The following is a 43,515-nucleotide window of genomic DNA, read 5'->3' as shown; positions in this document are numbered from 1 at the left end:
GGCTTAAAGCTGAAAGCTTTCCGGAACCCCCAGCCTAGCTGGGGGTTTTCCATAGACAACAAAAACGAGCCCGTCAGGGCTCGTTTTATTCAAATTTGTGACTTACTGCACTGCCACAATACGATCATCATTGGCTTCAAGGCGAATCACTTTGCCAGGAACCAGTTCACCAGACAGGATTTGCTGCGCCAGTGGGTTTTCGATCTGCTGTTGAATAGCACGTTTTAACGGACGCGCCCCGTAGACCGGATCGTAACCGTTGGCGCTCAACAGTTTCAGCGCCTCGTCGGAGATATGGATTTCATAACCACGTTCTTCCAGACGTTTGTACAGACGCTGCAGCTGGATCTGAGCAATAGAAGCGATGTGTTGCTCACCTAACGGATGGAATACCACAACTTCATCAATACGGTTGATAAATTCCGGACGGAAGTTTTGGCTAACCACACCCAGCACCATCTCTTTCATTCGACCATAATCCAGTTCGCCAAAGCGCTCCTGAATGAGATCGGAACCGAGGTTAGAAGTCATAATGACCACCGTATTACGGAAGTCGACCGTTCTCCCTTGCCCGTCAGTCAGTCGACCGTCGTCCAGCACCTGCAACAGAATGTTGAATACATCCGGATGCGCTTTTTCCACTTCATCCAACAAGATGACGGAATAAGGGCGACGGCGCACCGCTTCCGTCAAATAACCGCCTTCTTCATAGCCGACATATCCTGGAGGCGCCCCGACCAAACGAGACACGGAGTGTTTCTCCATAAACTCAGACATGTCGATACGCACCATCGCGTCGTCGCTGTCGAACATAAAGTTAGCCAGCGCTTTACACAGTTCGGTTTTACCGACCCCCGTCGGCCCCAGGAACAGGAAGGAACCAATCGGACGGTTCGGATCGGACAACCCCGCGCGGCTACGACGTATGGCGTTCGATACTGCTTCAACGGCTTCATTCTGCCCGATCACACGGCTGTGTAACTCTTGTTCCATACGCAACAGTTTTTCACGTTCGCCTTCCAGCATTCTGGCAACCGGAATACCGGTCCAGCGTGCCAGCACTTCGGCAATTTCCGCATCCGTTACTTTGTTACGTAACAGACGCATGGTTTTACCTTCCGACTGGGTCGCGGCTTCCAACTGTTTTTCCAGCTCCGGAATTTTGCCGTACTGCAGTTCAGACATTCGCGCCAGATCGCCCACACGACGCGCCTGCTCAATGGCGATCTTCGCCTGCTCCAGCTCCGCTTTAATAGTTTGCGTACCAGAGAGCGACGCTTTTTCCGCTTTCCACTCTTCTTCTAACTCAGAATACTGGCGCTCTTTGTCGTCCAGTTCTTCGTTGAGCATATCGAGACGTTTTTTACTCGCCTCGTCAGACTCTTTCATCAACGCCTGCTGTTCCAGTTTGAGCTGAATAATGCGGCGGTCGAGCCTGTCCAGCTCCTCCGGCTTAGAGTCAATCTGCATACGAATGCTGGATGCCGCTTCATCGATCAGGTCGATAGCTTTATCCGGCAACTGACGGTCGGCGATATAGCGGTGAGACAATGTTGCCGCCGCCACAATCGCCGGGTCAGTGATCTGCACATGGTGGTGCAGCTCGTAACGTTCTTTCAGGCCACGCAGAATAGCAATGGTGTCTTCCACTGAAGGTTCTGCGACAAACACTTTTTGAAAACGACGTTCCAGCGCCGCGTCTTTTTCAATGTACTGACGGTATTCATCCAGCGTGGTGGCGCCCACACAGTGCAGTTCACCACGCGCCAGCGCCGGTTTCAGCATATTCCCGGCATCCATGGCGCCATCGGCCTTACCTGCGCCAACCATCGTGTGCAGCTCGTCAATAAACAGAATGACGTTGCCTTCCTGTTTTGCGAGGTCGTTCAGCACGCCTTTCAGACGCTCTTCAAATTCGCCGCGATATTTCGCCCCGGCCACCAGCGCGCCCATATCCAGCGCCAGTACGCGGCGACCTTTTAAGCCTTCAGGGACTTCACCGTTAATAATGCGCTGCGCCAGTCCTTCAACAATTGCCGTTTTACCGACCCCTGGCTCACCGATTAACACCGGGTTGTTTTTAGTACGACGTTGCAGTACCTGAATGGTACGGCGAATTTCTTCATCACGACCAATTACCGGGTCAAGCTTACCTTGTTCAGCCCGCTCGGTCAGATCGACGGTATATTTTTTCAAGGCCTGACGTTGGTCTTCAGCCCCTTGATCGTTCACGCTTTCACCTCCGCGCATCTGTTCAATTGCCTGAGTGATATTGGCCGTGGTCGCATCGGCTGATTTCAGCAGATCGGTTAACGTGCCGCGAGACTCAAGCGCCGCCAGAACAAACAGCTCTGACGAAATAAAATTGTCCCCCCGTTTTTGCGCCAGCTTGTCGCAAAGGTTCAGTACGCGTACCAGTTCCGAAGAAGGCTGTACGTCGCCGCCGGTGCCTTCCACCTGCGGTAAACGGCTCAGCGCCTGATCGATAGCGGTGCGCAACTGGCCAGCATTAATGCCGGCGGAGGTTAATAAAGGACGTATCGATCCCCCTTCCTGGTTCAGCAAGGCGCTCATTAAATGAAGTGGTTCGATGAATTGATTGTCGTGCCCCAGCGCAAGCGACTGGGCATCGGCAAGAGCAAGCTGGAATTTATTAGTAAGACGATCCAGACGCATAACTCCTCCCATAACAGGTCAAAATTGCTACTGGAGATTAAATGAGGTCATCCCTCAATTATTCAAGGTGAATGACCTGAATTATGTGAAAAGAAAGTTACCCGTACCGGATCGTCTTGATTCTTTAGGTTATATCAGCCAAATAAAACTTGCCATACGACCTGTCGTCTTGTCGCGACGATAAGAGAAGAAAGTCTCACTTTCGCTAAAGGTGCAGCGATCCCCGCCATAGACATGTTCAACGCCGGTATTCGCCAGACGTTGGCGTGCAAGCTGATAAATATCCGCCAGAAATTTTTCCCCGTGCGGCAAAAATGCGCTATCGGCTTGCGCATCTTTTGCTAAAAATGCGTCACGCACTTCCGGCCCCACTTCAAACGCGGTCGGGCCGATCGCCGGACCTAACCAGGCGATGATATTTTCTGGTTTGTCAGCAAAGCAGGTGACAGTTTCCTCCAGTACGCCTTCACATAATCCGCGCCAGCCCGCATGAGCTGCCGCCACTTCTGTTCCCTCACGGTTACAGAATAGCACAGGCAGGCAGTCTGCCGTCATTACCGCGCAGACGGTTCCTGGCGTATTGCTGTAAGACGCATCCGCACGTTTGGAGGCATAAGGTTCTCCGGTAAGCCTCAACACATTTTTACCGTGAACCTGTTCAAGCCAGACTGGTTTCGAAGGCAGATTGCCCGCCGCAAACAGACGCTTGCGGTTCTCTTCAACATGCTCCGGGTTATCGCCGCAATGCGCGCCCAGATTCAGCGAGTCGTAAGGCGGTAAACTCACCCCGCCAATACGGGTAGAACTACAGGCTGCGACGCCTTTCGGCAGCGGCCACTGCGGGACAATCAGTGCATTCATAACCAGTCCACATCATCTTTATGATCTTCGAAATCGGCGCGCATCGCATCGATAAGGTCCACCATATCTTGTGGAATCGGCGCGTGCCACTCCATTTCGATACCCGATACAGGATGGTAGAGACGCAGCATCGTTGCATGAAGCGCCTGGCGGTCAAACTTACGCAGCGTGGAAATAAACTCTTCCGATGCGCCTTTCGGTGGACGTGGACGACCACCGTAGACCTGATCGCCCACTAACGGGTGCGTAATATGCGCCATATGCACGCGGATCTGGTGCGTACGCCCGGTCTCCAGACGCAACCTAAGACGCGTGTGCACACGGAAATGTTCCATAATGCGGTAGTGGGTCACCGCCGGTTTGCCCATGGGATGCACCGACATATGGGTACGTTTGGTCGGGTGACGACTAATGGGTTCATTCACCGTTCCTCCCGCCGTCATATGTCCGATCGCGACCGCTTCATATTCGCGGGTGATCTCGCGCAGCTGCAAAGACTCCACCAGGCGCGTTTGCGCCGGAACGGTTTTGGCCACCACCATCAGCCCCGTCGTGTCCTTATCCAGACGATGCACAATGCCCGCGCGCGGAACATCCGCAATCGGCGGATAATAATGTAGCAACGCGTTCAGTACCGTACCGTCCGGGTTACCCGCGCCAGGATGTACCACCAGATCGCGTGGTTTGTTGATAACCAGAATATCGTCATCTTCATAAACAATATCTAACGGGATATCCTGCGCTTCAAAACGAATCTCTTCGTCAATCTCCGCATCAATAGCCACCCGCTCGCCGCCTAACACTTTTTCTTTTGGCTTATCGCAAAGTTGACCATTGACCAACACGCGTTGATTCAAAATCCATTCTTTTATACGCGAACGTGAATAATCCGGGAACATTTCGGCCAAAGCCTGATCTAAGCGTTGACCGAGTTGGTTTTCGGAGACCGTTGCGGTGAGTTGTACTCGTTGTGCCATATACAGCTTCTTCGTTTAACGTTGGGTTTTACGGCTTTGCCGTTTAATATAGTGTGCTATTGTAGCTGGTCTTAACCGGGAGCAGGAACAGAGAATCTCCCGTAAAACATTTTGAGGAAAGTCAAAACGTCATGACGCGCATGAAATATCTGGTGGCAGCAGCCACGTTGAGCCTGTTTCTGGCGGGTTGCTCGGGTTCAAAGGAAGAGGTGCCCGATAATCCGCCGAATGAAATCTACGCGACTGCTCAGCAAAAGCTGCAGGACGGTAACTGGAAACAGGCAATAACGCAATTGGAAGCGTTAGATAATCGTTATCCATTCGGACCGTATTCTCAGCAGGTGCAGTTGGATCTTATCTACGCCTATTACAAAAACGCCGATTTGCCGCTAGCGCAGGCCGCCATCGATCGTTTTATGCGTCTTAATCCAACGCACCCTAATATTGACTATGTCATGTACATGCGCGGCCTGACGAACATGGCGCTGGATGATAGCGCGCTGCAAGGTTTCTTTGGCGTCGATCGCAGCGATCGCGATCCGCAACATGCGCGGGCGGCGTTCAATGACTTTTCGAAACTGGTACGCAGCTATCCTAATAGCCAGTACACCACCGATGCCACTAAGCGTCTGGTATTCCTGAAAGACCGTCTGGCGAAATATGAATATTCCGTCGCAGAGTACTATACCGCGCGCGGCGCATGGGTTGCGGTCGTAAACCGGGTAGAAGGTATGCTACGCAATTATCCTGATACGCAGGCCACGCGCGATGCGTTGCCGCTGATGGAAAACGCCTATCGTCAGATGCAGCTGAATGCGCAGGCTGACAAAGTCGCGAAAATTATTGCCGCTAACAGCAAAAACACCTGAAGCAATACCAACAAGCAAAACGGCAGCCTTCCGGCTGCCGTTTTTTTATTCGGTATCTGATGCAACAGAAATGATTTCACTGCAACGCATCCAGTCAAATATGGCCTGCTTTCAGCCATTCCTCAAGTAAAAGATCGCTTCTTCCTGCGATGCCTCACAAAAAGTTCGCCTTGACAAAAAGTGACAAAATAATGTGATTTACATCACACATTTTGACATTAAGAACGGTATGCTGGAATCACCAAGACGGGAAAGACAAGAGGTAAAATTTATGACAATGAACATTACCAGTAAACAAATGGAAATTACTCCGGCAATCCGCCAACATGTCGCAGACCGTCTCGCCAAACTGGAAAAATGGCAAACTCACCTGATTAATCCTCATATCATTCTGTCTAAAGAGCCACAGGGCTTTATTGCTGACGCCACCATTAATACACCGAACGGACATCTGGTCGCCAGCGCAAAACACGAAGATATGTATACCGCTATTAATGAATTGATCAACAAGCTGGAACGGCAGCTCAATAAAGTGCAGCACAAAGGCGAAGCCCGTCGTGCCACCGCATCGGTGAAAGATGCCAGCTTCGTCGAAGCAGAAGAAGAGTAGTCCCTTACATTGAGTGTATCGCCAACGCGCCTTCGGGCGCGTTTTTTGTTGACAGGATTAAAACAGTACGAGTACTGTACTTACGTACACAAAGGAAACAGTTATGAAGCTAACCCGGTTTTTCTTCGCATTCTTTTTTATCTTCCCCTGACCGGGAGGCGTTTCGTCATGTGATAAAGAATGCGAAGACGAACAAGAAGGCCTCCCCCACCGGGAGGCCTTTTTTATTGATAACAAAAAAGGCAACACTATGACATCGGAAAACCCATTACTGGCGCTGCGAGATAAAATCAGCGCCTTAGACGAAGAGTTACTGGTCTTACTGGCAAAACGACGCGCGCTGGCGATTGAAGTGGGACAAGCAAAACTACTGTCGCATCGTCCGGTTCGGGATATCGATCGTGAACGCGCGCTGCTGGACAGGCTCATCCATCTCGGTAAAGCCCACCATCTCGACGCACACTACATTACCCGTCTGTTCCAGCTTATCATTGAAGACTCCGTGCTTACTCAGCAGGCGCTGCTGCAACAACATCTGAATAATACTCACCCTCATTCGGCACGTATTGCGTTTCTTGGGCCGAAAGGCTCCTATTCTCATCTCGCGGCGCGCCAGTATGCTGCACGCCATTTTGAGCAATTTATCGAGAGCGGTTGCGCAAAATTCACCGATATTTTTCATCAGGTCGAAACCGGCCAGGCCGATTACGCCGTGGTTCCGATAGAGAACACCAGCTCCGGCGCTATCAACGATGTGTACGACTTATTGCAACACACCAGTCTGTCGATTGTCGGTGAGATGACCGTCACTATCGATCACTGCGTGCTGGTTTCCGGCGCTACGGATCTGAATACCATCGAAACGGTGTACAGCCATCCGCAGCCGTTCCAGCAGTGCAGTAAGTTTTTGAGCCGCTATCCGCACTGGAAAATCGACTATACCGAGAGTACGTCGGCAGCGATGGAAAAAGTCGCGCAGGCGAACTCTCCGCGCGTCGCGGCGCTCGGCAGCGAGGCAGGCGGCATGTTGCACGGTTTACAGGTGCTGGAACGCATCGCCGCAAACCAGACGCAGAATATCACCCGCTTTCTGGTACTGGCGCGCAAAGCCATCAACGTTTCCGATCAGGTTCCGGCAAAAACCACTCTGTTAATCGCCACCGGGCAACAGGCAGGCGCGCTGGTCGAAGCGCTGCTAGTGCTGCGTAACCATAATCTCATCATGACGAAACTGGAGTCGCGCCCCATTCACGGCAATCCGTGGGAAGAGATGTTTTATCTCGATGTTCAGGCGAACCTGGAGTCGCAGGTAATGCAAAGCGCGCTAAAAGAGCTGGGCGAGATCACGCGCTCAATGAAAGTGCTTGGCTGCTATCCCAGCGAAAACGTCGTGCCGGTAGAACCTGCCTGACGTTCAATAAAACGGCTTTTCTTCATCCCTGCGACGGCTACCTGCAGGGTGAAGATGGCGCCGGAGAGCGGATAATCCGCCACTTCCTGAGCAGACATATTTTCTCTGGTAGTTGTAATAAACAGCGTTTTCATGTCTGCGCCGCCAAAACAAACCATCGTCGGACAACGTACCGGCAACCGGTACTCTTCCAGCTGCTCTCCTTGCGGTGAGAAACGCGCCACGCGCCAGCCGTCAAACATCGCGCTCCAGTAGCACCCTTCGCTATCCATCGCCGCGCCGTCGGGAAGTCCTTCTCCTTCGCCAAAATGGCGAAAAAGTTCACGCTTGCCCGGTTCGCCATGTTTATCAAGTAACGTGCGGTATATCACGCCATTCGGCGTATCGGAGGTATACATCCACTGGTTATCCGGGCTGAACGCCAGGCCGTTGTGTCCCTGGATATCGCACTGGATCACTTTTGCCGTCAGGTCATGATTGATCCGCATCAGCAACGCGCCATTATAGTCACCTGGCGCCCAGAACGTTCCGGCATAAAAACGTCCATCGCCATCAGTGCCGCCATCGTTGAAACGCGCCAATTTCGTATTAGAGGGATTGTCGCAAACCTTACGCTGCAATAATCCATTTTTATCGGCCAGCCAGATAGCATGACGCATGGCCACAATAAATCCGCCCTGCTCACGCAAGGCAAAACAGCCCACCTCTTCCGGAAACGCCAGCACGCTATGCGTCCCGCTCGCCGGATGGTAACGATGGATCTCCTGTTCCAGGATATCGGTCCAATACAGCGAGCTTTCATCCTTGCTCCATGTGGGGCATTCTGGTAGATGTCCGACATAATCAAATAAAACGTGCGGCGTAGTCATAACGGTTCCTTAAACGAAAAAAGCCAGCAAAGCTGGCTTTTAGTATAGATGTCATCATTATGGTCGGCTGTCATTCGCCTGACGCAATAACACACGGCTTTCATTCTGGAAACGTCTGGCATAATCGCCAAACCAGTGTTCAACTTTGCGAAAACTGTCGATAAAAGCCTGCTTATCACCCTGTTCCAGTAACCCGATCGCATCGCCAAAACGTTTATAGTAACGCTTGATAAGCGCCAGATTGCGCTCCGACGACATAATAATGTCCGCATACAGTTGCGGGTCCTGGGCGAACAGACGCCCGACCATCGCCAGCTCCAGTCGATAAATCGGCGATGATAGCGCCAGAAGCTGCTCAAGCTGGACGTTCTCTTCCGCCAGATGCAGCCCATAAGCGAAGGTAGCAAAGTGGCGCAACGCCTGGATAAAAGCCATGTTCTGATCGTGCTCGACAGCGCTAATTCGATGCAACCGCGCGCCCCACACCTGGATTTGCTCAAGGAACCACTGATACGCTTCCGGTTGACGCCCATCACACCAGACCACCACCTGCTTCGCCAGGCTCCCGCTGTCCGGACCAAACATCGGATGCAAGCCCAACACGGGGCCATCATGGGCCGCCAACATTGTCTGCAACGGACCGCTTTTCACCGATGCCAGATCGACCAGAATACAGTCGGACGGCAGGGGCGGCAGTTGCGCTATGACCTGTTCAGTAACATGAATCGGCACGCTGACGATCACCATTCCGGCATCGGCAACAATGTCCCTGGCGCGCGGCCAGTCCTGCTGTTCCAGAATACGGACCTGATAGCCCGACAGCGTGAGCATTTTTTCAAACAGACGCCCCATCTGTCCGCCGCCGCCCACAATGACGACCGGACGCAGAGAAGGACAAAGCGTTTTGAACCCCTTATCATTTTCGCTGGAGTAAGATTCACGCATTACCCGGCGCAGGACATCTTCAATGAGATCGGGCGGGACACCGATCGCTTCTGCTTCCGCCCGTCGTGAAGCCAGCATAGAGGCCTCACGCTCTGGCACGTAAATAGGCAGGCCAAAACGGCTTTTCACCTCGCCGACTTTGGCAACCAGTTCCAGGCGCTTAGCCAGTAAATTCAACAACGCTTTATCGACATCATCTATTTGATCGCGTAATGCGGTCAATTCAGCAACCATAACAACCTCTTATGCGACGCGCACCGCCAGCTGGCCGCTCAAATCTTTATGAATTTCACGCAACAGGGCATCGGTCATCTCCCAGCTAATACAAGCATCGGTGACGGAAACGCCATACTTCATTTCGCTGCGCGGCTGTTCGGAAGACTGATTACCCTCATGAATATTACTTTCAATCATTAAGCCAATGATTGAACGATTGCCATCTTTAATCTGCGCAACCACAGATTCGGCAACGGCTGGCTGGCGGCGATAATCTTTATTGGAGTTACCATGACTGCAATCTACCATCAGCGAAGGACGTAGTCCCGCCTGTTCCATCTCTTTTTCACACTGAGCGACATCTGCCGGGCTATAGTTTGGCGCTTTGCCGCCACGCAGAATTACATGGCCATGCGGATTTCCCTGGGTTTGCAATAACGCAACCTGACCGGCCTGGTTAATGCCAACAAAACGATGAGGTTGCGCAGCGGCGCGCATGGCGTTAATCGCTGTCGCCAGGCTGCCATCCGTGCCGTTTTTAAAGCCGACCGGCATAGAAAGACCAGACGCCATTTCGCGGTGGGTTTGCGATTCGGTTGTGCGCGCGCCTATCGCCGACCAGCTAAACAGATCGCCCAGGTATTGCGGGCTGTTCGGATCCAACGCTTCGGTCGCCAATGGCAACCCCATATTCACCAGTTCCACCAGTAGCTGACGCGCTATTTTCAACCCGGCTTCCACATCAAATGAGCCATCCATGTGAGGATCGTTAATCAGCCCTTTCCAGCCGACGGTAGTCCGCGGCTTTTCAAAATAGACGCGCATTACCAGATAGAGGCTATCGCTGACCTCTGCGGCAAGGGCTTTAAATCGACGGGCATATTCCAGAGCGGTTTCAGGATCGTGAATAGAACAAGGACCGCATACCACCAACAGACGCGGATCGCGCCCGGCAATAATGTCAGAAATGATTCCCCGGGACTGCGCTATCTGCGCTTCCTGCGCCAGGCTCAACGGAAAGGCCGCTTTAAGCTGCTCCGGCGTCATTAATACCTGTTCATCGGTGATACGTACGTTATTCAGCGCGTCTTTTTGCATGATGGCGATCCTGTCTTTTCTTGTTTGCGATAGTTGATCCTCCACGAGGATGTTTAAACCATACCACAAAAAGTAAAGATTTCAATCCATATTACGTAAAATAAACTTTACACCATGCGAAATAGTCGATTAAACCCCTTTATTTTGTATCAAAAACTTTACACAACAAGTGAATTATTTTATTCCCAGCCTCAGAAAAGCGGTAAAATGAGCGATGCTCGCTATTTTTTGATTATTTTTTCTCCGCACACATATTTTTACTTTCTGATATAGGGTGATTAATACCATAATCACAAGAATTTAATATCAGGGACGCCAATTAAATTATTCATATTATCAATAAGACATAATGACGATATGGCAAAATAATGTTATTTTGCTACAAACAATCACGGATGTATTTTAATGCTTTACGACTGAAGATGGTGGGGACTTGTTAATGCGTTTTTCTCACCGATTTATCCTTCTGTTATCGCTATTATTAGCCAGCTTGCCTCTGTATGCTCAACGCGTCACGGAAGAAGAGAAATCCGTACGCGCCATCGTCTCCGGTATCGTCAGTTATACACACTGGCCGGCGTTATCCGGGCCGCCAAGGCTATGTATATTTTCATCTGCGCGTTTTGTCAGGGTACTTAGCGAAGAGGCTGACTGGGCTTTCCCTTATCAACCGCTTGTCATCCGTACCACACAAGAAGCCCTGAGCGCCCGCTGTGATGGTTTTTACTTTGGCAATGAATCGCCAGCTTATCAGGTGGAGTTAACGCGTCATTATCCAGTTAATGCTTTGTTATTAATTGCCGAGCAAAATACCGAATGTATTATTGGCAGCGCATTTTGTCTGATCATTAACAATGATGAAGTCAAATTTTCCGTCAACCTGGACTCCCTCTCGCATAGCGGCGTGAGAGTAAATCCAGAAGTATTAATGCTTGCACGGAATCAAAAGCATGAATAAGGAATTTTCTCTGTCCAGGCCAACATTTAAACGCACACTACGGCGGATTAGTATAATCAGCGTGCTGCTTACGATGACATTGATCTGGCTATTAATTTGCGTTGCGTCTGTCCTTACGCTCAAACAGTATGCGCAAAAGAATCTCGATTTGACCGCCGCCACAATGGCCCATAGCCTTGAAGCGGCACTGGTATTTTCCGATAACGCGGCCGCAGCGGAAACGCTCGCCACACTGGGACGCCAGGGACAATTTTCAGCGGCGGAGGTCCGCGATAAAAATGGCCGTACTATCGCCTCATGGCGCTATGATGCGCGAGCCGCAGACGATAAGCTCATCGGCTTAATTAGCCACTGGCTTTTTCCATTGCCGGTATCACAACCCGTCTGGCACAACGGCAGGGCCATCGGTGAAGTACGGCTTGTCGCTCGCGACAGCCTTATTGGTCATTTTATCTGGCTATCGCTGGCAGTGCTGACAGGATGTATTCTGCTGGCATCCGGCATTGCCCTGCTGCTCACGCGTTATTTACACAATGGCGTTGTGGATGCGCTGCAAAATATTACTGAAGTTGTACACGACGTTCGCACTAACCGAAATTTTTCACGCCGGGTACCTGATGAGCGTATTGCGGAATTTCACCTGTTTGCGCAGGATTTCAATAGCCTTCTGGATGAGATGGAAGAATGGCAGCTACGGCTTCAGGCTAAAAATGCCCAGTTACTACGTACCGCGCTGCACGATCCGCTGACGGGGCTTGCCAATCGCGCGGCATTTCGCAGCTGTATTAACGCGCTGATGAAGGACAATTCCGCTCGTAGCAGTTCGGCATTGTTATTTCTGGATGGCGATAACTTTAAATATATTAATGATACCTGGGGACATGCGGCAGGCGACCGCGTACTTATAGAGGTTGCCAAAAGATTAGCGGAATTCGGTGGTAGCCGTTATCAAACTTACCGACTCGGCGGCGATGAATTTGCGATGGTGCTTTACGATGTACATTCGGAATATGAAGTACAACGTATTTGCGCAGCGCTATCCCAGGCGTTTAATCGACCTTTTGAACTGCATAACGGCCAGCGGATAACGATGACCCTGAGTATTGGCTTTGCGCTGACATGGGAACATGCCACTGCCGAAAAACTACAAGAACTGGCCGATCGAAATATGTATCAGGCTAAACACCGGCGTGCGGAACGCTCGCTAAACTAAGGAACGGGCCTGGCCGTTTCTGACTCAGCCTTGAGACCACAGACCCGGCCTAATCATGCAACCGTCTATGGCGTGGAGCAACCCATAAAAAAAGGGGCCAGCGTAATGCCAGCCCCTTCTTTTCTACAAGCTTTCGGATGTTGCGAAAGCGCGTTCTTAGTTAAGACGCTCTTTGATACGAGCCGCTTTACCAGTACGCTCACGCAGGTAGTACAGTTTAGCTTTACGAACAGCACCACGACGTTTAACAGCAATGCTGTCAACTACCGGAGAGTGAGTCTGGAAGACACGCTCAACGCCTTCGCCGTTGGAAATTTTACGAACAGTGAATGCAGAGTGCAGACCGCGGTTACGAATAGCGATAACCACGCCCTCGAATGCCTGCAGACGTTTCTTGGTACCTTCAACAACCCATACTTTCACTTCCACGGTATCGCCCGGACGGAAGGAAGGTACGTTCTGCTTCATCTGCTCTTGTTCAAGTTGCTTAATAATGTTGCTCATAATTTAATCTCTTATCCTGGGTAAACTGATATTCGGGGGCCTATGCCATCCCATCATGTTTATGCTGCTGTTGTGCGTGTTCTGTTTTGAACTCCGCCAGCAACCTTGCTTGCTCTTCAGTCAGAGCCAGGTTTTCCAGAAGTTCAGGTCTTCTAAGCCAGGTTCGGCCCAGCGACTGTTTCAAACGCCAGCGACGTATCTCAGCATGGTTTCCCGACAGCAATACTGGCGGTACTTCTATCCCCTCTAACACTTCAGGGCGCGTATAGTGCGGACAATCCAGCAACCCATCAGCAAACGAATCTTCGATTGCTGATGCTTCATGCCCCAGAACTCCCGGTATAAACCGGGCGACGGAGTCAATCAGCGTCATTGCCGGTAGTTCGCCACCGCTGAGAACGTAATCGCCAATTGACCATTCTTCGTCAATTTCGGTCTGAATTACGCGCTCATCTACGCCTTCGTAGCGACCACACACCAGAATAAGTTTCTGATTCGTGGCCAGCTCGCTAACGCCCGCTTGATCAAGCTTGCGTCCCTGAGGCGACAGATAAATCACTTTAGCGCCTTCACCTGCCGCGGCTTTTGCTGCGTGAATGGCGTCCCGCAAGGGTTGCACCATCATTAACATCCCCGGTCCGCCGCCGTAAGGACGATCGTCCACGGTACGGTGCCGGTCATGCGTGAAGTCGCGAGGACTCCAGCTTTGGATGTTCAGCAGGCCTTTTTTTACTGCCCGGCCAGTTACCCCGTAATCGGTAATTGCGCGGAACATTTCAGGAAACAGGCTAACTATGCCAATAAACACAAGCCAATCCCCATAACGCCATTTATTACCGTTTATTCGGTGGTTTAAAAACCAGGATCCCAGTCTACTTCGATAGTACGAGTAGCGAGATCGACTTTCTTGATAACCTGCCCATCGAGGAACGGTACTAGTCGTTCCTTGATACCAAATGCATCTTTCAGGTTCGCCTTAATGACGAGAACGTCATTCGACCCGGTTTCCATCATGTCGATAACTTTACCGAGATCGTAGCCTTCAGCGGTGACTACCTGGCAGCCCATCAGGTCTTTCCAGTAGTAGTCTCCCTCCTCAAGCGCAGGAAGTTGCGAGGAATCCACGACAATTTCGCAATTCGTCAGAAGATTCGCGGCATCTCGATCGTCAACGCCTTTCAGCTTGATGATCAGATCCTGATTGTGGTGCTTCCAGCTTTCCAGCTGTACCTGCTGCCACTGACCCGCCTTCTGGATAAACCAAGGCTGATAGTCAAAAATGCTTTCGGCGTCTTCAGTGGAGGAAAACACTCTGAGCCAACCACGGATACCGTATGAAGAACCCATTTTCCCCAGTACAACCGGTTCAGCGGGTACTTGTGCGGCGAGTTGCTTGCTCATCATGACCACCGTGACAGATTAAGCTGCTTTTTTTACTTCTTTGATCAGCGCCGCAACGCGATCGGAAATGGTTGCGCCCTGGCCAACCCAGTGAGCGATGCGATCCAGATCCAGGCGGGTGCCTTCTTCTTTTTCGCTAGCGATTGGGTTGAAGAAACCAACGCGCTCAATGAAGCGACCGTTGCGTGCATTACGGCTGTCGGTGACAACAACCTGGTAGAACGGACGCTTTTTAGCGCCGTGACGAGCTAAACGAATAGTTACCATAACATCCTCTTGTGTGAATAAAACAACCGGGCCCCATCGAGGAACGGAGCCCGGCGTCATATTAAAAGCCCGAAAATTTTACTGATTTCTGGGAAAATTGCAATCAACAGTTAATAACTCTGCTGTAGAAGGCCGTCGGCGGCGCAGCGAGTTCGGTGCCGGCGTGCGCGCAGCCACCGCAGCGTACACGCAGTACGTGAGGATGGCGAGCACACCCCGGTGCCGAAATAGCAAGTGAGCCAGGCCGGGAAATTAGCGGCCAGGGAAGCCTGGCGGCATCATCCCCTTCATACTCCGCATCATCTTCGCCATCCCGCCCTTCTTCATTTTCTTCATCATGCGCTGCATGTCGTCGAACTGTTTCAGAAGGCGGTTAACGTCCTGCACCTGCATCCCACAGCCTTGTGCGATACGGCGTTTACGGGAACCTTTGATGATTTCCGGCTTCGCTCGCTCTTTCAGCGTCATCGAATTGATGATCGCCTCCATACGCACCAGCACTTTGTCATCCATCTGCGATTTAACGTTGTCCGGAATCTGCCCCATGCCCGGTAATTTGCCCATCAGACTGGCCATACCGCCCATGTTTTTCATCTGTTTGAGCTGTTCCAGGAAGTCGTTCAGGTCGAAACCGTCGCCTTTCTTCAGTTTGGTCGCCAGCTTTTCAGCCTGTGCGCGGTCAACTTTGCTTTCGATGTCTTCGATAAGAGACAGTACGTCGCCCATGCCGAGAATACGTGAGGCGATACGATCCGGGTGGAACGGCTCCAGCGCGTCGGTTTTCTCGCCGACACCGAGGAATTTAATCGGCTTGCCGGTGATATGACGAATAGAGAGCGCCGCACCGCCACGCGCATCACCATCGACCTTGGTCAGCACCACGCCGGTTAACGGCAGCGCTTCGTTAAAGGCTTTTGCGGTATTCGCGGCATCCTGACCGGTCATCGCATCGACGACAAACAGCGTTTCTACTGGCTTGATAGAAGCGTGGACCTGTTTGATTTCGTCCATCATCGCTTCGTCAACGTGCAGACGACCGGCGGTATCCACCAGCAGCACGTCGTAGAATTTGAGCTTCGCTTCTTTCAGCGCGGCGTTGACGATATCAACCGGTTTCTGGCCGACATCAGACGGGAAGAAATCCACGCCAACCTGCTCAGCCAGCGTTTCGAGCTGTTTGATCGCCGCCGGGCGATAGACGTCGGCAGAGACGACCAGCACTTTCTTCTTGTGCTTCTCGCGCAAGAATTTACCCAGCTTACCGACGCTGGTGGTTTTACCCGCCCCCTGCAGACCCGCCATCAATACTACGGCTGGCGGCTGCGCAGCTAAATTCAGCGTCTGGTTCTCTTCGCCCATCGCCGCAACCAGTTCGCTACGGACAATCTTGACGAACTCCTGCCCTGGGGTCAGGCTCTTGTTAACTTCATGACCAACCGCTTTCTCTTTTACGCGATTGATGAACTCACGCACTACCGGCAGCGCAACGTCAGCCTCCAGCAGCGCCATGCGCACTTCGCGCAGCGTCTCTTTAACGTTGTCTTCAGTAAGGCGCCCACGGCCACTGATATTGCGCAGCGTGCGCGACAAACGATCGGTTAAATTATCAAACATTGTCTCTCGCCTGGGGTGGAAACGGTTGGTCGCCGCAGCGACACAGTTACAGAATTTCGCCACAGTATACCATGAAGCCGTCTTTGTTGTTATGCAACGGTTGGAGCTGCGGTCACGTAACGCTATACTGCTTCTCTTTCTCACTGGTCAACTGTCGACACAACTATGCCCGTTTTTGCTTTACTTGCCCTTGTCGCCTACTCCTTCAGCCTCGCGCTGATCGTTCCCGGACTGTTGCAAAAAAACAGCGGCTGGCGGCGTATGGCTATTCTTTCTGCGGTCATCGCTCTGGTGTGCCATGCTGTCGCGCTGGAATCGCGTATTCTGCCCGGCGGCGACAGTGGACAAAACCTGAGCCTGCTGAATGTCGGTTCGCTGGTCAGCCTGATGATCTGCACGGTAATGACCATTGTCGCGTCGCGTAATCGCGGCTGGCTACTTCTGCCCATTGTCTATGCTTTTGCGCTGATTAACCTGGCCTTCGCCACGTTCATGCCTAATGAATATATTACGCATCTGGAAGCGACCCCAGGCATGATGGTGCACATCGGTCTGTCGCTTTTCTCTTACGCGACGCTGATAATCGCCGCTCTGTATGCGCTACAGCTGGCGTGGATCGACTATCAGTTGAAGAACAAAAAGCTGGCGTTTAGTAATGAAATGCCGCCATTGATGAGCATTGAGCGCAAAATGTTTCATATCACGCAGATTGGCGTCGTACTGCTGACCCTTACTCTGTGTACCGGCCTGTTTTACATGCATAACCTGTTCAGCACTGAAAATATTGATAAAGCCGTGCTCTCTATCGTGGCATGGTTTGTCTATATCGTTCTGCTGTGGGGGCATTACCATGAAGGCTGGCGGGGTCGGCGGGTCGTGTGGTTTAACGTCGCAGGCGCGGGTATTCTGACGCTGGCCTATTTTGGTAGCCGCATATTACAGCAATTTGTAAGCTAAGCTTTTAAAGGAGTTTCCCCTGGAACACATCTCCACCACCACGCTGATTATCATATTAATCATCATGGTGGTCATCTCGGCCTATTTTTCCGGTTCCGAAACTGGAATGATGACGCTAAACCGTTACCGTTTACGCCATATGGCGAAGCAAGGTAATCGCTCGGCAAAACGGGTAGAAAAATTACTGCGTAAACCCGACCGACTGATAAGCCTGGTGCTGATCGGCAATAACCTGGTCAACATTCTTGCCTCGGCGCTCGGCACGATTGTGGGTATGCGGCTTTACGGCGACGCCGGCGTGGCTATCGCCACTGGGGTACTGACGTTTGTCGTGTTAGTTTTTGCCGAAGTCCTGCCCAAAACTATCGCCGCGCTCTATCCGGAAAAAGTGGCCTATCCCAGCAGCTTCCTGCTGGCGCCGTTACAGATACTGATGATGCCGCTGGTGTGGTTACTTAACACCATCACCCGCCTGCTGATGCGTCTGATGGGGATTAAAACGGACATCGTGGTCAGCGGGTCGTTAAGCAAAGAGGAATTACGCACTATCGTGCATGAATCCCGTTCGCAAATCTCTCGCCGCAATCAGGATATGCTGCTATCGGTCCTCGACCTGGAAAAGGTCAGCGTGGATGACATCATGGTACCGCGTAATGAAATTATCGGGATCGATATCAATGACGACTGGAAGTCTATCGAGCGGCAGCTCACCCACTCCCCGCACGGACGCATTGTGCTCTATCGCGATTCGCTGGATGACGCCATCAGTATGCTGCGCGTGCGTGAAGCCTGGCGGTTAATGGCTGAGAAAAAAGAGTTCACCAAAGAGATGATGCTGCGCGCCGCCGATGAAATCTATTACGTCCCGGAAGGTACGCCGCTCAGTACGCAACTGATCAAATTTCAGCGCAATAAAAAGAAAGTCGGACTGGTCGTCAACGAATATGGCGATATCCAGGGGCTGGTCACCGTGGAAGATATTCTCGAGGAGATCGTTGGCGACTTCACCACATCGATGTCGCCGACACTGGCGGAAGAGGTCACGCCGCAAAACGACGGTTCGGTCATTATTGACGGTACCGCCAACGTCCGGGAAATCAATAAAGCGTTTAACTGGCACCTGCCGGAAGATGACGCGCGCACCGTCAACGGGGTGATTCTGGAGGCGCTGGAGGAAATTCCGGTTGCTGGCACGCGCGTGCGCATTGAGCAGTACGATATCGATATTCTCGATGTACAGGAAAATATGATTAAGCAGGTAAAGGTTGTACCGGTAAAACCGCTGCGCGAGAGTATTCTTGAATAACCCTCCTCCTTTCTTAAAACGGCAGCCAATGGTTTGCCGTTTTCCTTGTTAATTAAGATTTTATTCATTCATCTCCTCTCCGGAATAGTGACACAATAAAAACTTATTAATGGAAAGGAAAACCATACTATGTACGATGATTACGTTGTTGAATGGGATCTGGCGTTTGCTGAATATTTAAAAAAGCTGGCCAGCATTTTCTTAAAGGAAACGCCAGATTTATGGCCCAATATCGTCTCCCGCCTCGCCAGCGATCCTGCCAGTTTTGAAGACGACGAGGACGATGACTACGGGATGGTGGAAGTGCTTGATTGCAGTGGCGGTGATTTAGACAATCGTGCATTGTTACAGGCATTCATGCTGGTTCTACGTACTGAAGGCGTTATTGAAGAAATCGATTACAAGGGGGAGGGTGAAGAAGGTCTGCTCGCCACTTTTGCGGCCAATCGTTATTATGACCTGACAAAAGATTTTGCCAGTACAGATGAACTAAAAACGCGACTACTGGCACTCACCAGATATGATGAAATAGGCAAGGTCTGCAAAGAAGGCGACCGTTACGTCGATGAGATATTTGAGCGCATTCAAAGCCAGCTCAACGAACGTGGCTTTCAGATAGCCAGTCTCAATGAAAGCACTGATGCCTATAATATATTTGTTTTACCTATGGATGAGTACGAACAAATAGCTGACTTCAACACGCCGTGGCTGGAAGTGCAGGATTTTTTAAGCTAAAAAAATGGCCGACTTTACATCGGCCATCAGACTTTTACTTCGCCTTCGCTACAGTCACCATCGCCGCGCGAATGGTACGACCGTTCAGCGTATAGCCTTTCTGCATAATACCCAGCACATTGCCTGCCGGAACCTCTTCCGACTCCACCATCGCAATCGCCTGATGCACGTTCGGGTCCAGCGGCACGTTGGTCTCAGCAATCACTTCCACGCCGAACTTACGCACCACATCCAGCATAGACTTCAGCGTCAGCTCAATCCCTTCGACCATTGCCGCCATATCCGGATTGGCTTTGTCTGCGACTTCCAGCGCGCGATCCAGGCTATCGATTACCGGCAGCAATTCGTTGACGAACTTCTCGAGAGCGAATTTATGCGCTTTTTCGATATCCTGTTCAGTACGACGGCGCAGGTTTTCCATTTCCGCTTTGATACGCAACACGGTGTCGCGTTCGCGAGTCTGGGCTTCTGCAAGCTGAACTTCCAGATTCGCAATTTTTTCATCGCGCGGATCCACCTGCTCAGCAGAATCGTTTGGTTCAACTGCCTCAACCTCTTCGTGCTGATCCATGATAATTTCTTCCGGGGCTTGCCCCTCAGGCGTTTTCTGTTCTTTACTACTCATGAATTTCTCCGCGTTTTTTTCGCATTCATCTCGCTAACTTCGCTTATTATGGGGATCAGATTCAGGGTTTCAAGGGAAGTACTCACATTGTCATCAATCTTCGCTACAAGGACCTCAGAAAAATGAATAATCATTTCAAGTGTATCGGCATTGTGGGGCATCCGCGTCATCCCACCGCACTCACGACACATGAAATGCTCTACCGTTGGCTATGCGATCAGGGTTATGAGGTCATTGTGGAGCAACAAATCGCCCACGAATTACAGCTAAAAAATGTACCAACCGGTACGCTGGCGGAAATTGGTCAACAGGCGGATCTGGCGGTAGTCGTGGGCGGCGACGGTAATATGCTTGGCGCAGCGCGTACGCTGGCGCGTTATGACATCAATGTGATTGGCATTAACCGCGGTAATCTTGGCTTCCTGACCGATCTCGATCCGGACAACGCCCTGCAACAATTATCTGATGTGCTGGAAGGGCGCTATATCTCCGAAAAACGTTTTCTGCTGGAAGCGCAGGTCTGCCAACAGGATCGCCAGAAGCGTATCAGCACAGCCATTAATGAAGTGGTGCTGCATCCGGGAAAAGTGGCGCATATGATCGAATTCGAGGTTTATATTGATGAAACCTTCGCTTTTTCACAGCGGTCTGATGGTCTGATCATTTCTACGCCGACCGGCTCCACCGCCTATTCGCTCTCCGCAGGCGGCCCTATTCTGACCCCTTCACTGGATGCCATCACCCTGGTGCCGATGTTCCCGCATACCTTGTCGGCGCGCCCGTTAGTCATTAACAGCAGTAGCACGATTCGTCTGCGTTTTTCGCATCGCCGTAGCGATCTGGAAATTAGCTGCGACAGCCAGATAGCGCTGCCTATTCAGGAAGGAGAAGATGTGCTGATTCGCCGCTGCGACTACCACCTCAACCTGATACATCCCAAAGACTATAGCTATTTCAATACATTAAGCACAAAACTCGGTTGGTCAAAAAAATTATTCTAATTTTACGTTAGCCTCTTTACTGTATAAAAAACCAGTTTATACTGTATTTAATTACAGTCATGGTTTTTCATACAGGAAAACAGCTATGTTGGCGCAACTGACCATCAGCAATTTTGCTATCGTTCGTGAGCTTGAGATCGATTTTCAGAGCGGAATGACCGTCATTACTGGTGAAACCGGCGCGGGTAAATCTATTGCGATTGATGCCCTGGGTCTGTGTCTGGGCGGTCGCGCTGAGGCCGATATGGTCCGTACCGGAGCAACCCGCGCCGATTTGTGTGCCCGCTTTGCACTGAAAGACACGCCTGCGGCATTGCGCTGGCTGGAAGAAAACCAGCTTGAAGAAGGGCGCGAATGCTTACTTCGCCGCGTTATCAGCAGCGATGGTCGCTCACGGGGCTTTATTAACGGCACCGCTGTGCCCCTGTCTCAATTGCGCGAGCTCGGTCAGTTGCTGATTCAAATTCACGGTCAACATGCGCACCAGCAGCTTACCAAACCCGAACAGCAAAAATCGCTGCTGGATAGCTATGCCAACGAAGCCGCTTTAGCGCAGCAGATGGCTGCCCGCTACCAATTATGGCATCAAAGCTGCCGCGATCTCGCCCATCACCAACAACAAAGCCAGGAACGCGCCGCGCGCGCGGAACTGCTGCAATATCAGTTAAAAGAGTTGAACGACTTTAATCCGCAGGCCGGCGAATTCGAGCAAATTGACGAAGAGTACAAACGGCTGGCCAACAGCGGGCAGTTGCTTACGACCAGCCAGAACGCTCTGGCGCTACTCGCGGACGGCGAAGACGTTAACCTGCAAAGCCAGTTATATAGCGCAAAACAACTGGTTAGCGAGCTGGTGGGTATGGACAGCAAGCTTTCCGGCATCCTGGATATGCTGGAAGAAGCCACTATCCAACTCACCGAAGCCAGCGATGAATTACGCCACTATTGCGAGCGTCTGGATTTAGACCCCAATCGCCTGTTTGAACTTGAACAGCGCATCGCTAAACAAATTTCGCTGGCGCGAAAACATCACGTCAGCCCGGAAGCGCTGCCGCAGCTTTATCAGTCACTGCTCGAAGAACAGCAGCAGCTCGACGATCAGGCCGATTCGCTGGAAACGCTGACGCTGGCGGTTAATAAGCATCACCAACAAGCGCTGGAAACGGCGCAAGCGCTGCATCAACAGCGTCAGTTTTACGCTCAGGAGCTGGGGCAGTTGATCACTGAAAGTATGCATTTACTTTCGATGCCGCACGGTCTGTTTACTATCGACGTGAAATTTGATGAGCATCATCTGAGCAACGACGGCGCCGATCGCGTGGAGTTTAAAGTGACGACAAACCCAGGTCAGCCGCTGCAGCCTATCGCTAAAGTCGCGTCTGGCGGTGAACTGTCGCGCATTGCGCTGGCTATTCAGGTGATTACCGCGCGCAAAATGGAAACGCCGGCGCTAATTTTTGACGAGGTCGATGTTGGCATCAGCGGCCCAACCGCCGCCGTGGTCGGTAAACTCCTGCGTCAGCTTGGCGAATCCACTCAGGTGATGTGCGTCACTCACCTGCCACAGGTAGCCGGGTGCGGTCACCAGCACTTCTTTGTCAGTAAAGAAACAGACGGGGCAATGACCGAAACCCATATGCAACCGTTGGATAAACGTGCGCGTTTACAGGAACTGGCCCGCCTGTTGGGAGGAAGTGAAGTTACGCGTAATACGCTGGCAAACGCAAAAGAACTGCTGGCGGCGTAAACTTTTTTACCTCCCGAAGGTCTGAGTTCACAACAAAAACGCCGTAAGACCCGACAGCAAAAGGTTTTAAAGTGATGAAAGGTCTATTATCATCGGCATATTAATATGAGCCACGTACTGCTCAGGCCCGAAAAGGAACCCAATCACTATGCGCTGTAAAACGCTGACTGCTGCCGCAGCAGTACTCCTGATGTTGACCGCAGGCTGTTCCACTCTGGAGCGAGTGGTTTACCGACCTGACATCAATCAGGGGAACTATCTTACACCTACGGATGTCGCCAAAGTGCGTGTTGGTATGACGCAACAACAGGTTGCGTATACTTTAGGCACGCCGATGATGTCCGATCCTTTTGGTACGAACACCTGGTTTTATGTCTTCCGCCAGCAGCCAGGACATGAGAACGTGACGCAGCAGACTCTGACGCTCACCTTTAACAGCAGCGGCGTGTTAACCAATATTGATAACAAACCGGCGTTGACGAAGTAATTTTGTGATACCGCCTGATGATGTTACGTTCATCAGGCCTGCAAACCTCTCCCCCCGCCATTTGGTACGAGTTTGCCTGATGGCGCTACGCTTATCTGGCTTACAGGCACACCTGTGCTTCATGTGTGGTACGGCTTTCACACCGTTATCCGGCAAAAGAGTCTAATTATCTGCCAGCCGATTTTTCGGCGCGCTGGCGGCGTAATGCCTTTGGATCGGCGATTAAAGGACGGTAAATTTCAACCCGATCGCCATCCTGCACCGTATCGGTGAGTTTTACCGGACGACTGTAGATACCCACTTTATTTTTCGCCAGATCGATATCCGTGCGCAATTCCAGCAAGCCGGAAGCGCGAATCGCCTCCTCGACCGTCGCGCCCTCCTCCAGCGTTACGCGCTGCAAATACTGCTTTTCCGGCAGCGCATAAGCCACTTCAACCACAAGTTTATCCGGCACGGTAAACCTCTTTGGCGCGAACCGTAAACGCCTGCACCATGTTTGACGCTAACTCTTTGAATACACGACCAAACGCCAGCTCAATGAGTTTATTGGTAAACTCAAAATCAAGCTGAAACTCAATACGGCACGCCTCGGGGCTGAGCGGGGTAAATTTCCAGCCGCCGATCAGCTTTTTAAAGGGGCCATCCACCAGATGCATCAGAATGCTCTGGTTACGCGTTAGCTGATTACGCGTCGTAAACGTCTTGCTGATACCCGCCTTCGACACGTCAACAGCCGCCGTCATCTGTGCTGGCGATGACTCCAGGACGCGACTACCAACACACCCAGGCAAAAACTGGGGATACGATTGCACGTCATTCACTAACTGATACATCTGTTCCGCACTGTAGGGGACTAAAGCAGTCCGACTAATCTGAGGCATAGCAATTCCCATCAACATAAATCGTGTAAATAATACCACTTATCAGCGAGTAAAAAAAATGCTGTCCCCAACCGTCATGCCTTAATTGTGCGTGCATAGCCCAACTCATGCTAAGATAGATTTTTGCACCTCATCAGGACGTAATGGGGTGTTTTCGATATCAGATTACCTATGAATTCACGACACTTATGACGAAGAAAAAAGCACATAAACCGGGCTCAGCCACCATCGCGCTGAATAAGCGCGCCCGGCACGAATACTTTATCGAAGAAGAGTTCGAGGCTGGTCTCGCCCTGCAAGGCTGGGAAGTAAAATCTCTGCGCGCAGGAAAAGCCAATATCGGCGACAGTTACGTTATCCTCAAAGATGGCGAGGCCTGGCTGTTTGGCGCAAACTTTACGCCGATGGCGGTCGCCTCGACACATGTTGTATGCGACCCAACCCGAACCCGCAAACTGTTGTTAAATCAGCGTGAGCTTGATTCGCTGTATGGCCGTATTAATCGTGAAGGTTATACTGTCGTCGCGCTTTCTCTGTACTGGAAAAATGCCTGGTGCAAAGTGAAGATCGGCGTGGCGAAAGGTAAAAAACAACATGATAAACGTTCCGATCTTAAAGAACGTGAGTGGCAACTGGATAAAGCACGCATTATGAAAAATGCAGGCCGATAATAGACATTTTTTGTGACCAGCTTCTCAGTATGAAGCTGGTCAATATTCATATCTCATTCATGCCTCGAAAATATATTCTCTGTGTCTGACGCTTATCAATAGCAATAAACACCACAACAAGAATATATTCTTTGTTTAAAAAATTTTTATAGCCTAATAACACAATACTTCAAATGATTTTTATAAAATTTAATATTGCTGAATACCTTCACAAAAAGTATTGTTTTCATGTTAAAAAAGAAAAAGAAGCAGAAATTAAAATTCATTATAAAACATAAAGATAAATAAAAAATCATCATGCGTTGTTAGCCCACCCCACCTCTCCTTAACACAAACTCCGTTATATTTCAGATGCACTAACACCTTTATCAATAGATCTTAATTTGCAGAAAGATTTTTTTCTGACTATATCATCTAATACGAAAGCACTAGTCAGGCACAAAAAACAAAGGGTTATTCGGCGAGAAAACCAGACCTTCACCTACGCTCATAAAAAAGAATATGGCTACGGAAATTCATCTCTCACGATGAACGGGAAGGCTCGTCTACGCATTTTGCCCTGAACGTCGTGCCCGTTAATTAATACACAGAGCAAATCCATCAGGAGCTAATTTATGCGTCTACTCGCCGTGGTTTCGAAATTGACTGGCGTCTCCACCACTGTGGAATCCTCAGCGGTCACTCTTAACGCCCCGTCAATTGTTAAATTATCAGTGGCCCGGGAAGAAATTAGTCAACTTACGCGCATTAATCAGGATCTGGTGGTGACGCTCCATTCCGGCGAAACGATCACGATTAAAAACTTTTACGTTACCAACGATCTGGGCGCAAGCCAGCTGGTACTGGCGGAAAACGATGGCACGTTATGGTGGGTAGAAAATCCGCAAGCCGGGCTACATTTTGAACAAATCGCTGATATTAATGAGCTGCTGGTCACTTCCGGCGCTTCCCATGAAGCAGGCGGCGCCGTTTGGCCGTGGGTACTGGCTGGCGCGGTGGCGGCTGGCGGCATTGCCGCTATCGCGTCTTCCGGCGGCGGCGATTCCCACCATCATTCGGATGGCGATAATCCGCCCCCCGATAACACCAATTCTGACGGTAATCCCCCTGATAACAGCAATCCCGGCGGCAGTAACCCTAACGGCAATACTCCAGGTAGCAGTAATCCTGTAGATACTACCCCGCCTCTCGCTCCCGGCAAGTTGTTGATTTCAGCGGACGGAAAAACGGTGAGCGGCGAGGCCGAAGCGGGCAGTACCATTACCATCAAAGATCCTTCAGGTAACGTCGTTGGCGAGGGCAAAGCGGATAGCGACGGTAAATTTAGTATTGATCTGACAGCGCCACAGCTTAGCGGCGAACAACTTACCGTGACCGCGACTGACGATGCCGGCAATACCGGCCCATCCGCAACCATTGATGCGCCCAACATTCCTCTCCCCGATACACCAGCTATCACCGCCGCTATCGATGATGCCGCTCCCCTCACCGGCACGCTGAGCAATAATCAGTTTACGAACGACAATACCCCCACGCTGGAGGGAACCGGCAGCGCAGGCACAGTCATCCATATTTACGCCAATGGTCAGGAAATAGGCTCCACAACGGTTGATGCCAGCGGAAACTGGCATTTTGCCATTACCAGCGCGCTAGCGGATGGGGAAAATCATTTCACCGCCATTGCGACTAACGTTAAAGGCGAAAGTAGCGAATCAGCCCGCTTTACGCTGACTATCGACACACTCAGCCCCGATGCCCCACGCGTTGAACTGATTGCCGATAACACCGGTTTGCTCACCGGGCCGCTACAGAATAATGACCGGACTGACGAGGCAAAACCGCTATTTTCCGGGCAGGGAGAGGCAGGTAATACCATCACGATTAAAGAGGGTTCAACCGTTATCGGCAGCGCTACCGTAGACGAAAATGGACGCTGGACCTTTACGCCGACTACGCCGTTAAGCGATGGCGAACATACCTTTACCGTCGAACAAAGCGACAAAGCCGGAAACACGAGCCGCGTGACGACAACGCCTACTATCATTGTGGACACCACGCCGCCTGACGCCGCTATCATTGATAATGTCGCGAAAGACGGCACAACCGTTAGCGGTACCGCTGAAGCTGGCAGTACCGTGTCGATCTATGACCCGGCGGGAAATTACCTGGGCTCCACGATTACCGGAGAAAATAACCAATTCAGCATCACGCTGAATCCGGCTCAGACCCACGGCGAGCGTCTGGAAGCGCGTATTCAGGACGCCGTTGGTAACATCGGCCCCGCCACGGAGTTTACCGCTTCTGACTCACAGTATCCTGCCCAGCCGACTATCCTTACCGTGACGGATGACGCTGGCGCCGTTACCGGGCTGCTGAAAAATGGCGATGCCACAGATGATAACCGCCCAACCCTCAGCGGTATTGCCGAACCAGGCAGTACGATATCGATTAACGATAATGGCTTTCCTGTACTGACCTTTCCGCCCATTGTCGCTGACGCTGACGGCAAATGGAGCTTTACCCCCTCGCTGGCGCTTGCCGATGGCGACCATGTCTTTACCGCTACCGCGACCAACGATCGCGGCACCAGCGGGCAGTCCGTCTCCTTTACCATTGATATCGACACGCAGCCGCCGGTGCTGGAAGGCCTGGCGGTTAGCGACGTCGGCGACAGACTTACCGGCACTACGGAAGCTGGCAGTACTGTGGTTATCAAAGACAGCCAGGGAAATACGCTCGGTAGTGGAACGGCAGGCGACGACGGTACCTTCTCAATAGGTATTAGCCCGGCGAAAATTAACGGCGAAACATTAAGCATTAGCGTTACCGATAAAGCCGCGAATAGCGGTCCGGTAGAAACGTTGAACGCGCCGGATAAAACTGCACCAGCGGCACCGGACGGCCTTATCGTGGCGACCGACGGTCTGTCCGTAAGCGGTCAGGCGGAAGCCGGGGCAACGGTCACTATCCGCGACAGTAGCAACACCGTACTTGGCAGCGCCGTCGCTAACGGCAACGGACAATTTATCGTTCCGCTGAATACGGCGCAGACTAACGGCCAGGCGCTTATCGCTACCGCCACCGATGTCGCGAAAAACGAAAGCGCCGCCGCGACGGTTATCGCGCCGGACAGTACCGCGCCGGAAATGCCGAAAAACGTGGTAATTAGTGAGGATGGTGCCAGTATCAGCGGCACCGCCGAACCGGGTAGCGCCATCACGATCGCCACGCCGGACGGCACGCCGCTCGGCAGCGGCAAAGCAGATGGCGAAGGTCATTTTACCCTTCCCCTCGTCCCCGCACAGACCAACGGCGAACAGGTTACCGTCACCGCCACCGACAGCGCCAACAACGTCAGCCCGCCAACCACAGCGCAAGCGCCCGATATCACCGCCCCGGATAAGCCCATTATCACTCAGGTGCTGGACGATGTTGAAAGCTTCACCGGGCCGCTGGTTAACGGACAAACCACCAATGATAACCGCCCCACCCTTAGCGGTACGGCGGAGGCTGGCGCGCGTGTCGAAGTCTTTGATAACGGCGTTTCGCTGGGACTCGCCACGCTACAGCCCAACGGCGGCTGGACGTTTACGCCGTCGCAAAATTTAGGTGAAGGCGCGCATCGACTGACCGTAATCGCAACCGACGCTAAAGGCAATGCCAGTCCGGCCGCGTCATTCGACCTGGTGGTCGATACGCAATCGCCGCAGCAACCGGTAATCACCTTCATTACAGATGATGCGCCGGGTATTCTCGGTAGCGTCGCGCATCTGGGGCTCACTAACGACAGCACGCCAACGATTAACGGTACAGGTGAACCGGGTTCCACTGTACACCTGTATCAGAATGGCGCCCGGATAGCGGATATTATCGTCGGTAATTCCGGCGTCTGGAGCTACGCCTACACCACGGCCTCGCCACTGGCGGACGACACCTACACCTTTACCGTGACGGCCAGCGACAGTAACGGCAACACCACGCCTTTTTCGACCGATTTTACGATTACCATTGATACCCAGGCCCCTGCCGCTCCCGGCGTTATCGGCGTAGCTGACGGCGACGGAAATACGATTGATACCAATCAGATTACCCAGGAATCCCAGCCCCGGTTAAGCGGTAGCGGCACCGCAGGCGATACAATCATCCTTTACGATAACGGCAATGCCATAGGTCAGGTGCTGGTCGGCACGGACGGGCGCTGGCAGTTTACGCCGCCTGCCGCGCTGGGCGACGGCGACCACCTTCTGACCGCTCGCGCCAACGATCCGGCGGGGAACGAAAGTCCCGAATCCATCAGCTTTACCCTGCGCGTCGATACCCAGGCGCCGGATGCGCCGCAGATCGTGTCAGCCGCCATCACCGGCGGAGAAGGCGAGGTGCTACTGGCAAACGGCAGTATTACCAATCAGCGTATGCCGACCCTCAGCGGCACCGGCGAACCCGGTACCATCATCACCCTGTACAATAACGGCGTAGAACTGGCTACCGTCCAGGTCAATCCACAGGGTAGCTGGACCTATCCGCTAACCCGTAATCTGAGCGAAGGGTTAAACATCCTGACGGCCACCGCCACGGATGCCGCAGGCAATAGTAGCCCCACCTCCAGCGTTTTCTCCGTTACCCTTGATACCCAGCCTCCAGCGCAGCCTGACGCGCCGCTAATCAACGATAACGTCGCGCCGGTTATCGGCAACATCGGCAATAATGGCGCAACGAACGATACCACGCCGACCTTCAGCGGCACGGGAGAGATCGGCAGCACGATAATTCTCTACAATAATGGCAGTGAAATTGGTCGCACAACGGTAGGCGATAACGGTAGCTGGAACTTTACGCCTGCGGCACTGACGCCAGAAACCTATACCATTACCGTCACGGAAACCGATATAGCGGGCAATATCAGTCCACCTTCCGCCTCAGTCACTTTTACGCTAGACACCACTGCGCCCGCCAATCCAGTTATCACTTTTGCCGAAGATAACGTCGGCGAAGTCCAGGATACTATTGTCAGCGGCGCAACCACTGACGACAATACACCGGTCATTCACGGCACTGGCGACATCGGCAGCATTATTACGCTCTATAACGGCAGCAGCGTTTTAGGCGTAGTCACCGTCGATGAGACCGGCACCTGGACGCTAGCGGTGACCAGCGCGTTGCCGGATGGCGTCTACACCCTGACCGCCATTGCCGCCGATGCCGCCGGAAACAGCAGCGGCGTATCGAACAGCTTTACCTTCACCGTCGACACCGTTCCGTTGCAGCCGCCCGTCGTCAATGAAATCCTCGACGATGTTGCGCCAGTGACCGGGCCATTAACCGATGGCGCCTTTACTAACGATCGGACGCTGACTATCAACGGCAGCGGCGAAAACGGCAGCACCGTCACGATTTACGACAATGGCGTGGCAATCGGGACGGCGCTCGTCACCGACGGGGTCTGGACATTCAATACGCCCGAATTATCAGAAGTCAGCCATGCGCTAACCTTCAGCGCGACTGACGATGCTGGAAATACCACGGCGCAAACCCAACCGATCACCATTACCGTGGATATCACCGCCCCGCCCGCGCCAACGATCCAGACGGTGGACGACGATGGCACGCGCGTCGCCGGACTTGCCGATCCTTACGCTACCGTTGAAATTCATCATGCCAATGGCACCCTGGTCGGCAGCGCTGTCGCTAATGGCACCGGTGAATTCGTCGTTACGCTCAGTCCGGCGCAAACCGATGGCGGTACGCTGACGGCAATTGCTATCGATCGCGCGGGGAATAACGGCCCGGCTACGAATTTTCCCGCTTCCGACAGCGGTCTGCCCGCCGTCCCGGCCATCACGGCGATTGAAGATAATGTCGGGAGCGTACAGGGGAATATTGCGGCGGGCGGCGCCACGGACGACACCACGCCAACGCTGCACGGCACCACGGATATCGGCTCTACCGTTGAAGTTTTCATTGATGGCGATTCGGCAGGCTTTGCCACCGTTGACGCCAGCGGGAACTGGATCTTTGAGATCGCGACGCCATTAAGCGAAAGTACACATTACTTCACCGTCCAGGCAACCAATGCGAATGGCCAGGGCGGCCTGTCCGCACCGGTCGGGATCACTGTCGATCTTAGCGCGCCGGCGCAACCGGTTATTACCAGCGCAACGGATGATGTCCCCGGCATGACCGGTACGCTGGATAACGGCGCGCTCACCAATGATTCACGCCCGACGCTCAACGGAACGGGAGAAGCAGGCGCCACGATCCGCATTCTGGATAACGGCGTAGAAATCGGTTCCGCTACGGTAGATCAAAGCGGCAACTGGCGCTTCACCCCGAACGCGCCGCTGGAGAGCATCGCACATATCTTTACCGCCGTGGCGACCGATCCCGCCGGCAATAGCGGCCAGCCTTCGGACGGCTTTACGCTGAACATTGACGCGCAGGCGCCAGATGTGCCGGTTATCACGTCCGTGATTGACGATAACAATCAACCGACCGTTCCGGTGCTACCGGGGCAATCCACCGACGATCGGCAGCCAATACTGAACGGAACTGGCGAACCTGGCGCGACAATCACCATTTTTGATAACGGTACGCCGCTTGGCACGGCTCAGGTAGGCGAAAACGGTAGCTGGACCTTCCCGGTGCCCCGCAATTTGTCAGAGGGAAGCCATAATCTGACGGTTAGCGCTACCGATCCGGCGGGCAATACCAGCGCGGTCTCCGCGCCGTGGACGATCATAGTCGATATTACGCCTCCGGCGATCCCGGTTCTCACCTCCGTCGTGGATGACCAGCCCGGTATTACCGGCAACCTGGTAAGCGGGCAGCTAACGAACGATGCGACGCCCACCCTGAACGGGCGCGGAGAGGCAGGCGCGACGATTAATGTCTATCTTGACGGTAATCCCGCGTCCATCGGTACCACGACGGTGAATAGCGACGGCACGTGGAGTTTCACGCCGCAGACGCCGCTTGCAAACGGTAGCCACACGTTCACCCTTAGCGCCACCGATCCGGCGGGTAATAGCAGCGCGGTGTCCAGCGGATTTGTGCTGACGATTGACGCCACACCGCCCGCCGCGCCGGTTATCGCCAGCGTGGCAGACAATACGGCGCCGGTAACGGGCATCGTCCCCAACGGCGGCTCGACGAACGAAACCCGACCAACACTTTCGGGTACCGGTGAGGCGGGTACAACCATCTCGATTTATAATGGCAGCGCGCTGGTCGGCACGGCGCAAGTTCAGGCCAACGGTAGCTGGAGCTTTACGCCGTCTACCTCGCTGGGCGCGGGCGTCTGGAACCTGACGGCGACAGCAACCGATGCGGCAGGCAATACCAGCGCCGCGTCCGAAATACGCTCGTTTACTATTGATACCACGGCTCCCGCCGCGCCTGTTATTGATACGGTCTACGACGGTACGGGCCCCATTACCGGCAATCTGAGTTCAGGGCAGATCACAGACGAGGCGCGCCCTGTCATTAGCGGCACCCGTGAAGCCAACACAACTATTCGTCTCTACGATAACGGCACGCTGCTGGCTGAAATTCCCGCCGACAATAGCAGTAGCTGGCGCTACACGCCCGATGCCTCGCTGGCGACGGGCAACCATGTAATTACCGTCATTGCCGTTGATGCCGCAGGCAACGCCAGTCCCGTTTCAGACAGCGTTAATTTCGTCGTCGATACCACGCCGCCGCTGACGCCGGTAATCACATCAGTCAGTGACGATCAGGCGCCAGGCCTCGGCACGATCGCGAACGGCCAAAATACCAACGATCCTACGCCAACCTTCAGCGGCACCGCAGAAGCCGGCGCCACGATCACGCTCTATGAAAATGGCACGGTCATTGGCACGACAACGGCTCAGCCTGACGGCGCGTGGAGCGTCTCCACCTCAACGCTGGCAAGCGGAACGCACGTCATCACCGCCGTGGCCACCGATGCTGCAGGAAACAGCAGCCCGAACAGTACGGCTTTCACCCTGACGGTCGATACCACCGCGCCGCAAACGCCAATCCTGACGTCCGTGGTGGATGACGTCGCGGGCGGGGTCACAGGAAATCTCGCTAATGGTCAGATAACCAATGATAACCGTCCCACGCTGAACGGCACTGCCGAAGCGGGCAGCGTGATCAGTATCTATGATGGCAACACTCTGCTTGGCGTCACCTCGGCTAACGCGGGCGGCGCGTGGAGCTTCACGCCAACGACAGGGTTAAACGACGGCACGCGCACATTAACAGTGACCGCCACCGACCCGGCAGGCAACGTTAGCCCGGCCACCAGCGGTTTTACTATCGTGGTCGATACCCTTGCGCCAACGGTTCCGCTTATAACCAGCATCGTTGATGATGTCCCGAACAATACCGGCGCCATTGGCAATGGACAATCGACCAATGACACACAGCCGACGCTCAACGGTACCGCGGAAGCCAACAGCGCGGTAAGTATCTTCGATAATGGCGCGCTGGTCGCGACCGTGAACGCCAATGCCAGCGGCAACTGGAGCTGGACGCCAACCGCCGCGCTCGGCCAGGGAAGTCACGCCTATAGCGTTAGCGCCGCCGATGCGGCTGGCAACGTTAGCGCCGCTTCGCCATCGATAACGGTTATCGTGGATACCATTGCGCCCGGCGCGCCCGGCAACCTGGTCATCAATACTACCGGTAATCGCGTGACGGGCACCGCGGAAGCAGGCAGTACAGTGACGATTACCTCTGAGACTGGTGTGGTACTGGGAACCGCCACCGCCGACGGTACAGGCAGCTTCACCGCCACACTCACGCCCGCGCAGACCAATGGTCAGCCGCTACTGGCATTTGCCCAGGATAAAGCAGGCAACACTGGCATTGCCGCCGGATTTACCGCGCCCGATACGCGCGTGCCGGAAGCACCGATCATCACCAACGTAGTGGATGATGTGGGTATTTATACCGGCGCTATCGCCAACGGTCAGGTCACTAATGACGCACAACTTACATTGAATGGTACCGCTCAGGCGGGCGCCACGGTGAGCATTTATAACAACGGGGCGCTGCTCGGCACCACCACGGCGAACACCAGCGGAAACTGGAGCTTTACCCCGACAGGCAATTTGACCGAAGGCAGCCACGCCTTCACCGCTACCGCAACTAACGCCAACGGTACAGGCAGCGTCTCCACCGCCGCGACGGTGATTGTCGATACGCTGGCGCCCGGTACGCCGTCAGGTACGCTCAGCGCCGATGGCGGTTCACTTTCCGGACAGGCAGAGGCAAACAGCACCGTAACCGTCACGCTGGCGGGCGGCGTGACGCTCACCACCACCGCCGGCAGCAACGGCGCATGGTCTCTCACCTTGCCGACAAAACAAATTGAAGGTCAGCTCATTAACGTGACGGCCACTGACGCTGCGGGTAACGCCTCCGGCACGTTAGGCATTACTGCGCCGGTTCTGCCGCTGGCGGCAAGGGATAACATCACCAGTCTTGATCTGACCTCGACCGCCGTCACCAGCACGCAAAACTATTCGGATTACGGCCTGCTGCTGGTTGGCGCGCTTGGCAATGTCGCCTCGGTTTTGGGTAACGATACCGCTCAGGTTGAGTTCACCATTGCTGAAGGTGGTACGGGCGACGTCACCATCGATGCCGCCGCAACGGGAATCGTGCTTTCGCTGCTCAGTACTCAGGAGATTGTGGTACAGCGCTACGACACCAGCCTCGGCGCCTGGACGACGATCGTCAACACCGCCGTTGGCGACTTCGCGAATTTGCTTACCCTGACCGGGAGCGGCGTTACTCTGAACCTGAGCGGCCTGGGCGAAGGCCAGTACCGGGTACTCACTTATAACACCAGTCTGCTCGCCACCGGGTCATATACCAGCCTGGATGTCGATGTACACCAGACCAGCGCAGGTATTATTAGCGGGCCAACCATCAGTACCGGCAACGTCATGGCTGATGATACCGCCCCGACGGGCACCACGGTCACCGCCATCACCAACGCCAACGGCGTCAGTACGCCGGTCGGCGCGGGCGGCGTGGATATCCAGGGGCAATACGGCACGCTGCACATTAATCAGGATGGCAGTTACACCTACACGCTGACTAAGCCCACGGCGGGATACGGACATAAAGAGAGCTTCACCTACACCATCACCATCACCCAGAATGGCGTCGGTAGCAGCGCCGCGCAACTGGTTATCAATCTGGGTCCCGCGCCTGTACCGGGCAGCGTGATAGCGACAGACAATAACGCCTCTCTGGTCTTTGATACTCACGTTAGCTACGTCAACAACGGTCCCTCGACACAAAGCGGCGTCACGGTATTAAGCGTCGGACTTGGTAATGTACTGAACGCGAATCTGCTTGATGATATGACTAATCCGATCATCTTTAACGTTGAAGAAGGCGCTACGCGAACCATGACGTTACAGGGAACCGTCGGCGGCGTCTCACTGGTTTCCACGTTCGATCTGTACGTTTATCGCTTCAACGATGCCATTCAACAATATGAGCAGTTCCGGGTGCAAAAGGGCTGGATTAACACCCTGCTGTTAGCCGGACAGTCCCAGCCGCTGACCCTGACGTTGCCTGGCGGCGAATACCTGTTCGTGCTGAATACCGCCAGCGGCATTAGCGTCCTCACTGGCTATACGCTGGCGATTTCCCAGGACCACACCTATGCCGTTGACAGTATCACCGCCAACACCACCGGCAACGTACTGACCAATGATGTCGCCCCTACGGACGCCCTCCTCACTGAAGTAAACGGCGTGGCGATTGCGGCGACCGGCACGACGGAGGTAAACGGGTTGTATGGCTCGCTCATCATTGACGCAAGAGGCAACTATACCTACACGCTGAAGAACGGCGTCGGCGCCGACAGCATTAAAACGCCGGACAGCTTTATCTATACGGTCAAAGCGCCAAACGGCGATACCGATACGGCCTCGCTCAATATCACGCCAACCGCCAGGGCGCTGGATGCGATTAATGATGTCAGCGATACCCTTAGCGTCGCCACGCTTCAGGATACCGCTGCCTGGCTGGACTCCAGCGTCGGCAGCGCCAGTTGGGGGCTACTCGGCAAATCGGGCAGCGGGAGCGGCACCTTTGACGTTGCAACGGGCACCGTACTTAAAGGCGCGTCACTGGTCTTTGATGTCTCCACGCTCATTACGCTGGGCAATCTGAATATTAGCTGGGCCATTCAGGAGAACGGGACCGTCATACGCAACGGAACCGTCCCGGTGGCGAATATCACGCTGGGCAGCGCGACGGTGACCGTCAACCTGAGCGGCCTGGAGCTGGATGCCGGAACGTACACGCTTAACTTTACCGGCACCAATACCCTGGCCGGGGCGGCGACGATCACGCCACGCGTCATCGGCACCACCGTCGATCTGGATAATTTTGAAACGTCCGGAACGCATACCGTTCTCGGCAATATTTTTGACGGCAGCGATGCGGCGGGGGCGATGGATCAGCTTAATACGGTGAATACCCGCCTGAGCATTAGCGGGTATAACGGCAGCGCCGCCACGCTGGACGCCGCGGCGAATACCACCAGCGCCACGATTCAGGGACATTACGGCACATTGCAAATTAACCTCGATGGCGCTTACACCTACACGCTGAATAATGGCATCGCGATGTCGTCCATCACCAGTAAAGAGGTCTTTACCTATCAACTGGATGACAAGATGGGTCATACGGATAGCGCCACATTGACCATTGATATGGCGCCGCAAATCGTCAGTACCAACCAAAACGATGTTCTCATCGGCTCCGCCTATGGCGATACGCTGATTTACCACCTGTTAAACGGCGCGGACGCGACCGGCGGCAACGGCGCCGATCGCTGGCAAAACTTCTCCACCGCGCAGGGCGACAAGATCGATATCCACGAACTGCTGACCGGCTGGGATCACCAGGCGGCGACGCTGGGTAACTTTGTTCAGGTTCATACCAGCGGCGCCAATACGGTGATATCCGTCGATCGCGACGGCGCCGGCAGCGCGTTTAAATCAACCGACCTTGTCACTCTGGAGAATGTGCAGCTCACGCTAAATGATCTGTTGCAGAACAACCACCTGATAACCGGCGGTTGATAAAAAAGCCCCGAACGCCACGACGTTCGGGGCAACAAGCGGTGATATTTAAAAGGGATAAACTATGGGAAGAGTCGCGCCTGTCGCCATCGTACTGGCATTTGCTTTGTTTCATCACCAGCCCCGGGGCGCAGAAGCGCCGCCAATGATTACATCCGAAGGATTAGCAACGGACCAGATGCTTCCTTCGCTGGATGGCTCCGCCGCTGAGTTGCCGCTCAGCGCCGCCGCGCCGGGCAACCTGACGCTCAATGACGCGGTCAATCGCGCCGTTAACTGGCATCCTTCTATTCGCGAAGCCGTCGGCAAACTGCTCGCACAGAATGAACAAATAGAGGTCGCCAAATCGAAATATTATCCGCAAGTCAGCGCTGGCGTGAACAATGGGTACAGCAATACCTACACCGATCACGGGTATAGCCCCTCGCTGGTGCTGTCGGTATCGCAAATGCTTTATGACTTCGGCAAAGTGGCAAGCCAGGTTCGCGCCGAAACCGCAGGCGCAGCGCAGCAACAGGCCAATGTGTTGCTCAGTATTGATACCGTCGCGCACGAAACCGCCAACGCCATTGTACAAACGCAGAGCTGGCAGCAAATGGTAGAAGCGGCGGAAGAACAGCTCGTCGCGCTGGACAGTATCGGTAAACTTATCCGGCAGCGCAGCGATGAAGGCGCTACGTCGCTATCTGACGTAGTGCAAACCGAAGCCAGAATCGAATCCGCCCGCTCGCAACTGGCGCAGTATCAGGCCAATCTCGACAGTGCGAAAGCCTCACTGATGAGCTGGCTGGGCTGGAATTCGCTTAACGGCATCAATAATGACTTCCCGGCGAAACTTGCTCGCAGCTGTGAGACGGCGACTCCCGACGATCGGCTGGTGCCTGCGGTACTGGCCGCCTGGGCGCAGGCCAACGTTGCGCGGGCGAATCTGGACTATGCCAGCGCGCAAATGACGCCGACGATTTCGCTCGAACCTTCTGTACAACATTATCTTAATGATAAATATCCCAGTCATGAAGTGCTGGATAAAACCCAGTATTCCACCTGGGTAAAAGTTGAGATGCCGCTTTACCAGGGCGGAGGGCTGACTGCCCGACGCAACGCCGCCAGCCATGCGGTAGACGCGGCTCAGTCGACCATTCAGCGCACCCGGCTTGATGTCCGCCAGAAACTGATGGAGGCGCGCAGCCAGGCAATGAGTCTTGCCAGCGCGTTACAAATCCTTCGTCGGCAACAGCAGCTTAGCGAACGCACGCGCGAACTGTATCAGCAGCAATACCTTGACCTCGGTTCCCGCCCGCTGCTCGACGTGCTTAATGCGGAGCAGGAAGTTTACCAGGCGCGTTTTGCCGAACTGCAAACGGAAAGCCAGTTGCATCAGTTGCAACTGAACTGTCTGTATAACACCGGCGCGCTTCGTCAGGCGTTCGCGTTAAATCATCGCAGCATTCAATCCGTGGAGATCCAGCCATGACCCGCGCCGCCCCCGATGTAGAAGAGGTACTCAGTGAGCGCGCGCTAAGCCAATGGGCGCAGGCCATCAGCTATGTCGCCGGTCATTATCGCGTTGCCTGTTCTCCCGGTTCAATTCAGGCCAACGCCCCGTGGTTTAGGGGTAAAAGCAGAACGACCGCCTTAACGCAGCTCGCGCGGCAGGCGGGTTTATCCTTTCATGCGCCGGACATAGACAAAACGGCATTTAGTCAGTGGCGATTGCCGTTGGTTGTCGAGCTCCGGGACGGGCAGTTATTGGTCATCGAGCATGTTAATGGCGAAGATGCGGTAGACGTTTTTGTGATTGAAGAAGAGGGTCAGCGTAACCGCCTGACGCTCAGCGAGTTATTGCCGGAGATCCTCTATGTTGCCGCGCTACGCCCGCTATCGGCGCTCAAGGATAGCCGCGTCGACCGCTATATCTCCCGCTTTAAACCCGACTGGATGCGCGAGCTGGTTCTGCAGGATATTCGCCCTTATTTACCGGTAATGGTCGCCGCCTTTCTGATTAACGTGCTGTCGCTGGCCGGGATTGTGTTCTCTATGCAGGTTTACGATCGAGTGATCCCCGCTCAGTCATATCCTACCCTGTACGTTCTCTCCTTCGGCGTACTGGTAGCGGTGCTGTTCGGTTTTCTGCTGCGTGAAGCGCGTACGCACATTATGGACGTGCTCGGTAAACGCGCCGATATGCGCATTTCCGATCGGGTATTCGGTCATGCGTTAAGGCTGCGCAACAGCGCTATCCCCCGTTCCACCGGCAGTTTTATCTCGCAGTTACGCGAACTGGAGCAAATCCGCGAGATGATTACCTCTTCAACGCTGGCGACCATTGTCGATCTGCCTTTCTTTTTCCTGTTTATGATAGTCCTGGCGATTATTGCCCCACCGCTGGCATGGATAGCGCCCGTGGCGGCTCTGCTGATGATCCTGCCGGGCGTGGCACTGCAAAAAAAACTGGCTGTCCTCGCCAACCAGGCCGCCCACGAAGCGACGCTACGCAATGCAGTCTTGGTCGAAAGCGTTCAGGGGCTGGAAGATATTAAACTGATGCAGGCGGAGAACCGCTTTCTTCAGCAGTGGAATAGCTATATCCGTATTACCGGCGAGTCGGGTCTACGCACCCGCAAACTCACGCAAGGGCTTATCAGTTGGGGGATGTCGGTACAAAGTCTGGTGTATGCCGCAGTGATTATGTTCGGCGCGCCGATGGTCATTGAAGGCAGTATGACTACCGGCGCCGTGGTCGCCGCGTCGATGCTCGGCTCGCGGATGATCGCGCCAATGGCTAACCTGTGCGGCGTGCTGGCGCGCTGGCAGCAGGTGAAAGCGGCGAAGATGGGTCTCGACAACATTATGCAACTGCCCACCGAGACACAGCATGACGATAGCCTGATACACCGCGACATCCTCCACGGGCATTACCTCTTTGAAAACGCTCAGTTTCGTTACCATAACGACGATCAACGCATACCGTTGCGCCTCGTGCGTCTGGAGATCATGCCAGGCGAGCGGATTGCGATACTGGGGCGTAACGGTGCGGGTAAATCCACACTTTTACAGGCGATGGCGGGTGGCCTGGAGATGATTCAGGGAGATGCCCGGCTTGATAATCTCAGCTTGTCGCACATCGATATGGCGGATTTACGCCGCAACATCGGCTTTCTTAGCCAGAACGCGCGGCTTTTCTTCGGCACCCTACGAGAGAACCTGACGCTCGGCGCGCCGCACGCCAACGATGAACAGATTTTTGACGCGCTCGAAGTCAGCGGCGGCGCCGTCTTCGTCAGGCGGCTGGCAAAAGGGTTGGATCATCCCATTATGGAGGGCGGTAACGGCCTGTCCGGCGGGCAGCGTCAGTCCCTGTTGCTGGCGAGAATGCTGCTGCGCTCCCCCAATATTGTGCTACTTGACGAACCCAGCGCCTCGCTGGACGAGCATACGGAGCGAGAGTTTATTCAGCGGTTACATCAGTGGCTTGGCAACCGTACCCTGGTCGTCGCGACGCACCGGGTACCAATACTGGAGCTGGTTGAGCGTGTCATTGTCCTGAAAGAAGGACAACTGGTGATGGATGCGCCAAAAGCGCAGGCGCTTAACGCGGATCGGATGCAAAGTCACCGTCGGGAGTGGAAAAATGAAAATCAATCAGCATGATGCCGCGATGGACGATTTCGATATTCAGCGTGAACGGGCGTTTTCCGGCGCGAGTCGTATTGTTCTGATCTGCTCACTGTTATTTCTCATTCTCGGCATCTGGGCGTGGTTTGGCCGGCTGGATGAGGTTTCCACCGGCAACGGGAAAGTGATCCCCAGTTCACGCGAACAGGTTCTGCAGTCGCTGGATGGCGGCATTCTGGCGCAGTTGACGGTGCGGGAAGGCGACAGAGTTCAGGCTAACCAGATTGTCGCCCGGCTTGATCCGACGCGTCTGGCGTCCAATGTGGGTGAAAGTGCGGCAAAATATCGCGCTTCACTCGCCTCCAGCGCACGGTTAACTGCGGAAGTCAGCGACTTACCTCTCGCCTTCCCCGCTGAGCTGAACGGCTGGCCGGATCTGATTGCCGCAGAGACGCGTCTCTATAAAAGCCGCCGCGCGCAGCTGGCCGATACCGAAGCCGAGCTACGGGATGCGCTGGCGTCGGTTAATAAAGAGCTGACCATTACCCAGCGGCTGGAGAAAAGCGGCGCGGCCAGTCATGTTGAAGTGCTACGCCTGCAACGACAAAAAAGCGATTTAGGCTTAAAAATTACCGATCTGCGCTCACAATATTATGTGCAGGCACGCGAAGCGTTATCGAAAGCGAACGCTGAGGTCGATATGCTCTCCGCCATTTTAAAAGGACGCGAGGATTCCGTCACCCGCCTTACCGTGCGTTCGCCGGTACGCGGCATTGTTAAAAATATCCAGGTCACGACGATTGGCGGCGTGATCCCGCCTAACGGCGAGATGATGGAGATAGTGCCGGTAGACGATCGTCTGCTGATTGAAACCCGCCTTTCGCCACGTGATATCGCCTTTATTCATCCCGGCCAACGCGCATTGGTTAAAATTACCGCTTACGATTACGCCATTTACGGCGGGCTTGACGGCGTGGTGGAGACCATTTCACCGGACACCATTCAGGATAAAGTGAAACCGGAAATTTTCTACTATCGCGTATTTATCCGCACCCACCAGGACTATCTACAAAATAAATCAGGACGCCGTTTTTCGATTGTTCCAGGCATGATCGCCACGGTGGATATCAAAACCGGTGAAAAAACTATTGTCGACTATTTAATCAAACCGTTTAATCGCGCGAAAGAAGCGCTGCGCGAGCGGTAAATCGTTGAAGATAAGAAGATACGGGGGCTGGTCACGCGTGTCACAAGTCTGTTATACTTACCTTACACATTGGGGCTGATTCTGGATTCGACGGGATTTGCGAAACCCAAGGTGCATGCCGAGGGGCGGTTGGCCTCGTAAAAAGCCGCAAAAAAATAGTCGCAAACGACGAAAACTACGCTTTAGCAGCTTAATAACCTGCTTAGAGCCCTCTCTCCCTAGCCTCCGCTCTTAGGACGGGGATCAAGAGAGGTCAAACCCAAAAGAGATCGCGCGGATGCCCTGCCTGGGGTTGAAGCGTTAAAACGAATCAGGCTAGTCTGGTAGTGGCGTGTCCGTCCGCAGGTGCCAGGCGAATGTAAAGACAGACTAAGCATGTAGTACCGAGGATGTAGGAATTTCGGACGCGGGTTCAACTCCCGCCAGCTCCACCAAAATTCTCCATCGGTGATTACCAGAGTCATCCGATGAAGTCCTAAGAGCCCGCACGGCGCAAGCCATGCGGGCTTTTTTGTGCCTGTCCTTGTCCGAGAACATCCGGCTAAATCCGGTGATTGTTGGTATACGTTTAGGTATACGGTAGGATGTATACCTAAAAGCGTATACCAATTCATGAAGGAGCGGCCACAGTGGCACGGACAACGCGCTCCCTGACCAACACCGAAGTTCTGCGCGCTAAAGCGTTAGAGAAGGATCTAACGCTGCATGATGGCGATGGCCTTTTCCTGATAGTGAAAACCAGCGGGAAAAAGCTCTGGCGCTTCCGTTATCAACGTTCGGCGACAAAACAGCGGACAATGATGGGGCTAGGTGCTTTCCCCGCCCTTTCGCTTGCTGATGCTCGCGGACTAAGAGCGGATTACCTTGCCTTATTAGCCAACGGAATCGACCCGCAAATTCAAGCTGAAGTTGCAGAGGAACAGCAGCAAATCGCTCTGGACAGTATTTTTTCGACGGTCGCTGCTAACTGGTTCAAGCTCAAAAGCAAAAGCGTCACCCCTGATTACGCAAAAGACATTTGGCGTTCACTGGAGAAAGGTGTATTCCCTGCCATCGGTGAGATCCCTGGTCAGCAAATCAAAGCCCGGAAACTGGTTGAAGCTCTTGAGCCAATCAAAGCTCGTGGGGCGCTTGAGACTGTACGTCGACTGGTGCAGCGCATTAACGAGATAATGATTTATGCTGTCAACACTGGTCTGATAGATGCGAATCCAGCATCAGGTGTTGGGATGGCCTTTGAGAGGCCTAAAAAACAAAACATGCCGACGCTTCGGCCAGAAGAGTTACCAAAACTCATGCGTTCTTTGGTGATGTCAAATCTCTCTGTTTCGACTCGCTGTTTAATTGAATGGCAACTCCTGACGCTTGTGCGCCCTTCTGAGGCCTCCGGTGCTCGTTGGGCAGAAATCGATCTCGATGCAAAGCTTTGGACTATTCCAGCCGAACGGATGAAAGCGAAACGTGAGCACATAGTTCCTCTCTCAACTCAGGCATTAGAGATTCTCGAAGTGATGAAACCTATTAGTGCACATCGTGAGCATGTTTTCCCAAGCAGAAATGCCCCTAAACAACCAATGAATAGCCAGACTGCTAATGCCGCGCTTAAGCGCATTGGTTATGGTGGGAGGCTTGTTGCTCATGGTTTGCGTTCTATTGCCAGTACAGCCATGAATGAAGCAGGATTTAACCCTGATGT

32 protein-coding genes, 1 other RNA gene and 1 other annotated feature are annotated in these 43,515 nt (G+C 53.5%); of the genes, 19 read left to right on the top strand and 14 right to left on the bottom strand.

Going from position 1 to position 43,515, the window contains the following annotated elements:
- Positions 1-102: 102 nt before the first annotated feature.
- From clpB to rluD, 3 genes are all read right to left on the bottom strand, one after another.
- Positions 103-2,676 (bottom strand): ATP-dependent chaperone ClpB, encoded by a 2,574-nt coding sequence (gene clpB, locus ACLD3P_RS20820; protein WP_411006638.1) that lies wholly within the window; start codon positions 2,674-2,676, stop codon positions 103-105.
- Positions 2,677-2,805: 129 nt separating this feature from the next.
- Positions 2,806-3,537 carry a purine nucleoside phosphorylase YfiH gene (yfiH, locus tag ACLD3P_RS20815; protein ID WP_000992639.1) on the bottom strand — a complete coding sequence of 244 codons (732 nt, stop codon included), beginning with the start codon at positions 3,535-3,537 and terminating at the stop codon, positions 2,806-2,808.
- Positions 3,534-4,514, bottom strand: a complete 981-nt coding sequence (gene rluD / locus ACLD3P_RS20810) for a 23S rRNA pseudouridine(1911/1915/1917) synthase RluD (RefSeq protein ID WP_000079130.1) — start codon at positions 4,512-4,514, stop codon at positions 3,534-3,536. Before rluD ends, yfiH begins: the two co-directional genes overlap by 4 nt.
- Positions 4,515-4,645: 131 nt before the next feature.
- On the opposite strand from rluD, the gene bamD reads away from it, so the two are divergent.
- The 4 genes from bamD (at position 4,646) to pheA (ending at position 7,404) form a co-directional block, all read left to right on the top strand.
- Positions 4,646-5,383 (top strand): outer membrane protein assembly factor BamD, encoded by a 738-nt coding sequence (bamD, locus tag ACLD3P_RS20805; protein ID WP_000197660.1) that lies wholly within the window; start codon positions 4,646-4,648, stop codon positions 5,381-5,383.
- A gap of 271 nt (positions 5,384-5,654) precedes the next feature.
- Positions 5,655-5,993, top strand: a complete 339-nt coding sequence (raiA, locus tag ACLD3P_RS20800) for a ribosome-associated translation inhibitor RaiA (protein WP_000178449.1) — start codon at positions 5,655-5,657, stop codon at positions 5,991-5,993.
- 102 nt (positions 5,994-6,095) lie between these two features.
- Positions 6,096-6,221, top strand: a sequence feature (Phe leader region).
- Positions 6,097-6,144: a pheA operon leader peptide PheL gene (gene pheL, locus ACLD3P_RS20795; RefSeq protein WP_010989056.1), complete on the top strand. Its 48-nt coding sequence runs from the start codon at positions 6,097-6,099 to the stop codon at positions 6,142-6,144. It overlaps the preceding feature by 48 nt.
- Positions 6,222-6,243: 22 nt before the next feature.
- The gene (gene pheA, locus ACLD3P_RS20790; protein ID WP_111769073.1) at positions 6,244-7,404 is read left to right on the top strand and encodes a bifunctional chorismate mutase/prephenate dehydratase; all 1,161 of its coding nucleotides are present in this window, start codon (positions 6,244-6,246) and stop codon (positions 7,402-7,404) included.
- Here pheA and ACLD3P_RS20785 read toward each other — a convergent pair.
- The 3 genes from ACLD3P_RS20785 to aroF are packed head-to-tail and all read right to left on the bottom strand — an operon-like array spanning position 7,365 to position 10,532.
- A complete protein-coding gene (locus tag ACLD3P_RS20785; RefSeq protein WP_131046459.1) occupies positions 7,365-8,273 on the bottom strand; it encodes an SMP-30/gluconolactonase/LRE family protein in 909 nt (302 codons plus the stop codon). The genes pheA and ACLD3P_RS20785 overlap by 40 nt on opposite strands.
- 57 nt (positions 8,274-8,330) lie before the next feature.
- Positions 8,331-9,452, bottom strand: a complete 1,122-nt coding sequence (gene tyrA / locus ACLD3P_RS20780; RefSeq protein WP_097368562.1) for a bifunctional chorismate mutase/prephenate dehydrogenase — start codon at positions 9,450-9,452, stop codon at positions 8,331-8,333.
- Positions 9,453-9,461: 9 nt separating this feature from the next.
- On the bottom strand, positions 9,462-10,532 hold the full coding sequence (aroF, locus tag ACLD3P_RS20775; protein ID WP_001168062.1) for a 3-deoxy-7-phosphoheptulonate synthase AroF: 1,071 nt from the start codon (positions 10,530-10,532) through the stop codon (positions 9,462-9,464).
- 439 nt (positions 10,533-10,971) lie between these two features.
- On the opposite strand from aroF, the gene ACLD3P_RS20770 reads away from it, so the two are divergent.
- Both ACLD3P_RS20770 and dgcN read left to right on the top strand, forming a co-directional pair.
- Positions 10,972-11,490: a YfiR family protein gene (locus tag ACLD3P_RS20770; protein WP_001212379.1), complete on the top strand. Its 519-nt coding sequence runs from the start codon at positions 10,972-10,974 to the stop codon at positions 11,488-11,490.
- A complete protein-coding gene (gene dgcN / locus ACLD3P_RS20765) occupies positions 11,483-12,703 on the top strand; it encodes a diguanylate cyclase DgcN (RefSeq protein WP_001030985.1) in 1,221 nt (406 codons plus the stop codon). Before ACLD3P_RS20770 ends, dgcN begins: the two co-directional genes overlap by 8 nt.
- Before the next feature lie 156 nt (positions 12,704-12,859).
- Here dgcN and rplS read toward each other — a convergent pair whose 3' ends face one another.
- The 5 genes from rplS to ffh form a co-directional block, all read right to left on the bottom strand.
- Positions 12,860-13,207 (bottom strand): 50S ribosomal protein L19, encoded by a 348-nt coding sequence (rplS, locus tag ACLD3P_RS20760; RefSeq protein ID WP_000065257.1) that lies wholly within the window; start codon positions 13,205-13,207, stop codon positions 12,860-12,862.
- Positions 13,208-13,247: 40 nt separating this feature from the next.
- A complete protein-coding gene (trmD, locus tag ACLD3P_RS20755) occupies positions 13,248-14,015 on the bottom strand; it encodes a tRNA (guanine(37)-N(1))-methyltransferase (protein WP_411006637.1) in 768 nt (255 codons plus the stop codon).
- 44 nt (positions 14,016-14,059) lie between these two features.
- The gene (gene rimM, locus ACLD3P_RS20750; RefSeq protein WP_000043266.1) at positions 14,060-14,608 is read right to left on the bottom strand and encodes a ribosome maturation factor RimM; all 549 of its coding nucleotides are present in this window, start codon (positions 14,606-14,608) and stop codon (positions 14,060-14,062) included.
- A gap of 18 nt (positions 14,609-14,626) precedes the next feature.
- On the bottom strand, positions 14,627-14,875 hold the full coding sequence (rpsP, locus tag ACLD3P_RS20745; protein WP_000256453.1) for a 30S ribosomal protein S16: 249 nt from the start codon (positions 14,873-14,875) through the stop codon (positions 14,627-14,629).
- A 252-nt stretch (positions 14,876-15,127) separates the two neighbouring features.
- Entirely contained in the window at positions 15,128-16,489 is a 1,362-nt protein-coding gene (gene ffh / locus ACLD3P_RS20740) for a signal recognition particle protein (RefSeq protein ID WP_000460052.1), read from the bottom strand.
- Positions 16,490-16,654: 165 nt separating this feature from the next.
- On the opposite strand from ffh, the gene ACLD3P_RS20735 reads away from it, so the two are divergent.
- The 3 genes from ACLD3P_RS20735 (at position 16,655) to ACLD3P_RS20725 (ending at position 19,487) form a co-directional block, all read left to right on the top strand.
- On the top strand, positions 16,655-17,446 hold the full coding sequence (locus tag ACLD3P_RS20735) for an inner membrane protein YpjD (RefSeq protein WP_001537507.1): 792 nt from the start codon (positions 16,655-16,657) through the stop codon (positions 17,444-17,446).
- A gap of 19 nt (positions 17,447-17,465) precedes the next feature.
- The gene (locus ACLD3P_RS20730; protein WP_127908301.1) at positions 17,466-18,752 is read left to right on the top strand and encodes an HlyC/CorC family transporter; all 1,287 of its coding nucleotides are present in this window, start codon (positions 17,466-17,468) and stop codon (positions 18,750-18,752) included.
- Between the two features lie 129 nt (positions 18,753-18,881).
- Positions 18,882-19,487 (top strand): hypothetical protein, encoded by a 606-nt coding sequence (locus ACLD3P_RS20725; RefSeq protein WP_001528622.1) that lies wholly within the window; start codon positions 18,882-18,884, stop codon positions 19,485-19,487.
- A gap of 34 nt (positions 19,488-19,521) precedes the next feature.
- Here ACLD3P_RS20725 and grpE read toward each other — a convergent pair whose 3' ends face one another.
- Positions 19,522-20,112 carry a nucleotide exchange factor GrpE gene (grpE, locus tag ACLD3P_RS20720; protein WP_001518875.1) on the bottom strand — a complete coding sequence of 197 codons (591 nt, stop codon included), beginning with the start codon at positions 20,110-20,112 and terminating at the stop codon, positions 19,522-19,524.
- 122 nt (positions 20,113-20,234) lie between these two features.
- Here grpE and nadK point away from each other — a divergent pair, with 122 nt between their 5' ends.
- The 3 genes from nadK to bamE all read left to right on the top strand — a co-directional run bounded on the left by nadK (position 20,235) and on the right by bamE (position 23,347).
- Entirely contained in the window at positions 20,235-21,113 is an 879-nt protein-coding gene (gene nadK, locus ACLD3P_RS20715) for an NAD(+) kinase (protein WP_001059155.1), read from the top strand.
- Positions 21,114-21,198: 85 nt separating this feature from the next.
- Positions 21,199-22,860 (top strand): DNA repair protein RecN, encoded by a 1,662-nt coding sequence (recN, locus tag ACLD3P_RS20710; protein WP_000880965.1) that lies wholly within the window; start codon positions 21,199-21,201, stop codon positions 22,858-22,860.
- 148 nt (positions 22,861-23,008) lie between these two features.
- On the top strand, positions 23,009-23,347 hold the full coding sequence (gene bamE, locus ACLD3P_RS20705; protein WP_131046461.1) for an outer membrane protein assembly factor BamE: 339 nt from the start codon (positions 23,009-23,011) through the stop codon (positions 23,345-23,347).
- A gap of 166 nt (positions 23,348-23,513) precedes the next feature.
- On the opposite strand, the gene ACLD3P_RS20700 is transcribed toward bamE, so the two are convergent.
- The gene (locus ACLD3P_RS20700; RefSeq protein WP_001112990.1) at positions 23,514-23,804 is read right to left on the bottom strand and encodes an RnfH family protein; all 291 of its coding nucleotides are present in this window, start codon (positions 23,802-23,804) and stop codon (positions 23,514-23,516) included.
- The gene (locus ACLD3P_RS20695; protein ID WP_001543334.1) at positions 23,794-24,231 is read right to left on the bottom strand and encodes a type II toxin-antitoxin system RatA family toxin; all 438 of its coding nucleotides are present in this window, start codon (positions 24,229-24,231) and stop codon (positions 23,794-23,796) included. Before ACLD3P_RS20695 ends, ACLD3P_RS20700 begins: the two co-directional genes overlap by 11 nt.
- Before the next feature lie 188 nt (positions 24,232-24,419).
- Here ACLD3P_RS20695 and smpB point away from each other — a divergent pair, with 188 nt between their 5' ends.
- The 7 genes from smpB to ACLD3P_RS20660 all read left to right on the top strand — a co-directional run.
- Positions 24,420-24,902: an SsrA-binding protein SmpB gene (smpB, locus tag ACLD3P_RS20690; RefSeq protein WP_001518569.1), complete on the top strand. Its 483-nt coding sequence runs from the start codon at positions 24,420-24,422 to the stop codon at positions 24,900-24,902.
- A 614-nt stretch (positions 24,903-25,516) separates the two neighbouring features.
- Complete coding sequence (gene bapA / locus ACLD3P_RS20685; RefSeq protein ID WP_411006728.1) at positions 25,517-36,997, top strand: biofilm-associated protein BapA; 11,481 nt, start codon at positions 25,517-25,519, stop codon at positions 36,995-36,997.
- 64 nt (positions 36,998-37,061) lie between these two features.
- Positions 37,062-38,471, top strand: coding sequence for a TolC family outer membrane protein (locus tag ACLD3P_RS20680; RefSeq protein ID WP_000533867.1), 1,410 nt, complete (start codon positions 37,062-37,064; stop codon positions 38,469-38,471).
- Positions 38,468-40,648, top strand: a complete 2,181-nt coding sequence (locus tag ACLD3P_RS20675; protein ID WP_058820910.1) for a type I secretion system permease/ATPase — start codon at positions 38,468-38,470, stop codon at positions 40,646-40,648. The genes ACLD3P_RS20680 and ACLD3P_RS20675 overlap by 4 nt, the downstream gene beginning before the upstream one ends.
- Before the next feature lie 7 nt (positions 40,649-40,655).
- Positions 40,656-41,819, top strand: a complete 1,164-nt coding sequence (locus ACLD3P_RS20670) for an HlyD family type I secretion periplasmic adaptor subunit (protein WP_072101562.1) — start codon at positions 40,656-40,658, stop codon at positions 41,817-41,819.
- A 71-nt stretch (positions 41,820-41,890) separates the two neighbouring features.
- Positions 41,891-42,253: a transfer-messenger RNA gene (gene ssrA / locus ACLD3P_RS20665) on the top strand.
- 195 nt (positions 42,254-42,448) lie between these two features.
- On the top strand, positions 42,449-43,515 hold a 1,067-nt coding region (locus ACLD3P_RS20660; protein ID WP_411006635.1), incomplete at its 3' end, for an integrase domain-containing protein.

Source organism: Salmonella sp. 741265073_HBA (genome assembly GCF_046569105.1).
GTDB lineage: Bacteria > Pseudomonadota > Gammaproteobacteria > Enterobacterales > Enterobacteriaceae > Salmonella > Salmonella enterica.
Note: the sequence above shows the minus strand (reverse complement) of the source record. Positions and strands in the feature narration are given on the sequence as shown.

Excerpts from the sequence above, each read along its gene's own strand:
- ACLD3P_RS20675 (WP_058820910.1), top strand. The coding sequence starts at position 38,468 with ATGACCCGCGCCGCCCCCGATGTAGAAGAGGTACTCAGTGAGCGCGCG.
- yfiH (WP_000992639.1), bottom strand. The coding sequence starts at position 3,537 with ATGAATGCACTGATTGTCCCGCAGTGGCCGCTGCCGAAAGGCGTCGCA.
- ACLD3P_RS20735 (WP_001537507.1), top strand. The coding sequence starts at position 16,655 with ATGCCCGTTTTTGCTTTACTTGCCCTTGTCGCCTACTCCTTCAGCCTC.
- dgcN (WP_001030985.1), top strand. The coding sequence starts at position 11,483 with ATGAATAAGGAATTTTCTCTGTCCAGGCCAACATTTAAACGCACACTA.
- rplS (WP_000065257.1), bottom strand. The coding sequence starts at position 13,207 with ATGAGCAACATTATTAAGCAACTTGAACAAGAGCAGATGAAGCAGAAC.
- ACLD3P_RS20670 (WP_072101562.1), top strand. The coding sequence starts at position 40,656 with ATGGACGATTTCGATATTCAGCGTGAACGGGCGTTTTCCGGCGCGAGT.
- bapA (WP_411006728.1), top strand. The coding sequence starts at position 25,517 with ATGCGTCTACTCGCCGTGGTTTCGAAATTGACTGGCGTCTCCACCACT.
- ffh (WP_000460052.1), bottom strand. The coding sequence starts at position 16,489 with ATGTTTGATAATTTAACCGATCGTTTGTCGCGCACGCTGCGCAATATC.
- rimM (WP_000043266.1), bottom strand. The coding sequence starts at position 14,608 with ATGAGCAAGCAACTCGCCGCACAAGTACCCGCTGAACCGGTTGTACTG.
- ACLD3P_RS20695 (WP_001543334.1), bottom strand. The coding sequence starts at position 24,231 with ATGCCTCAGATTAGTCGGACTGCTTTAGTCCCCTACAGTGCGGAACAG.
- grpE (WP_001518875.1), bottom strand. The coding sequence starts at position 20,112 with ATGAGTAGTAAAGAACAGAAAACGCCTGAGGGGCAAGCCCCGGAAGAA.
- nadK (WP_001059155.1), top strand. The coding sequence starts at position 20,235 with ATGAATAATCATTTCAAGTGTATCGGCATTGTGGGGCATCCGCGTCAT.
- smpB (WP_001518569.1), top strand. The coding sequence starts at position 24,420 with ATGACGAAGAAAAAAGCACATAAACCGGGCTCAGCCACCATCGCGCTG.
- ACLD3P_RS20725 (WP_001528622.1), top strand. The coding sequence starts at position 18,882 with ATGTACGATGATTACGTTGTTGAATGGGATCTGGCGTTTGCTGAATAT.
- clpB (WP_411006638.1), bottom strand. The coding sequence starts at position 2,676 with ATGCGTCTGGATCGTCTTACTAATAAATTCCAGCTTGCTCTTGCCGAT.
- aroF (WP_001168062.1), bottom strand. The coding sequence starts at position 10,532 with ATGCAAAAAGACGCGCTGAATAACGTACGTATCACCGATGAACAGGTA.
- tyrA (WP_097368562.1), bottom strand. The coding sequence starts at position 9,452 with ATGGTTGCTGAATTGACCGCATTACGCGATCAAATAGATGATGTCGAT.
- ACLD3P_RS20785 (WP_131046459.1), bottom strand. The coding sequence starts at position 8,273 with ATGACTACGCCGCACGTTTTATTTGATTATGTCGGACATCTACCAGAA.
- raiA (WP_000178449.1), top strand. The coding sequence starts at position 5,655 with ATGACAATGAACATTACCAGTAAACAAATGGAAATTACTCCGGCAATC.
- rpsP (WP_000256453.1), bottom strand. The coding sequence starts at position 14,875 with ATGGTAACTATTCGTTTAGCTCGTCACGGCGCTAAAAAGCGTCCGTTC.
- ACLD3P_RS20680 (WP_000533867.1), top strand. The coding sequence starts at position 37,062 with ATGGGAAGAGTCGCGCCTGTCGCCATCGTACTGGCATTTGCTTTGTTT.
- recN (WP_000880965.1), top strand. The coding sequence starts at position 21,199 with ATGTTGGCGCAACTGACCATCAGCAATTTTGCTATCGTTCGTGAGCTT.
- bamE (WP_131046461.1), top strand. The coding sequence starts at position 23,009 with ATGCGCTGTAAAACGCTGACTGCTGCCGCAGCAGTACTCCTGATGTTG.
- rluD (WP_000079130.1), bottom strand. The coding sequence starts at position 4,514 with ATGGCACAACGAGTACAACTCACCGCAACGGTCTCCGAAAACCAACTC.
- ACLD3P_RS20770 (WP_001212379.1), top strand. The coding sequence starts at position 10,972 with ATGCGTTTTTCTCACCGATTTATCCTTCTGTTATCGCTATTATTAGCC.
- pheA (WP_111769073.1), top strand. The coding sequence starts at position 6,244 with ATGACATCGGAAAACCCATTACTGGCGCTGCGAGATAAAATCAGCGCC.
- bamD (WP_000197660.1), top strand. The coding sequence starts at position 4,646 with ATGACGCGCATGAAATATCTGGTGGCAGCAGCCACGTTGAGCCTGTTT.